Below are 43,516 nucleotides of genomic sequence, written 5' to 3'. Positions count from 1 at the left end.
CAACCTAAAGGCCAGGTTCGCCAAGACGCGCGGAGCAGCGCCGACTTGCGCGGGCCGCCGGTCTCCCCGGCGGCCCAAGGTCGGCCCGGCGTCGGCCCGCGGTCGGCCCGTGCCGGCTCGCGATCAGCCCGCGTCGGTCACGGTCGGCTCGCGGCCAGCCCGGTGCCAGCCCACGGTCGGCCCGGCGTCGGCCCGCGGTCGGCCCGTGCCGGCTCGCGATCAGCCCGCGTCGGTCACGGTCGGCTCGCGGCCAGCCCTGTGCCAGCCCGTGGTCGGCTCGGTGTCGGCCCGCTGCCAGCCCAACGCCAGCCCATGGTCGGCCCGGTGGCAGCTCGCGGTCGGCCTGTGCGGCTCGCGGTCAGCCCGCGCAGGCCATGGTCGGCTCGCGGCCAGCCCGTGGTCGGCCCGGTGACAACCCACGGTCGGCCCGTGCCGGCTCGCGGCCAACCCACGGTCGGCTCGGTGTCGGCCCGCGGCCAGCCCAACGCCAGTCCATGGTCGGCTCGGTGGCGGCTCGCGGTCAGCCCGTACCGGCCGCGGTCAGCCCGCGTCGGGGCGGTTGAGGTAGGCCGAGGCCAGCGACAGCACGCATGCACAGCCGACGATCGCGCTCACCCACCACGGCAGTCCGGCCACGATGCTCCAGACGAAGCCCGCCGCCGCCAAGATGGCGACGAGGATGTTCCGGAACTGCAGCGGGGTCGGTTTGGCCATGCCGCCAGCCTCTCACGCGCCCGCGTCAGACCTCCGCGCGCTCCCCGGGTTCGAGCAGCACGAGCCGCTCGGCCAACCCGGCCGCCTCGAACTCCTTCCGCAGCACGTCCGGACCCTCGTGGAAGTGCTGCCAGCCCCGGAAGTGCAGCGGGACGACCTTCGCCGACCCGAGCACCTTCGCCGCCTCGACGGCGTTCTCGCTGGTCAACGTCAGCGGAGCCCCGTCGAAGAGCTTGGTGCGGGCGCCGCCGGCGAAGAGCACCGCGATGTCGACGCGGAACCGCGACGCGATCTCCCGCACCAGCCCGACCGACGCGTTGTCCCCGCTCACGTAGACCGTGGGCAGCCCGTCGCCGCTCAGCACGAACCCGGTGACCTCCCCGCTGACCTGCTCGGCCCCTTCCGGCCCGTGCAGCGCCGGGACGGCGGTGACCGTGAGCGGCCCGACCTGGGTCTCCTCCCAAGCCGCCATGCCGCGGGCGGTCCCGCCCAGCCGGCCGGCCCCGCTGGGCGTGATCAGCGTCAACGGCACCGTCGCCAGGTACGCGCGACCCCGGTCGTCGAGGTTGTCGGGGTGCTGGTCGTGGGACAGCAGCACGGCGTCCACCACGCCGACGGCCTCCTCGGTCAGCACCGACTCCTCGGTCTTGACCAGCACCCGCTCGCCGATGGGATGGTCGCCGGGCGGGTCGAACGTCGGGTCGGTGAGCAGCCGGACACCGCCCAGCTCCAGCAGTGCGGTCGGACCACCGGACAAAGTGATCGCGAGTTTCTCGGTCATACCGGGGCCAACAGCGGGAGCGGACGTTCCCTTCCCTAGGGTGCCGACTGCCTCCTCGAACTGATCACGCCGGTGTTGAACCCGGCCAGGTGCAGCCCGCCCGCGAACCGCGCGTGCTCGATCTTCACGCACCGGTTCATCACGACGTCCAGCCCGGCCTCACGGGCCCGGTCGGCCACCGGCTCGTGCCACAGCCCGAGTTGCAGCCACAGGGTCCGCGCGCCGGCGTCGATCACCTCGTCGGCCACCTGGGGCAGGTCGTCGTGCTTCCGGAACACGCTGACCAGGTCCGGTTCACCCGGCACGTCCTTGAGGGAGGCGTACACCGGCTTCCCGAACAGGGTGTCCAGCCGCGGGTTGACGAAGTTGACCTCGTAGCGCGTCGACGAGAGCAGGTAGGTGGCGACGAAGTAACTGGGCCGAGCTGGGTTGGCGGACGCGCCCACCAGAGTCACCGACTTCGTCCGGTTCAGGATCGCGCGCCGCTCGACCGCTCCGACCGCATGGGTCATCCGGCCACCGCCTTCCCCAGCGCCTGGTCGAGGTCCCAGAGGATGTCCTCGACGTCTTCGAGCCCGATCGACAACCGGATGAGATCGGGCCCGACCCCGGCCGCGGCCAGCTGCTCCTCCGACAGCTGCGCGTGTGTTGTCGACCCCGGGTGGATGACGAGGGTCCGCGCATCCCCGACGTTCGCCAGGTGGGACAGCAGTTCCACCGATTCGACGAACTTCTCGCCCGCGGCGCGCCCGCCGGTGATGCCGAACGAGAACACCGCGCCCGGCCCGGAGGGCAGGTACTTCTTCGCCAGGTCGTGGTGCTGGTGCGAGGGCAGACCGGCATACGACACCCACGCCACCCGGGGATCCGCTTCGAGGTACTCGGCGACGGCTCGGGCGTTGGCGACGTGGGCGTCCATCCGCTGCGGAAGCGTCTCGACGCCTTGCAGCAAAAGGAAAGCCGAGTGGGGCGAGAGCACGGCGCCGATGTCGCGCAGCTGCTCGGCGCGCAGCCGGGTGCAGAACGCGTATTCGCCGAAGTTCTCCCAATACCGGAGGCCGCCGTAACTCTCGACGGTCTCGGTCATCCGCGGAAACTTCCCGTTGCCCCAGTCGAACTTCCCGGATTCGGCGACGATCCCGCCGAGCGTCGTCCCGTGGCCGCCGAGGAACTTCGTCGCCGAGTGCAGCACGATGTCCGCGCCGTGTTCGATCGGCCGGCACAGGTACGGCGTTGCCAGCGTCGCGTCGACCACCAGCGGGATGTCGTGGGAGTGCGCCAGGTCCGCCAGCGCCGCGAGGTCGGCGATGCCGCCGCCCGGGTTGCCGATCACCTCGGTGTAGAGCAGCCGGGTCCGATCCGTGATCGCGGCCGCGTAGTCGCTGATGCCGCCGCTGACGAACGTCGTCTCCACGCCGAAGCGCCTGAGCGTGCCGGTGAGCTGCGTGACCGTGCCGCCGTAGAGACCGCTCGCGGACACGATGTGGTCGCCCGCCTCCGTGAGCGCGCTGAAGGTGAGGAACTCCGCGGCCTGCCCGCTCGCGGTGGCGACTCCGCCGATGGCGCCTTCGAGACTGGCGATCCGCTCCTCGAACGCGGCCACGGTCGGGTTGCCGATGCGGCTGTAGATGTTCCCGTACTTCTGCAGGGCGAACAGGTTCGCCGCGTCGGCCGCGTCTTCGAAGACGAAGCTCGTCGTCTGGTAGATCGGCACGGCGCGGGCGCCTGTCGCCGGATCGGGAGTTCCGCCCGCGTGCAGTGCGCGGGTGCGGAAGCCCCAGGTGCGTTCACTCATCGGTTCTCACCGTAACCGTCCTCCCCTTCGGATCGCCACGCCTTCCACGAGGTGGGCGAGGTCGTTTCGTGCTGCCAACGCTAGCACGATTTGGCATTCCGTGCGCTACACTCGAAAGCATGAAATGCGCTGCCTGTGGCAAGCCGCTGCCACCTCGCCAAGGATCCGGCCGAAATCGCCAGTACTGTGATGCCACGTGCCGGAGCGCCGCCCGCCGGCAACGCGAACACGTAAAGTCTGACTTGACACATCCGCCTCGTCAATACATCCTTGACACTGTGCCGAAGCACGAACCACTGGCCACGGTCGGCGAAGCGTTGCGGAAGGTCCGCGACGCGGAGGCGACGTTGCGCGACGCGGTGGACGCGGCCCGGACGGCCGGGCACACGTGGCAAGAGATCGGCGACCTGCTGGGCACCAGCCGGCAGGCCGCTTTCCAGCGGTTCGGCCGGCCGGTCGACCCGGCGACAGGAGCATCCATGGCGGAACTGAAGCTGCCCGACGCGGTGCGCCGCGCCGAAGGGCTGGTGGCGGAGCTCGTCGGCTGCCAGTGGCACGAAGTGCGCCGGGACTTCGACGACCGCATGCGTGCGGCGGTCGGCGAAGACGAGCTGCGGCTCGCCTGGGCGCAGGTGGCCGGAGCGGTCGGTCAGTACGAGCGGATGGGGGAGGCGTATGCGCGGAGCACGGGCGACTACACCATCGTCCACCTGCCGCTGGCCTTCGAGGCCGGCGAGCGGACCGTGCTGGTGACCTACCGCGAGGACGGTCAGGTGGCCGGGTTGTGGATCCGGCCGCCCGAGGAATAGCGGACAACCAAGGGGGAACCATGAAACCGCAAGGGGGAGCTGTGAAAACGGCGATAGTGGGTGTGGTCGCGCTACTGGCGCCGCTGGTGGCTCCGGCCGCCGGCGCCGCAGAGGTGCCGACGGCGGGCCAGCAGCTCGCGTGGGTGGTCGATGCGACCGGGCGCGTCCCGGTGGCCGACGCCGAGGTGCGGCAGCACGTCGCCGAGGTCATGCTGACGGCGGCCGGAGGCACGGCGGGTGTCAACGCCGCGTTCACCGGATTCGGCCGCCTCGAAGTGAAACGCGTCGTCAGCGAAGCACCGGACCACGTCGAGGCCGCGGTCCACGGCACCGCCGACGACTACCTGCTGGACCTGCACGTGGACCAGGCCGGGCTGATCGACGGGCTCCGCGCGACGCCGGACGACCCGGTGCCGTCGTCGTGGCCGGAGATCGACACCCAGCTCGCGGCGCTCGGCGCCCGGGTGTCGTTCGGCGCGTCGGAGATCCTCCCGGACGGGCGCTGCCGCGACGTGCACGGCGTTCGTGACAACGTGCAGCGGCCGTTGGGTTCGGCGTTCAAGCTGTACGTGCTGGGGGCGCTCGGCAAGGCGGTCGCCGAGCACAAGGCGTCCTGGACCGAGCAGCTGGCGATCCGCGACGACTGGAAGAGCCTGCCGTCCGGGGTGCTGCAGAACCAGCCCGCGGGCACGAAGCTCCCGCTGTCGGAGTACGCCGACAAGATGATCTCGATCAGCGACAACACGGCCACCGACCACCTGATCCACCGGCTCGGCCGGGATGCGCTGCAACGGCAGGTCGTGGCGTTCGGCAACCAGCGGCCGTCGGCGAACATCCCGTTCCTGACCACCAAGGCGCTGTTCGAGCTCAAGGCCACGCAGTACCCGGCTCGCGCCGACGCTTACCTGGCGTTGCCCCGCTGGGCACGTCCCGCGGCGGTGGCCGGGCTGGAACGGCTCCCGCTCACCGGGCTCACCGCGTGGCCGGCGCCCGAGAAGATCGACGACATCGAGTGGTTCGGTTCCCCGGACGACATCTGCCGCGCGTTTTCCGGGCTGCAGAAGGAGAACCAGCCGGAGATCGGGCACGCGCTGTCGCTGAACGACGGCGGGCTCGGGCTCGACCGGGCGAAGTTCCCGCAGGTCTGGTTCAAGGGCGGCAGCGAACCCGGCGTGCTGACGCTGAACTACCTGGCCCGCTCCGCGGACGGCCGGTCGTTCGTCACCAGTGTCATGGTGTCGGACCCGGTGGCGCCGTTGAACGAAGGTCACGTCGCGGCACGAGGAATCGCCGTCGCGAAGGGCGCAGTCGCGCTTCTCGCGGCTACGCTTCGTCCGTGACGGTGCGGTGGAGCCTGACGATCGACTGCGCGGGTCCTCGCGCGCTGGCAAGGTTCTGGGCGGTGGCCCTCGGCTACATCGAGCGGCCACCGCCCGCCGGCTTCGCGAGCTGGGAAGCCTGGTTCGCCGACCACGATGTGCCCGAGTCGGAGTGGGACGACGGTGCCTACCTGAGTGACCCTGAGGGCGTTCTGCCGAACCTGAGCTTCCTGAAGGTGCCCGAAGGCAAGGTCGTGAAGAACCGCGTCCACCTGGACGTCCAGGCCGGTGGTGGCCGGGAGGTCCCGTGGGACACGCGCTGGGAGCGCGTTGTCGAAGCGGTCGCCCGGCTCACCGCGGCGGGCGCGACGATCGTGCAGGAGTACGAACTCGACGGCCGTGCCGACCACATCATGATGGCGGATCCGGAGGGCAACGAGTTCTGCGTGCTCTGAGCCGTCGGGTCGTTGTTCGTCCGATGGCCCAGATCACGGGTGGAGTCGCGCGTTCGTGTCACATCGGCCTTCGCCGCGGGGTCTACTGCTGAGAGCCCCGGCGAAAGGAACAGGACACGGTGGACGAGCTGACCGAGCGGTTCGAGCAGGAGCGGCCGCGGCTGCGAGCGGTCGCCTACCGGATGCTCGGTTCGGCGAGCGAGGCCGACGACGCCGTCCAGGAGGCTTGGCTGCGGTTCGACCGCACCGACATGAGGGAGGTCGAGAACGTCGGCGCGTGGCTGACGACCGTCGTCGCGCGGGTGTGCCTGTCGATGCTCCGCACGCGTCGCAACCACCGTGAGGAGCCCTTGGACGGGCGGCTCGAGCCGGGCGAGGAGCGCCGGGACCCGGAGCAGGAGGCGGAGCTGGCCGACACGGTCGGGCTGGCGCTGCTGGTCGTGCTCGACTCGCTGGGGCCGGCCGAACGGGTCGCGTTTGTGCTGCACGACATGTTCGCCGTGCCGTTCGACGAGATCGCGCCGGTGATCGACAAGACCCCGGCCGCGACGAGGCAGCTCGCGAGCCGGGCCCGTCGCCGGGTCAAGGGCGGCGCCGCGGTGGACGCGGACCTGCCGCGACGGCGGAAGGTGGTCGAAGCGTTCCTGGCCGCGTCGCGCGGGGGTGACTTCGAAGCGCTGCTCGCCCTGCTCGACCCGGACGTCGTGCTGCACGCCGACCGGTTTGTCGGCCCGAGCCCGGCGCCGGTGGTGCTGCGGGGTGTCGAGAGCGTGCGCATGGGCGCGGTGCTGGCTTCCGAACGGGCCCGCGCCAGCGAACTGGCCCTGGTCGACGGCTCGCCGGGCTTGTTGCTGGTGCGCGAGGGACAACTCACGGTTGTCCTGTCGTTCGAGGTCGACGGCGACCGGATCACCGGCATCGAGGTCATCGCCGACCCGGAGCGGCTGCGCGAGCTGGAGGTGGCCGTTCTCGACTGAGGCCTGGTCAACCGAGAGCGGCGCGGAGGCGTGCTTCGCGCTCGGACGGCGTTTGCCGCGGACAGCTGACGCACTTGGGGTTGCCGACTTCGTAGATCAGGCAACACGAGGCCCGCCGCACGGCAGGCGTGCGCCCGACACGCACGAACCGCGGCTTCGGCAGATCGAGCCCGATCGCGGCCACCAGGGGCTCGGCCAGTGTCATGGCCAGCTCAGGATCCGGCGTCCAGAGCAGCCGGTTGCCGATCGAGTCGGTGGTGATGGCGCCCAGTGCGCGTTCACGAGCCCCGCTGACCTCGGCGATCGTGCTGACGGCGGTACCAAGCGCCCCGGCGAAGGCGGTGCCCAGCTCGGCCAGGCCACCGGAGAGTCGGCGGCTCGACCGGGCACCGAGGAACCGGCCATCGGCGACGAGGTCGAGCTCCATGGCGGCCAGGGAGGGATCGGCGAGGACAGTGTGGGCGGAGGGGGCGAGAGCCTGGCCCGTGAACGAGCGGGAAGGGACCGCTCCGGCGGAAGGACCGCCGGTGTCAGCCGGGGCCGGACTGCCTGCAGGGGCAACCCCCGCCCGGCCAGCCGATACCGGGGCCGTCGAACCGCCCCCGCCCGTCGGCACCTTCACCAGCCCCGCCGACACCGCCGCGACCAGGCTTTCCACCGCGGGCGCCACCAGCACCGACGAAAGCGAATACCACCAGATCGTCCCGAGCACCTCCGGCCTCGCGCAGCCGTACAGCTTCGCCGCGCCGCCGATGCGGGCCCGGACCCACTCCGGGTCCGCAAGCAGGGCTGCGGACGCGGTCCAGTCGGGCTTCACGACCTCCAGCCTGCCAGACCGCCACCTACCTCCCTCACAACCGGCGGTAGGTCGAGACCGTGAACGACAACGTCACCACCTGCGGCTCGCTGAGCGCGTCCAGGCGCTCGCGGCGGCCGTCGCGGTCGAGGTGGTGGGCCGTCGGGCCCATCTCCACCGCCTGGCGGACCTGGGTGGCCGTCAGTTCCGTCGTGTGGCGGACCGGGGTGCGGCTCGTGCGGGCGAAGTACTCGCCGAGGGTGCCGTCCAGGCGCTCCTGCTTGCGGTCGTCCACGGCCAGGACCAGGTCGCCCAGCTCACGGAGGTGGTCCGGGGCCGGGGCCGCGACCACCAGCAGGCCGCCAGGGCTCAAGACGCGGTGGAACTCCGGCCCGTTGCGCGGGGCGAAGACGTTCAGCACCACCGACGCCACCCCGTCGCCCACCGGCCAGGGCTCCCAGAGGTTCCACACCGCCGCGCCCAGCCGGTCGTGCGCTCGGGCCGCTCGGCGCAGGGCGACCGCCGAGACGTCCAGGGCCAGGCCGGCCACGAGCGGGGCTGCCTCCAGGACGTGGGCCAGGTAGTAGCCCGTGCCGGCGCCCGCGTCGATCACCAGGCCGTCGGTCTCCGCGCACACGCGCGCCAGCTCGTCCGCGAGCGGGCGGTACGCGCCCGATGCCAGGAAGTCCGCGCGGGCCGCGACCATCGGCGCCGTGTCCGCCGTTCCGGCCGGGATTCGCGCGTGCAACAGGTTCACGTAACCCTGGCGCGCTAGATCGAACGAGTGGCCGTTGTCGCAACGCAGCGTGCGATCGACTGCCCCGATCGGGGTGGCGCACACCGAACATCGCAATGCGTCGACGACCCGGGGTGGCAGTGGGTCATTCCCGTGGCCGGCTGAGGTCATGGGGATATTCGACCACGACGTTTCGCAACCGGACACTCCAGCACGGGTGGCGGGAAACCTGGCTGTAACAACCGGGCGTGGACAGTTCACGCGGGTGAAACCTCGCGAGCCGCCCCGTGAAACACCGCGCGCCAAAACTGCCTTCGCATGAACCCAGGGCACGGGAGGACGATGTGCTGAACGCAGGAGACACCGCGTGGGTATTGGCCAGCGCCGCGCTGGTCATGCTCATGACACCGGGATTGGCCTTCTTCTACGGCGGTATGGTCCGCGCGAAGAGCGTCCTGAACATGCTGATGATGAACTTCATCGCACTGGCGGTCGTGGGGGTGCTGTGGGCCCTCTACGGGTTCACGATGTCCTTCGGCGACGACGCTTTCGGCGGGCTGCTCGGTAACTTCCACTTCGCCGGCCTCGAAAACACCTTCGGCAAGCTGGCCGGCTTCGCGACCGCCGCCACCGACACGAGCCCGGCCGTCGCCTGGCCCGGCTCGGACGGCCTGCCGATCCTCGCTTTTGTGATGTTCCAGCTGATGTTCGCGATCATCACGCCCGCGCTGATCTCCGGCGCCATCGCCGACCGCGCGAAGTTCTGGGGCTGGACGCTGTTCGTCGTCATCTGGGTGACGGTCGTGTACTTCCCGGTCGCGCACTGGGTGTTCTCCTTCAACGGCTTCGTCGGCGAGAACTCCGTCGGCGGCTGGATCGCCAACAACCTCAAGGCACTCGACTTCGCCGGTGGCACCGCGGTCCACATCAACGCCGGCGCCGCGGGTCTGGCGCTGGCGATCGTGCTCGGCAAGCGCCGCGGCTGGCCGAAGGACACCGGGCGCCCGCACAACGTGCCGTTCGTGCTGCTCGGCGCGTCCCTGCTGTGGTTCGGCTGGTACGGCTTCAACGCCGGTTCGGCGCTGGCCGCCAACGACCTCGCCGCCGTCGCGTTCACCAACACCACCGTCGCCACCGCGGCCGCCGTGCTCGGCTGGCTGATCGTGGAGCAGCTGAAGTTCGGCAAGCCGACCACGCTCGGTGCGGCCTCCGGTGCGGTCGCCGGCCTGGTCGCCATCACCCCGGCGTGTGGTTTCGTGAGCCCGATCGGGGCCATCGCGATCGGCCTGATCGCCGGTGTCCTCTGCGCGCTGGCCATCTCGCTCAAGTACAAGTTCGGCTTCGACGACTCGCTCGACGTCGTGGGTGTCCACCTGGTCGGCGGCATCGTCGGCACGCTGCTGATCGGCTTCTTCGGCACCACCAGCGTCAACTCCCTCGGCGCCGACGGCCTGTTCTACGGCGGCGGGTTCACCCAGCTGGGCCGTCAGGCGATCGCGGCCTGCGCGGTGCTGCTGTACTCCTTCGTGTTGTCGTTCATCATCGGCTTCGTGATCAAGAAGGCGGGCGGCTTCCGCGTCAGCACCGAGGACGAGGTCAGCGGCATCGACGAGGCCCAGCACGCGGAGAGCGCGTACGACTTCACCGGGTCGGGCGGTGGCCTCGGCCAGCCGACGACCATCCCGGTCAAGACCGCCACCTCGCACGCGAAACTCGAGGAGAGCAAGGCATGAAGCTCATCACGGCGATTGTGAAGCCGTTCACGCTCGATGACGTCCGCTCCGCGCTGGAGCAGCTGGGCGTGCTGGGCATGACGGTGAGCGAGGTCCAGGGTTACGGCCGTCAGAAGGGCCACACCGAGGTCTACCGCGGTGCGGAGTACTCGGTCGACTTCGTGGCCAAGCTGAAGATCGAGGTCGTCACCGACGACACCAACGTGGAGAAGGTGCTCGACGCCATCACCACGGCCGCGCACACCGGCAAGATCGGTGACGGCAAGCTGTGGGTGACGCCGGTCGAGACGGTCATCCGGGTACGGACCGGCGAGCGCGGCACGGACGCTCTATAGGCGTCCGGGATGGCCGACGGGGGCGAACTGGTCAAGGCCACCGAGCGACTGCTCGAGGGCAGGCACGGGAGGCTGGGGGCGTCCGCACTGCGGGCGGCCCTGGTCGACCTCTACGAGTTCTGGCTGGGCAGGGGAGCCTCGGCGGCCGGCGTCGACACCGCGGAACCGGGTGTCGCGCTGGTCGCCGTGGGCGGGCTCGGCCGCCGGGAGCTGGTGCCGTTCTCCGATCTCGACCTGCTGCTGGTGCACAACGGCAACAGCAAGGTCGGCGAGATCGCGGACGCGCTCTGGTATCCCTTGTGGGACGCGAAAGTCGGGCTCGACCATTCGGTCCGCACGCCCGGTGAAGCGCTGAAGGTCGCTTCGGAAGACCTGCGGGTGGCCATGGGCCTGCTCGACGCCCGGCACCTCGCCGGGGACGCCGAGCTGGCCGGCCGCCTGGTTTCCGCGGCGCGTGACCAGTGGCGCCGCACCGCGCGCAAGCAGATCCCCGATCTGACGGCGTCGGTGCGGCAACGCTGGACCCGCAGCGGTGAGATCGCGCAGTCCGCGGAGCCCGATCTCAAGCACGGCCGGGGTGGCCTGCGCGACTTCGCCGTCCTGGAAGCCCTGGCGGCGGCGCAGCTCACCGCCCGCCCGGGCGAGGAGCTCCTCCAGGCCAAGGAGCTGCTGCTCGACGTCCGCACCGAGCTGCGGCGCGAGATCCGGCGCGAACGGGACGTCCTGTCCGCGCCGGAGGCCGAGCTGGTGGCCGCCGAACTCGGCTTCGGCGACCGCTTCACGTTGGCCCGCAAGCTGTCCGGTGCCGGACGCACGATCGCGTACGCGCTGGACGTCGCGTTGCGGTCCACTGTGGAGCCGCCGAAGTCGCGGTTCGGGCGGCGGCCGTCCCGCACGCCGCTCGCCGAAAACGTGGTGCTGCACGGGAACGAGGTCGCGCTGGCCCGCGACGCCGTCCCGGCGAAGGACCCGGCGCTGCTGCTGCGGGTCGCCGCCGCGTCGGCGCGCACGGGCAAGCCGATCGCGCTCGGCACGCTCAAGGCGCTGGCGGAATCGGCTCCGGAGCTGCGGGCGCCGTGGCCGGCCGAGGCGTTGAACGCCCTGGTCGAGCTGCTGGGCGCGGGGGAGGGCCTGGTCGACGCCGTCGAGTCGCTCGACCGGACCGGGCTCTGGTCCCGGCTGTTCCCCGAGTGGGGCGCGGTCCGCGACCTGCCGCCGCGCTCGCCGGTGCACCAGTGGACGGTCGACCGGCACCTCGTGCGCACCTGCGTCGAGGCGGCCAAGCTGACCACCACGGTCTCGCGGCCCGACCTGCTGCTGATCGGCGCGCTGCTGCACGACATCGGCAAGGGCCGCGACGCCGACCACTCCGAGCTCGGCGCCAAGATCTCCGCCCAGGTCGCGACCCGGCTCGGCCTCGACCCGGCCGCCGCCGCGACGGTGTCGGCGATGGTCCGCCACCACCTCCTGCTCCCGCACACCGCGACCCGCCGCGACATCAGCGAGCCGGCGACGGTGGCGCGTGTGGTGAAGACCCTGGACAGCGATCTCGTCCTGGTCGAGCTGCTGCACGCGCTCACCCAGGCCGACTCGCTGGCCACCGGCCCCGGTGTCTGGACGGACTGGAAGGCGCGGCTGCTCGCCGAGCTCGTCACCGGGTGCGAAGAAGTGTTGCGCGGCAAGGGGTTCACCGCGCCGGAGCCGATGGACGCCGAACAGCGCGAGCTCGTCGCGCAGGCCGTGGCGTCGGGCAACGGCGAGATCCGGATCAGCTCGCACGGCAAGGTCGTCACGGTGCTGCTTGCCGTGCCGGCGCGTGCAGAGCTCTTGGCGCCCGCGGCCGGCGTGCTGGCGCTGAACTCCCTGGAGGTGCATTCGGCGGTCCTGCGCGGGCACGACGGCGGCCGTGCCGGGGTCTTCACGGCGTCCCCGAAGTTCGGCTCGCTGCCGGAGGTGACGCTGCTGCGCGAGCAGTTCGCCCGCGCGGTCGCCGGCACGCTGCCGCTCACCCAGCGCCTCGCGGCGAAGGAGCGTGACTACGGCTCGCCCGACGCGGCCACGGTCGCGCCGAAGGTCCTCTGGTTCGACGACGAGACGAGCGGCCCGGACACGGTGGTCCTCGAACTGCGCGCCGCCGACCGGATCGGCCTGCTGTTCCGGGTGGCGGGCGCCCTGCGGCGCTGCAACGCCGAGGTGCGCTGGGCAAAGGTCGCGACGCTGGGCGGCGCGGTGGTGGACTCGTTCGCGGTGACGCCCCGCAGCGGCCGCATCGAGCCGGGCTGGCGTCGTGAGGTCGAGCAGGCGGTGCTGGCCGCGGCTTCCTGATCGGGCCTTGCCTGAGCGGACCGCTCAGGCAAGGTCACACCAGCGCGACCGCGGGTTCGCCGAACCACGTCGTCAGCGCGTTTTCCAAGCCGGGCCCGCCGTTCCAGATCACGTACCCATCGGGCCGGACGAGCTGGGGAGCATCGCCGTGCCGGGTCTCGACCCGGTCGCCCCATCCCTCGGGGAGTGCTGCGCCCACCAGCACGGCCCGGCCGTCCGACGCGGCCGGGATCTCAGCCCGGCCGAGGACACCCGGGTAGGTCAGCCCGAGGCCCGAGATCTCCATCGCGACCGCCCGCCGCGCTTCCGGCACGGCGAGCAACCCGGTCACGATCTCCCGCACCGCCGCCGCATCCGGATCGGGCACGCCCAGCACCGCCTGCGCGCGAGTGCTGAGCAGCACCCGCGCGGCGACCGGATGCCGTTCGTCGTGGTAGCTGTCGAGCAGGCCGTGCCCGCGGATCTCCGCCGCCAGCTTCCAGCCGAGGTTCACCGCGTCCTGCAGGCCCAGGTTGAGCCCCTGGCCGCCGACCGGGAGGTGGATGTGCGCGGCGTCGCCCGCGAACAGCACCCGGCCGTGGCGGTACCGCTCCAGCTGCCGTGCCGCGTCGCCGAACCGGGACGCCCACAGCACTTCGCCGACCTCGACCCCGGGACCGTGCGCCGCGGTGAGTGCCCGCTGCAGCTCGTCGGCCGTGACCGGGGTGCCGCGGTCGAGCCGTTGCTGCTCTTCGCCGAAGACGATCGTGCGGTGGCGGCCGCCCGACAGCGGGAGCAGGTAACCGGACGAGCCGGCCGGCAGTGACCAGGCCTCGGCCAGGCCGGCGGGTTTCGCGGCGAGCGTGACGTCGGCGACGACCAGCGAGACGCGGGCCGGGGTGCCCGGGAACGCGGCGCCCAGCAGCGTCCGGACCGTGCTGTGGCCGCCGTCGGCCGCCACGAGCCACCCGGCGCGGTGCGTGCGTCCGCCCGCGGTGACGGTGACGCCGTTGTCGTCCTGCGTGACAGCGGTGACGCCCGCACCGCGCAGCACCGGGGTGCGCAGCCGCGCCTCGATCGCGGCCGCGACGTGGACCTGCTCGACGCCGAGCTGGTACGGGAAGCGCGTCGGCAGGTCCGTGTAGTCGATCGGGACGCCGGAGAAGTGCCCGGCGGGCAGCTTCGCCTGGACGTGCGGCTCGATGGCGGTGAGCAGGCCCCGGTCGGCCAGCACCTCGACCGACCGGGGCTGCAGGCCGAGCGCCTTCGACTGCGTTGTGGGCTTTGTGTCGCGTTCCAGGACCAGCACGTCGAGCCCGGCGCGTTCCAGCTCGAACGCCGTCAGCAGGCCGGTCGGGCCGGCGCCCGCCACCAGGACGTCAGGCATCGAGGTTCTCCTTCTTGAGGTACCAGACGTGCCAGCCGATCAGGAGCGCCAGCGCGCCGAACCACGCCACGTTGGTGACCAGCGCGATGAGGTCGATCGGCAGGGTGTAGACGAGCACGATGTGCAGCACCGCGCCGGCTAACAGCACTGCACCCCAGGCGGCCGTGTTGATCCGCAGGCCGCGCCGGAAGCGGGCGTCGGTCTCCCAGCGGCCCGCCCAGGCGTCCGCTCCTTCGGCACCGCGCTTGACCTCGGCGATCGTGCGGCCCAGCGTCAGCTGCGCCGGCCGGCCGACGAACACCGAGACCAGCATCCAGGCGCCGAAGACGCCACCCAGGGCCGCGGTCCAGCCTTCGCGGATCACCAGCGTGCGCGGGTCGTCCGAGAGCAGGCCCAGCACCACCGACAGCACCATGACGCTCAGCGTCACCAGCGCGACGAGGTCGACCTTCCGGTTGCGCACGATCGTCCACAGCACGTACGGCGCGGCGACCAGGACGCCGGCCATCAGCGCCCACCACTGGTCCACGCCGGCGGCACGCAGGCCGTAGAACAGCGCCATCGGCACCAGCACTTCGAACACCACGGTCAGCACGTTGGCGCGGACCAGCCGGCGCAGGCCGGCGTCGGGCTCGGACTTCGCTTCGATCATCATGCGGATCCCCCAGCGGATTCGGGTGCGGTCGCCCGCACGTAGAGGTCGGCGAGCTCACGGCCGATGCGCGTGAGCTCGGCGGGTTCCAGCCCGGCCGCGGCCGCTGTCGAGACGACGGCGTCGAGGCCGGCGGTTAAGGCGAGCGCCGTCGTCCGGGCGTCGAGCGGGCCGAACGCGCCCGCCGCCCGCCCGGTGCGGAAGTGCTCTTCGAACAGCGCGAGCCGCCCGTTGACGCCCGCGCTCTGCGAACCGGCGTTCTTCACCAGGTCGATCAGCGCGCGGACTTCGGCCGGGTGCTCGCCGACGAGTTCGACGTTCGACTCGACGTAGGCCCGCAGCTGCGCGACGTGCCCGACGGCGGCGTCGATGCGCGGCTGCATGAACGCGCCGGTGACGAGCTCGATCTCGGCGACGCACGCCGCGAGCAGGTCGTCCTTGCCCGCGAAGTGGTAGCTGATCATGCCGGTGCTCGACAGGCCCGCCTGCTTCGCGATCCGGCTGAACGACGCCTTCGCGTAGCCGGCCTCGGCGATCACTTCGATCGCCGCCCGCACGATCTGGGCCCGCCGGCCGGACTCGGTGAAGGTTCTTGCTCGCATGAGCAAAATTTAGCTCAGCCGAGCAAAAATGACAAGTCGCCTGGTCAGCGGCAGGACGAGGGGGAAGCAGCTGTGCTGTAGTCGTCGAGATGCTCTGAGCGACGGGCTGACGCGGGCGGCGCAGTGCGGGCCGGTGTTGACCACGGCCGCTCGAACGATGCGGTAAACCTTGTAACAGTCGGCGTCTTCTCGCCGAGATGTCCCGCATGGCCGGGACAAAAATCCAAGCAGCGGAACACACAGTCGGCGAGATCTTCACCGACGACTACCACTTCACGATCCCTCGCTATCAGCGCCCGTATGCGTGGACGACCGACCAGGCAGGGGAGATGTTCGACGATCTTCTCGCCGCTTCTCGCGCCAAGGATTCGCTCACCGAAGCCGATCCTTACTTCCTTGGCAGCATCGTGCTGGTCAAGGCGGAAAAGCGAGCACTGGCCGAGGTGGTCGACGGGCAGCAGCGCCTCACCACTCTCACGGTGCTTCTAGGCGTTCTCCGCGACTGCGTTTCAGCTCCTTTCGCCGAATCACTGGAGAGCCGGATCTTCCAGAGGGGAGACCCGATCAAGCGGACTGCGGATCAACCCCGTCTCCGCCTGCGGGACCAGGACCAGGGGTTCTTCGAGAAGTACATCCAGGAACGAGAGGGGAACGCCCAGCTCACGTCCTTGGTGAACGTGCGACCCGACAGCCGGGCGCGCCTGGTCGAGAACGCGCTGCAGCTCAAGTCCCGGCTGAGCGAGCTGGAAATGGTGGAGCGCGAGCGGCTGGTTTCGTTCATCGACCAGCACACGTACTTGGTCGTCGTGTCGACTGCCGACTTCGAGTCGGCCTACCGCATCTTCTCAGTGCTCAACGAGCGCGGCTTGGATCTCACGCACACCGACATCTTGAAGGCGGAGATCATCGGCTCGATCCCCGAAACCGAGCAGGACGCCTACACAACCAAGTGGGCTCAGGAGGAAGACGATCTCGGCCGCAGCGACTTCGGTGATCTCTTTTCCCACATCCGCATGGTGTACGCGAAGACGAAGGCACGCGAGTCGATCCTGAAGGAGTTTCGCGCGTCGGTCCTGCAGCGCGTCTTGGACGGCAAGAAGTTCATCGACGACGTGCTGGTTCCGTACTCGGACGCCTACGAAGCAGTCACGCGCGCGAGCTACGCCGGAGGACCTGACGCAGAAGCGATCAACAGACTGCTGGGCTGGTTGAAGCTGCTCGACAACACGGACTGGGTTCCGCCGGCCATCAGCTACTTCGCTCGTCCGACTGTTGACTCCGCGGAGCTTTTTCGCTTCCTGGTCGAACTCGAACGGCTCGCGGCGAGCATGCTCGTCCGCCGGGTGGACATCACCCGCCGGGTCGAACGTTACGGCCGCGTCCTCGACTGGATGGAGAAGGAACGTGACCTCTACTCGGACGAGTCCCCGCTCCAGTTGTCCGCCGACGAGCGCTCGGAGACCGCTGCGAAGCTGAACGCCGAGATCTACACAGTCACGCGGATTCGTCTCTACGTGCTGCTACGTCTCGATTCTGCTCTATCGGACGGTGGGACGAGCTACGATCACTCCCCGCTGATCAGCGTGGAGCACGTTTTGCCCCAATCGCCCGCAGCCGACAGCGCGTGGACCACGACGTTCACTCCCCAGCAGCGGGCGTATTGGGTTCACCGGTTGGCGAACCTCGTCCTGCTTTCGAAGCGGAAGAACTCTCAGGCCGGAAACCTCGAGTTCGAAGTGAAGAAGACGAAGTACTTCGAAAAGACGAGTTGGCCGCCGTTCGTCCTGACCGGACAGGTACTCGACAGCCCGAAGTGGACTCCGGCCGTGCTCGAAGAACGCCAAGCGATTCTGCTGAGGGTCCTGGGCGATCTTTGGCGGCTGGACCCTGGCGGCCTCGCCGTTTCCTAGGCGGTCGCGGTGCCGTCGACGACCTGGTTGCGGCCCGCGTCCTTGGCTCGGTACAGCGCCTTGTCGGCGGCCTGGAGGAGCCGCTCGACGGCCGTGCCGCCGTCGGGGTAGGTCGCCACGCCGATGGATGCCGACAGCGAGGCGATCACGCGGATGTGGCTGCCGTCCTCGTACTCGACCTGCAGGGACTCGATCGCCGACCGGATGCGCTCGGCGACCGCCAGTACCGCGGCCGGGCCGATGTCCGGGAGCAGGACCACGAACTCCTCGCCGCCGAAGCGGCCGACCGAGTCGTAGTCGCGGACCGCGCTCTTGATCGACGCCGCGACGGCGCGCAGCACCGTGTCGCCGGCCAGGTGGCCGTGCGCGTCGTTGATCAGCTTGAAGTGGTCGAGGTCGATCATCAGCACGCCGAACGTGCTGCGGGAGCTGCGTTGCGCCCGGGCCAGCTCACGTGAGGCCAGCAGGTGCCAGCCGGTCGTGTTGAACAGGCCGGTCTTCTCGTCGGTCGTCGCCGCGATCTCCAGCTGCTTGATCAGCACCGCCCGGTGCAGCACCAGCAGCGGCGGCACGATCGCGACGGCGAGCGCGGGCAGCGTCGCCAGCGTCAACGCCGTGAGCAGGCCCAGGCAGAGCGTCGCCACCTCGAGGAGGTTGTCGCCGAGACCGCCGAAGAACGCCTTCACGGAGCGCTTCGTGATCGTCAGCGCCGGGACGATCGTGATCGCCGAGACCAGGAAGTACGCGACCGCGGCGAGCGTGATGGCCGTGACGCCGCGCCAGCCCGACGTCAGCGCCGTGTACATGTCGGGGACGCCGAGGCGGCTCAGGACCAGCTCGGCGGCGTAGCAGGTGACGACGACCAGCGTCGCGTTCAGCGTCGTCCGGAACGGCGGCACGCGCTTGATCCGCGCGAGGCTGCGCGTCGCCAGGTGCACGTACAGGACGGCGACCAGCGCGGTGCCGAGCGCGGGCGGCAGGAGCAGCACGCCCGCGAACGTCCAGACCGACGTCAGGTTGATGTGCGGGGTGTCGGACACCAGCCGCCGGACGCGCTCGATCTGCCGGCCCAGCTCCGCCTGCAGGACGCCGAGCGCGGCGAGGACCCCGAAGACCACCAGGTCCCAGGCGTCCACCGGCACCACGACGGCGGTCCAGACGGTGGCCACGAGGGCCACGGACTCGACGAGGAAGCAGTAGAAGATCAACGTCGGCCGCTGCCGCCAGAGCGTCCAGCGCGCAGGACGGGGCACCCCTCGGATCCGGCCCGCTCGGGGCTCGGCCGGACGGGCGCCGTCCATACTCAAGGCGGTGCAACTCCCCTGGTGATCCGACGATCCGCGTCCACCCCACCACACCGGGCGGCCGCGATCGACGATTGCCACACGATCGGAGCAGTGAAGGGAGGCCGCCGCCATGCGCAACCGCGAGTCCTGAGGCCCCGACGTCCGATTTTCCGCACCGGACCAGTGAGGGAGGCCGTCATGCGCAACCGCGAGTCCTGAGCACACCGCCGCCCGCCCGTCACGACGCGCGAGAGGAGAGCTGTTGTGCGCAACCGCGAGTCCTGAACCCCGTCGCACACCGTCCGTTTCCAGCCGGAGAGGGGATCGTCACCATGCGCAACCGTGAGTCCTGAAATCCCGCGGCCCGGGTGGGCCGCCTACGCGGTCGCGCCGCCGTCGACCACGAGGTCGTGCCCGACGGTGAACGCGGCCTCCGCCGAAGCCAGCCACAGCACCGCGGCGGCCACTTCGGCGGTGGCGCCCACCCGGCCCAGCGGAATCGCGGTAGCGAGCCGCGCAGCACGATCGGCGTCGGTCTCGCCGGGACGCCGGGACATCTCCGTGTCCGTGGCGCCGGGGCTGACCGCGTTGACGCGGACGCCCTCGGCGATGTGGTCGCGGGCCGCGGTCCGGGTCAGCGCGCTCACCGCGGCCTTCGACGCGGCGTAGGCCGCCATGTTCGGCAGCCGGCCGTGCGCGCCGATGTTCGACGCCATGTTGACGATCGCGCCGCCGCCGTGCGCCCGCATGTAGGCGATCTCGTGCTTCATCGACAGCCAGGTGCCGGTGACGTTCGTGGCCATCACCGCGGCGAAGCCGTCCTCGCCGAGGTCGGCCACCGGGGCCGGCGCCCCGAGGATGCCCGCGTTGTTGAACGCGACGTCCAGGCCGCCGTGCCGCGCGACGACCGTCCCGACCATCCGCGCGACGTCGGCGGAGTCGGTGACGTCCACGACGACCGCGCTCGCCGTGCCGCCGGCGGCTTCGATCTCCTTCACCGCCGACGCGAGCCGCTGCTCGTCGCGCCCGGCCACGACCGCCGTCGCGCCCTCGGCGGCGAACGCCCGCGCCGTCGCGCGCCCGATGCCCGAGCTGCCGCCGGTCACCAGGACGATCTTGTCCGCGAACCGTGCCGCCATGTCTGCCTTCTTTCTGATCCGATCAGTCTTGAATGAGGAGGCGCATCGCCTGGGAGACGGCCGCGTTCAGCCGGCTCGCGGCGTCGGCGCCCTTGCCCAGGACGCGCAGGCCCTGGAGGACGGTGAGCAGGAACCGGGCGAGGCTCGCCGGGTCGCTGCCGCCGGGGAGCTCGTCCTGTGCCTTGGCGCGTTCGAGCGCCATGGTGAGGGCGACCTCGAGGGTGTCCCAGCTGCGTTCCACGACGCGGGCGACTTCGGGGTCACGGGGGAGCAGCTCGATCGCCGCGTTGACGACAAAACAGCCGATCGGCCCGGCTTCCCCCAGTATGTCCGCGACGTAGCCCTCCAGGAGCCGGCGGACCGCGGGCACCCCCGGACCCGGCTGCGAGAGGTCCGCCATGACCCGCGCGTCGGTCTGGTCGGCGTAGCGCTTCAACGCCGTCACGTAGAAGTCGTGCTTCGTGCCGAAGGTCGCGTACAGGCTCGCCTTGGCGACGCCGAGGTGCGTGACGAGGTCGCTGACCGACGTCGCCTCGTACCCCTGACGCCGGAAGAGCGCCAGTGCGGCGTCGCACGCTTCGCCGACGTCGAACTCCTTCACCCGGGACATGATCAAAACTCTAGCCTTATCGAGAACGCTCGGTCAAATAAGTGGACGGCGGTGTGTCGAGTCCGATGACACGGCGTGCGGTGGCACTATGGCTGCTCGGACCGGCCGGAGGGGGTGCGCGATGCAGGACCTGCCGCGGCTGACGCTGCCGCCCACGGTCGTCGCCACCCACCTGCGTTCGTGTGCCGAAGACCTCGCCGCGGGCCTGCGCGCCGGCGGCCCGGGCGCCACCACCAGCGAGCTCGTCGACGTCGTCGCGCAGCTGGTGGCCGGTCAGGAAGCCCTCTCGCACGCGCTCGCCGGCCTTGCCGCCCGGGTCGAAGGCGGCGGCGACGTGCTCGCCGCGGCCCCGCCGCTGGACGTCGAGGTCGTCACCGAAGTGCTCCGCGCGGCGGCCATCGCGGCCCGCTGTTCGGCCGAAGCGCTCGACGAGGTCACGCCGTCGTTCGAATGTGTGAGCGAATCCGTCGCGCCTGACACCCGTTTGTAGGTGTGGACGCGCGAGGCCGTCCGCCTAGCCTGGGCGCTGCGGAGGTGTCGCATGCGAGCGGTGTGGACGGGCACGATCGGGTTCGGGGACTACGCCGTTCCGGTGAAGGCGTACAGCGCGACCGAGGAACACGAGATCCCGCTCCACCAGGTCCACGAAGCCGACGGCGGCCGGGTGCGCGTGAAGCGCGTCTGCGAGGTCGACGGCGAAGAGGTGCCGCCCGCGGAGATGGTCCGCGGTTATCCCGTGCCCGGTGGCGACGTCGTGCTGCTGTCGGACCACGAGCTCGCGTCACTCCCGATGCCCGGTCGCACGATCGCCATCCGCGGGTTCGCCCCGCTCGCCGACGTCGACCCGATCTGGTTCGCGAAGAGCTACTACCTCGAGCCCGAGCCGGCCGGCACCAAGCCGTACGTGCTCTTCAGCGAGGCGCTCCAGCAGTCCGGCCGGATAGCGCTGGTCACGGTCGCGCTGCGCCGCCGCGAGACGCTGGGCGCGCTGCGCGTGCGCGACCAGGTGATCGTGCTCGAGACGATGCTGTGGCCGGACGAGGTGCGCGTGCCCGACTTCCCGTTCCGGCACGCCGACGTCGACATCCGGCCCGGTGAGCTGCGCCGCGCGGTGAACCTCGTCGAGGAGCTGACCGGCGAGTTCGACCCCACGCGTGTGCCCGACCGTTACCGCGAAGCGCTTCAGGCGTTGATCCGCTCGAAGATCGACGGCGCCGAGGTCGTCCAGCCCACGGCCGCCGAGCAGGACGAAGGCGTCACGCGTCTCCTGGCGGCGCTGCAGGCGAGCGCGTCCGAAGCGGAGGACGTGCGCAACGCGGCCGTCGCGAAAGCCAAGGCCGCCGCTTCAAGGGCGGCGAAGGCGCGTACGACGGCGAAGCGCGCGGCGTCACGTAGTCGCACGAAGACGTCTTGAGTATTACTACCCACGGGTAATTGAGGGTTCTCCCACTGCTGGCCGGCCGCCCCGCGCGGCAAACTTTGTCCTGCCGGCGGATACCGGATCGCCGGCGAGGGGGTTCGGACGGCCCCTGGGGAGGTGAGCCGTCCGGGCACCGGGGTTCCGGGGCGGGCCGACGGAGGAGCGGCCCGTTTCGGGACCCGCGTTCACACCGCGGGGAGGCGGTGTGAGCCAAGGGGGTGTCTTGAAGGCCGCCGCGGAGGGATCGAGGGGTCTCCGCGGCGGTCTTCAGGCGTATTGTCAGGCCCCAGTAGGATGGGAGGTGCGATGACATCCTCGGTCTATTTGCTCGGGTCCGGCTTCAGCCGTGCTATCAGTGAGCACATGCCGACTATGATGGGACTTTCCGCGGCGACTCAAGCGGACTTGAGTGCGCGCGGATTACCCTCACTTCCGGGACAAGGTTCGCCACTGGCTGACAATTTTGAGCAGTGGCTGAGCTACCTCATCGAAGAGCCGCCTTGGTTGTCGGACGGACAGAAGCTCCGAAATCGTGGTGCATTCAGTGACGTCGCCGAGAGTCTATATCTGGTGCTGTCTGCGTTGCAGACTCAGGTTACTGCGGGGTCGGCGCCAGACTGGCTGATTCGACTTGTTCGATACTGGCAAGAAATCGGCGCTACGGTGATCACTTTCAACTACGACTTGCTCGTCGAAAAGGTCTGGTTAGCCGCCAACCCAGGAAGATATTGGGGCGACTTCTACACGGTTCCGGTTGCTCCGATCGGCACACGGGCGGCGGCCGTCCTGGGAAGTGATCCGGATGACAACGGGCTGCGGTTGCTGAAGCTTCATGGGTCTCTGAATTGGCGTTACTCGGGACCTTCGAGCCCGGCGGGGGATCAGGTTTTCGATGTCGGATTCTCTCCTTGGGGAGATGGAGCCGCTGCTTTCGACAGTGACGAGAAGCTGAGCGCGGACAAGGTTCCGATGATCGTCCCGCCTGCTGCTGTCAAGAGTCCGTACTACGTCAACAACATGATTAGAGCGTTGTGGCGCCAGGCTGCAGAAGCCCTCAGGAAAGCCGATGAACTCGTGATCATGGGGTTCAGTCTTCCGCTGTCGGATCAGATTGTCAGTTCAATGCTCGCGACCGAGCTGAGTGATGATGCCGCGATCGTCCCTGTCGACCACGGCCGAGGCGTCGTCGACAATCTGAAAAGGATCTTCAATGAAGATCGGATTGTAGTTGACTACGCTGGATTGGGTGACGCAGCCGTGTCGAAATGGGTCGAGACCAGAGCCAATCTCGCGGACTAACTTCAGGCGTCCGCGACGCGCATCAGCAGCTCCGACGCCAGCTTCAGCAGCTGCCGTTCGGTCGGCGAGAGCGTCGACTCCAGTGCCGTCGCCAGCCAGCGTTCGCGCTGGATGCTGTACTGCCGCAACACCGTCAGGCCGTCCGGGGTGATGCTGATCAGCGACCGGCGGCCGTCCGCCGGGTCGGTCGTGCGGGTGACGAGCTCGCGTTCGGTCACCCAGGCGAGGATCCGGGTCAGCGACTGCGGCTGCAGCCGTTCCGCCTCGGCCAGCTCGGTCGGCGTGTGCGTGCCCGCCCGGTAGAGCCGGCTCAGCACCGCCAGCACCGCCGGGCCGGGGCCGTTCGGGTCACGCTCGGCGCGCATCCGCCAGTTCAGCCGCCCGACGCCCTCGCGGACCCGCCACGCCAGGTCGGCCAGCTCGGGGTCCGCGCTGACGGGTGAGGCGACGTCGGGTTCGGGCTGCATGAGCCCAGATTAGGCGGTTCCCCGGACCAGCCGGGCATAACGCCCGTCGCGCGCCAGCAGCTCCTCGTGCGTCCCGTGTTCGGCGATCCGGCCCTCGTGCAGCACCACGATCTGGTCCGCGTGCTCCACAGTGGACAGCCGGTGCGCGATCGTCAGCGTCGTGCGGCCCGCGGCCAGGCGGTCCAGCTCGGCCTGCACCGAGCGCTCGGTGCGGGTGTCGAGCGCGCTGGTCGCCTCGTCGAGGATCAGCACCGGCGGGTTGCGCAGCAGGATCCGGGCGATCGCCATGCGCTGCTTCTCACCGCCGGAGAAGCGGTAGCCGCGCTGGCCGACCACGGTGTCGTACCCCTCGGGCAGCCCGGCGAGGGTGTCGTGGATGTGCGCGGCCTTGGCGGCCGCCTCGACCTCCTCGTCGGTCGCGTCCGGCTTTGCGAAGCGCAGGTTCTCGCGGACGGTGTCGTGGAAGAGGTACGTCTCCTGCGACACCATCCCGACCCCGGCGGCCAGCGACGCCAGCGTCACGTCGCGGACGTCGGCGCCGTCGATCGTCACGGACCCTTCGCTCACCTCGTAAAGCCGCGCCACCAGGTACGCGAGCGTCGTCTTGCCGGAGCCGGTCGAGCCGACGAGCGCCGTTGTCGTCCCGGCCGGGACGTCCAGGTCGATGTCCGCCAGCGTCAGCGGCCCGGATTCGTCATAGCGGAACGACACCCCGCGCATCGCGACGTCGCCACGGCGCACCTCCAGGCGGCCCGCGTCCGGCTTGTCGGTGATCTCCACCGGCAGGTCGAGGACCTCGAAGATGCGGCCGAACAGCGCCTTCGACGTCGCCACGTTCTGCCCGATCGTCTGCATCGCGCTGGCCGGCGCGACCAGCCGGTTGAGCATGCTGGTGAACGCCACGACGGTGCCGAGCGAGATCGGCGACGCGCCGCCGGCGAGCGCCAGCCCGGCGATCCAGTAGACCAGCGCCGGGATCACCGTCAGGCTCATCGCCCGCGACGCGGTCTGCCAGCGCCCGGCCAGCGCGGCGGCCCGCTCCAGCGTCGCGATCTCCCGCGACTCCGCGCCGAAGCGGTCGCGCATCGCCCGCTCGTTGCCCATCGTCTTGGCGAGCAGCACGCCGGTGACCGACAGGGACTCCTCGACCATCGTCGTCAGCCGGGCCATCCGGCGGGTCCGGCCGCGGGCCAGGTTCCGCCGCCGCTTGCCCAGCCGCAGCGTGAACAGCAGGAACAGCGGTACGACGACCAGCGACAGCAGCGCGAGCTGCCAGTCGAGGGCGACGAGGGCGACGGTGATCGCGATGGTCGTGGTCGCGTTCTGCGCCATCGACCCGGCGGTCGTGGTGATGACGTTGTCGACACCGCCGATGTCGTTGAACACCCGCGAGAGCACTTCGCCGCTCTTCGTCCGCGTGAAGAAGCCGAGGGACATCCGCTGCAGGTGGCCGTAGACCGACACGCGCAGCTCGTTCATCACGCGTTGCCCGATCGTGTTGGACAGGCCGGTGGTGGCCACGCCGAGGGAGCCGCTGCCGACCGCGCAGACGATCATCCCGGCGGCCAGCAGGCTGATCAGGAGCGTGTCGCGGTGCGGCAGGGCGGTGTCGAGGATCTCGCGCAGGAGGAACGGCGACACGACGCCGAGCCCGGCCTGCAGCACGATCAGCGAGAACAGCGCGGCCAGGGGCCCGCGGTGCGCGTGGAACAGCCCGGCGATCCGCCGGAGGGGGACCGGCTCGTCGGTGTCGACGGCCGGTTCGGCGAGCGAAGGCCGGGGTCTGGTCGCGGAAGTCATACACGTATGTTTACTTATCTCGGAGACGTATGCCAGTCATTTTCCCGATGTTGCCGGTCAGGTACTACGTGCACGCGTACTGATCGGGTGCACGACTTTTGCGTACCCGCGAGGCGGGGAAGCCCGAGCGACTACCCTCGGAGGTGCCGGCCTCGTCCGGCGCGCCACTCTCGACCCAGCTGGAGCGTGCACACCCGTGTTCGACACCCTCTCCGATCGGCTCACCGCCGCCCTTCAGACGCTCACGCGCAAGGGCAAGCTGTCCGACGCCGACATCGACGCCACCGCGCGCGAGATCCGCATCGCGCTGCTGGAGGCCGACGTCGCCCTCGGCGTGGTCAAGACCTTCATCGCGAGGATCAAGGAACGGGCGAAGGGCGCCGAGGTCTCCCAGGCGCTCAACCCCGCGCAGCAGGTCATCAAGATCGTCAACGAGGAGCTCGTCGGGATCCTCGGCGGCGAGACCCGGCGGCTGAACCTGGCCAAGAACCCGCCGACCGTGATCATGCTCGCGGGCCTGCAGGGCGCCGGTAAGACGACGCTCGCCGGCAAGCTCGCGCTCTGGCTGAAGAAGCAGGGCCACGCGCCGATGCTCGTCGCCTGCGACCTCCAGCGCCCCAACGCCGTCACGCAGCTGCAGGTCGTCGGCGAGCGTGCCGGCGTCGTCACCTTCGCGCCGGAGCCGGGCAACGGCGTCGGCGACCCGGTCGACGTCGCCCGCCGCGCCATCGCCGAGGCCAAGCACGCGCAGCACGACGTCGTCGTGGTCGACACCGCGGGCCGCCTGGGTGTCGACGAAGAGCTGATGAAGCAGGCCGCCGACATCCGCGACGCCGTCCAGCCGGACGAGACGCTGTTCGTCGTCGACGCGATGATCGGCCAGGACGCCGTGACCACGGCCGAGGCGTTCCGCGACGGCGTCGGCTTCACCGGCGTGGTGCTCACGAAGCTCGACGGTGACGCCCGCGGTGGTGCCGCGCTGAGCGTTCGCGAGGTCACCGGTCAGCCGATCCTCTTCGCCTCCAACGGCGAGAAGCTCGAGGACTTCGACACCTTCCACCCGGACCGGATGGCCTCGCGCATCCTCGGCATGGGTGACGTCCTGACCCTGATCGAGCAGGCCGAGCAGGCCTTCGACCAGGACCAGGCCGAGAAGGCCGCCGCGAAGCTGTCCAGCGGCCAGCTGACCCTGGAGGACTTCCTCGAGCAGATGCTCGCGGTCCGCAAGATGGGCCCGATCGGCAACCTGCTCGGCATGCTCCCGGGCGCCGGTCAGATGAAGGACCAGCTGGCCCAGGTCGACGACAAGCACCTGGACAAGCTGCAGGCGATCATCCGCGGCATGACCCCGGCCGAGCGCGACGACCCGAAGATCATCAACGGCTCGCGGCGGCTGCGCATCGCCAACGGCTCCGGCGTCACCGTCCGCGAGGTCAACGACCTGGTCAACCGGTTCTTCGAGGCCCGCAAGATGATGGCCCAGATGGCCGGCCGGTTCGGCTTCGGCGGCGGGGGCGGCGGCTCCAAGTCACGCAAGGGCAAGAAGGGCAAGAAGGGCCGCGGCCCGACGCAGCCCAAGGTCCGCGGCGGCTTCCCCGGCGGCATGCCGATGCTGCCCCCGGGTGGCGGGATGCCGGGCGGCGGTGGCATGCCCGACCTGTCGAAGCTGGGCGGGATGAACGACGTCCCGGGCTTCGACCCGACGAAGTTCAAGCTGCCGAAGAACCCCAAGGACAATTGAGCACCGCGCTCCACGCCGCCGGGGTGGTCCTGCCCGGCGGCGAGTCCCGGGATCTCTGGATCAGCGGCGGCCGGATCTCGTTCGAGCCGGTGCCGGACGCCGAGACGCTGGGCCGCGACGTCTTCCTCGTGCCCGGCCTGGTCGACGCCCACTGCCACCCCGGCATCGGCGTCGGCGGGCCGGTGTCGCTCGAAGAAGCGGCTTCGCAGGCCCTGGCCGACCGTGACGCCGGGACGTTGCTCATCCGCGACTGCGGCCTGCCGATCGACGTCCGGCCGCTGCAGCAGCGCGCCGACCTGCCGACGATCATCCGCGCCGGCCGCCACCTCGCCCTGGCCAGGCGTTACGTCCCCGGGCTCGGCCTCGAGCTGGACGACCCCGCGCAGCTGCCCGCGGCCGTCGCCGAGCAGGCCCGCGACGGCGACGGCTGGGTCAAGCTGGTCGGCGACTGGATCGACCGCGGCGCCGGCGACCTCGCGCCGCTGTGGCCGGACGACGTCCTGGCCGAAGCCGTCAAGGTCGCGCACGACCACGGCGCCCGCGTCACCGCGCACGTGTTCGGCGAAGCGGCGCTGCCCGGGCTGATCGCGTCCGGCATCGACTGCCTCGAGCACGGCACCGGCCTGAGCGCCGACCAGCTCGCCGAGCTGGCGCGCCACGACGTCGCGCTGGTGCCGACCCTGATCAACATCGAGAACTTCCCGGGCATCGCGGACAAGGCGGGCAAGTACCCGGCCTACGCGGCGCACATGCGGGCGTTGCACGCCGGCGTCGGCGAGATGGTCGCCACGGCCGTCGAAGCGGGCGTACGCGTCTTCGCGGGCAGCGACGCCGGGGGCATGGTCGAGCACGGCAGGCTCGTCGACGAGATCGAGGCCCTGCACCACGCGGGCATGACCCGGGAGCAGGCCCTCGCGAGCGGGTCGTGGGCCGCCCGCGAGTGGCTCGGCCACCCCGGGATCACCGACGGCGCACCCGCCGACCTGCTCGTCTACACGAGCGACCCGCGCGAGGACCTGGGCGTCCTGCGGCATCCGGAGCACATCGTGCTCGGCGGTGTCGTCTACGCGTAGACCCCCGCTGTTTTCCTTGTGGGCTCGGCACTTTGCCGATCCGGCCGAAGGTAGGCGGATACGTTTCGCAACTGATCAGCACGAGGTGCCTGTTTCCGCCGTGGCTGCTGTCGGCTCGGCAAACAACGGCACAGTAGCGTTGGGCCCTGTGACGGACGACGACGGCGCACGGCGCGTGCTGGGAGCGCACTGGTGTTTCGTGGCGTTCTTCGCGGGGATCGCCGGCTACTACCTGGTCAACCTCGTCATCGCCGCGGCGGTCAACCGCAACGTCGGTGAGTTCGACCCCCTGGAGCTGCGGGACATCGGCCCGCTGCTGCTCCTGGCGTTCGTGCCCAACCTCCTGCTCGGGCTCGGCCCGGCGGTGGGCTCGTGGCGCTGGGGCGGCGGCCTGCGCGCCGACTTCGGGCTCAAACCGACCTGGCGCGACGTCCGGATCGGCCTCGCCTGCGGGGTGCTCGCCCTGGTCGTCGGGTACGGGCTCAACCTGGTCCTGATCGCGATCTACGGCGCCGACGACGTCTCCGACAGCCCGCTGACCGACCTCGCCGACACCTTCGACGGCGACACGGTCTGGCTGGTGCTCGCCGCGGTGATCGTCATCGCCGGCGCGCCGATCACCGAAGAGCTGCTGGTCCGCGGCACGCTGTGGAACGCGCTGTCGTTCCACCGGATCCCGCCCTGGGTGGTCCTGGTGCTCACCGCGCTGGTGTTCGCGCAGCTGCACGGCGAGCCGACCCGCACGATCGCGCTCTTCGGCCAGGGCATCGCGATCGGGCTGGCCCGGCACCTGTCCGGCCGGGTGAGCGCCGGGGTGATCGCGCACGCGGCGAACAACCTGCCGCCCGCGGTCCTGCTGTTCGTCGCGCACTGAAACCATTACGAAGATCGATGGACAGTAGTCGGACGGGCACTGTGTGATCACCCTCCGGCGGCTAGGCTCGGGCGGAGGAGCCGAGCGATCGCGGAGGGCAGGCGTGACCACTTCCCAGCCTCGGGACCCGGCTCCCGACGCGTTGCCCGAGCCCGAGGAGCCCGCGGCGACGGCCTTCCTGCCGCCCCTGCCGCGGCACCGGTGGGGGTTCGGGGCGTTCCTGCTCGTCGAAGTGGTCCTGCTGTCGTCCGCGGCGTTCGTGTCGGTGCTGGTCGGCGACACCGGGCCCGGCCCGCTGCCGATGCGCGTCGTGCTGCTCGGCACGATGCTGCCGACGATGATCGCGGCCGCCGTCGCCGTGCTGGTCACCTACGTCCGCGGCAACGGCCCGATCGTCGACCTGCGGCTCGAATGGCGCTGGTCCGACGTCAAGACCGGCTTCCGGTACGGCTGCGTCGGGCTCGTGTTCACCACCCTCGGCGCCTACCTCTGGACGCAGCTGGTCGGCGACGCCAACGCGACGTCGGCGATCAGCGCCCTGGTCGAGGACCGCAAGATGTCGGTGTCGGCGGCCGTGGTGATGTTCGTCTACCTCTGGCTGCTCGGCCCGATCTGCGAAGAGGTCATCTACCGCGGCCTGCTCTGGGGCGCCGCGGAACAGCTGCAGTGGCGCAGCGAGCGCTGGGCGGGCGCGGCGGCCTTCCTGCTGTCGACGGCGGTGTTCGCGGCCAGCCACCTGGAGCCGCTGCGGACGACGTTGCTGCTGGTCATCGCGGTGCCGATCGGCCTGGCCCGGCTGGTCACCGGACGGCTGCCCGCCAGCATCGTCGCGCACCAGGTCAACAACTTCCTCCCGGCGCTCACCATCCTGCTCGGCGCGCTCGGCGTGGCCTCTTTCTGAGCCTCTTTGGCCGGTCGCGGAGGCCGTCTGGCAGAATGGTGCACTGCCTGCTTCCGCCGGACCCTCTCACCGTGCGAAAGCTCCTGACCTTCGGGTGCCCGCGTCCGTGTCCCCACTCGGCCCGCGTGCGCCCAGCCCAGCACCAGAGAGATTCGAGGAGAACCCACACCCGTGGCCGTCAAGATCAAGCTGCAGCGCCTCGGCAAGATCCGTGCGCCGTACTACCGCATCATCGTCGCCGACGCGCGCACCCGCCGGGACGGCAAGGCCATCGAGACGATCGGCAAGTACCACCCGAAGGAAGAGCCGAGCCTCATCGAGGTCGTCTCCGAGCGCGCCCAGTACTGGCTGGGTGTCGGCGCGCTGCCGACCGAGCCGGTCCAGCGCCTGCTGGAGATCACCGGTGACTGGCAGAAGTTCAAGGGCCTGCCGGGCGCCGAGGGCACCCTGAAGGTGGCCGAGCCGAAGCCGTCCAAGCAGGACCTGTTCAACGCGGCGCTGGCCGCGGCCGGCGAGGAGCCCTCCACCGAGGCCACCACGCCGAAGAAGAAGTCCGCCCCGAAGAAGGCCGAGGCCGAGAAGGCCGAAGCCACCGAGGGTGAGAAGGCCGAGTGAGCTTTCTGGCTGACTCCCTCGAGCACCTGGTGCGCGGGATCGTCGACAACCCGGACGAGGTCCGGGTCGAGCTGCTGACCACGCGCCGTGGCCGGACGCTCGAGGTGCACGTGCACCCCGACGACCTGGGCAAGGTGATCGGCCGGGGCGGTCGCACCGCGACCGCCCTGCGCACCGTCATGGGCGGCATCGGTGGCCGCGGCGTCCGCGTGGACGTCGTCGACACCGACCGCTGAAGCCTGTTTCGGAAACGGTCATGGACGTCGTAGTCGGTCGCATCGCCAAGGCGCACGGAATCCGCGGGGAGCTCGCGGTGGACGTGCGCACGGACTCGCCGGACCAGCGGTTCCGGGTCGGTGCGGCCGTGACGACCAAGCTGCGTGACGGCAGCACAAGGGAACTCACCATCGCAGCCGCCCGCGAACACAGCGGGCGGCTGCTGGTGCGTTTCGAGGAGGTTCTGACCCGCGACGTCGCCGAGACGCTGCGAGGCGCGCTCCTCATCGCCGACACCGACACGCTGCCGCCGACCGAGGACCCCGACGAGTTCTACGACCACGAGCTGGCCGGCCTGCGGGCCGAGCTGCTCGACGGGACGGTCGTCGGCAAGGTCGTCGAGATCGTCCACTCGCCCGCGGGCGAGCTGCTGGAGATCGACGTCGAAGGCCGCGAGGTGCTGGTGCCGTTCGTGCGCGCGATCGTCCCCACGGTGGACGTCGCGGGCGGCCGGGTCGTCCTCGACCCGCCGGAAGGCCTGCTCGACGCATGAGGCGCTGGACGGCCGTTTTCGCGGCACTGCTGCTCGCCTCGGTCTTCGCGCCCGCGGCTGAGGCCGCGGGAGCCACCTACGGCGACTTCTCGATGATGTTCCAGCGCAGCGCGGGCCAATTCGCGCCGCCGGGCGAGAAGGCGTACCAGTGGGCCTGGTCGCCGCAATCGGCCACCGAATCGCAGATCTCCTGGGGTGACCCGGTCACCTGGCCGCCGTCCTACGCCGAGCACTTCGTCCACGACGGCGACTGGGTGCTGCTCGACGGCTGGCACGACAACGGGACCTACTACACCGAACGCGTGACCAGCGAGTCGCTGTGCGAGGGCGGCGCCTGCACGCCGATCCCGTCGCACGGGGGACAGCAGCACTATGTCCGCTGGAACGTGCCGGCTTCGGACTACCAGCTGGTCGCCGAGGGGATCGTCACCGAGCAGAGCAGCGGCAAGAACTTCCGCTTCAAGCACGTCCAGACCTGGCACGCGCCCGCGCCGTGCAGCTCGGCCCGCTTCGGCGCCCGGACGTGCATCACGCAGAGCGAGTCCTGGTCGTCGGACCAGGGCCTGCCCGCCGGCTCGCCGGTCCGGGAGACGAAGCGCCGCGACATCCGGATCGCGCAGGGGCTCGGCATGGCCTTCACGATCGACCAGCAGGTCGAGTCCCCGTGGCACGCCGAAGCCACCGAATACTGGAACTGGTGACCGGGTGCGCATCGACGTCGTCACGATCTTCCCCGAGTACCTCGACCCGCTGCGCGCCGCGCTGCTGGGCCGGGCGATCGACCGCGGCCTGATCGAGGTCGGCGTGCACGACCTGCGCGAGTGGACCCACGACGTGCACCGCGCGGTCGACGACGCGCCGTACGGCGGCGGCCCGGGCATGGTCATGAAGCCGCAGATCTGGGGCCCGGCGCTGGACGACGTCTGCGGAGACGGGGCGAGGCTCGTCGTGCCGACCCCCGCGGGCAGGCCGTTCACGCAGGAGCTGGCGCACGCCTACGCCGCGGAGAAGCACCTGGTGTTCGCCTGCGGCCGGTACGAGGGCATCGACCAGCGCGTCGTCGACGACGCCGCCCGGCGGATGCCCGTCGACGAGGTCTCGATCGGCGACTACGTCCTGGTCGGCGGCGAGGCGGCGGTGCTGGTCATCGTCGAAGCCGTCGTCCGGCTGCTCCCCGGCGTGCTCGGCAACGCGCGCTCGGCCGCCGAGGACTCCTTCTCCGACGGCCTCCTCGAAGGCCCCAGCTACACCCGCCCGGAAGTGTGGCGCGACCTGGCCGTGCCGGACGTCCTGCGCTCCGGCAACCACGCGCTGATCGACCGCTGGCGGCGTGACCAGGCCCTGGAGCGCACCGCCCGGCGCCGCCCGGATCTCCTCGCCGCGCTGCCGGAAGGTAGTCTCGACAAGCACGATCGCGGGGTCCTGGAGGGCTTGGACCCCGGGCAGGCATAGGGCCGGTGCGTTCGCCCGAACCCCCGTCTGCGATACTTGACAGGTTGGCGTGAGTGGACCTCCTCGTTCACGAGCCCGCCATCAGCCCCCGGGTCGCCCGTAGTGTGACCGCTGCGCGCCCGGGACGTGTACGCAAGCCATACGAAGACGAGGACGGACCACCGATGAACACCCTGGACGCGCTGGACAAGCAGTCGCTGCGTTCCGACATCCCGGACTTCCGCCCGGGCGACACGCTCAAGGTGAGTGTCCGCGTCATCGAGGGCAACCGCGAGCGCAACCAGGTCTTCCAGGGCGTCGTGATCCGCCGTCAGGGCGGCGGCATCCGGGAGACCTTCACCGTCCGCAAGGTCTCCTTCGGCGTCGGCGTGGAGCGCACCTTCCCGGTGCACTCGCCGAACATCGCCGGGGTCGAGGTCCACAAGCGCGGTGACGTGCGGCGCGCGAAGCTGTACTACCTGCGCGACCTGCGCGGCAAGAAGGCCAAGATCAAGGAGCGCCGCGAGAACCGCGAGACGGCCTCGGCTAACTGAGTCACAACCCGGTTACCGGTAGCCTGACGACGTGGCCGAACCCGTGTCCCAGAACGCTCCTGAGGATGACCCCGATCGCTCCGAGGAGGACAAGCCCAGGCTGTCCCGCTCCGAGGAGCGCGGGGGATCCCGCCGGCGGCGCGCCAAACCCGCCAAGAAACGGTCGTTCTGGAAGGAACTGCCGATCCTGCTCGTGATCGCCCTGGTGCTCACGATCCTGATCCAGACATTCCTCGCGAAGGTCTTCATGATCCCCTCGGGGTCCATGGAGGCCACCCTGCACGGGTGTCCCGGCTGCACCGGCGACCGGATCCTGGTCGACCGCGTCACCTACGACTTCACCGAGCCCTCCCCGGGTGACGTGATCGTGTTCAAGGGCCCGCAGGCGTGGATCAACAACGAGATCGCGCCGCAGGAGTCGAGCAACATCGTCGTCCAGGGCCTGCGTGGGCTCGGCTCGCTGGTCGGGTTCGCCCCGCCGGACGAGCGTGACTTCGTGAAGCGGGTCATCGCCGTCGGCGGCCAGACCGTCCAGTGCTGTGACCCGCAGGGCCGGATGATCGTGGACGGCAAGGCGCTCGACGAGCCGTACATCCACTGGGAAGACCCGTCGAACCAGGAACAGAAGACCTTCGAGCCGGTCAAGGTGCCGGCCGGCACGGTCTGGGTCCAGGGCGACAACCGCAACAACTCCGACGACTCCCGGTTCCAGGGCGGCGGCGGCGTGAACGGCGCGGTCCCCGTGGACAACATCATCGGCAAGGCGCGGATCATCGTCCTGCCGCCGGGCCGGTGGGGCGGCATCACCGACCACAACCCGCAGGAGTCGGCCCAGCCGGTCGCGCTCGGCGCGCCGGCGTGGCAGAGCGGTCTCCCGCTCGGCGCCGGGATCGCGGCGGCCTGGCCGATGCTGTTCTTCGGGCGCAAGCTCAAGTCCGGACTGAGCCGGGCGGCCGGGCGGAAACGCTAGCCACCCGATCCGTGTCGGCAGACGGGTGATCCAGCCTTGACTCTTCCCGTTCCCCTCACCGCGGCCGAGCCCATCCGGCCGCCGCGGGCCGTGGTGCGCGGCGACCTCTTCTGGGGGCTGCAGGGCGCGCTCGACCGCCGTGGCCTCGGCCCGGTCGCCGGTGTCGACGAAGCCGGCGCCGGGGCGTGCGCGGGGCCGCTGGTGGTCGCGGCCTGCGTGCTCAAGCAGGGTGACGCGGCGAGGCTCACCGAGCTGACGGACTCCAAGCTGATGACGGCGAAGGCGCGGGACCGGGTCTACGACCTGGTCCTCGCCCGCGCCGTCGACTATTCGGTGATCGTCATCCCGACGGCGGAGGTCGACCGCTACGGCATCCGGGTGATGAACCTGGAGGGCATGCGCCGCGCCGCGGCGGCCCTGCGGGTGTCCCCGGGCTACGTCCTCACCGACGGGTTCCGGGTCCCGGGCCTGACCGCGCCGAACACGGCGGTGATCAAGGGCGACCGCTCGGTGGCCTGCATCGCGGCGGCGTCGGTGCTGGCGAAGGTGACGCGCGACCGCATCATGGCGGGCTACCACGACGACCTCCCGCACTACGGTTTCGACGTGCACAAGGGATACAGCACGTCCGAGCACCTCGCGGCGCTGCACGAACACGGGCCGAGCGACGTCCACCGCTGGTCGTACACAAACGTCGCGACGGCGGCCATCAAGCACGGCGTGCGCCCCGCGCGGCCGGTCCTGCTGACCTACGCGGCGCTGGAGAAGGCGATGGAGCCGGGGTCCACAGCGGGCCTCGCCGCGGTCCTCGACGAAGCACTCGAGCCACAACTCACCCTGCCGTTGCATGCCCCGGCCGCGGGTGTGGGTCACAATGAACGCTCCGCCGGCGGAGCAGCAGCACGATCCCGAGGAGGGGCGCGGATTTCATGAGCGCAGAGGATCTCGAGAAGTACGAGACCGAGATGGAGCTCTCGCTGTACCGCGAGTACCGCGACATAGTGGGTCAGTTCTCGTACGTGGTGGAGACCGAGCGGCGGTTCTACCTGGCCAACGCGGTGGACGTCCAGGTCCGCGACGGCGGCGGCGAGGTGTACTTCGAGGTCCGCATGTCCGACGCGTGGGTCTGGGACATGTACCGCCCGGCCCGCTTCGTCAAGCACGTCCGGGTCATCACGTTCAAGGACGTCAACGTGGAGGAGCTGGACAAGCCGGACCTCCGCCTGCCCGAGGACGGCCCGTTCTCAGGCTGACCCCCCGTTCGACGACCCGCGCCGGCTCATCCCACGATGAGCCGGCGCGTTTCGTTCCCGCCGTCGTGTCGACCCCCCAGTCACGCGTGTCGACCCTCCAGTCACGCGTGTCGACCCTTCAGTCACGTGAGTTGACCCTCCAAACACGTGAGTTGACCCTTCGGTCACGCGTGTCGGCCGTTCCGCCTCGACAGTCGACGTCCCGGCGCGTGCGCCCGGCCCTCCTGCCCGCGTGAGCCGCCGTCTCGCCTGCTCTGCCCGGCCGGTGTCGCGGTAGCACACCGGACCGACATTTCGCCGGTCCCACCGCCATCCCGTGGACCAGTTGTCCACATACCCCCGGTTGTCCACAGTCCGGCGATCCGGGTCTGGCCGCCCCACCCCGAGCCCTGGCACCGTCGAATGCGCACACACCGTGACCGCCGGGACCGTCCCGGTGACCGACGAGGGGGCCACCACGATGACGGGCACCGACCAGCTCGCAGCACACCGTCGCAACCTGGGCGCCTGGGGTGAGGACGTCGCCGCCCGGCACCTGCAGGACCGCGGCCTGGTCCTGCTCGACCGCAACTGGCGCTGCCGCGAAGGCGAGCTGGACCTCGTGCTCACCGACCGCGCCCGCGTGATCTTCTGCGAGGTCAAGACCCGCACCGGCATCGAGTTCGGCCTCCCGTCCGAAACGGTCACCGAAGAGAAGGCCGGCCGAGTCCGCCGCGCCGCCCAACGCTGGCTGCGCGAGTTCCGGATCGGCTGGTGCCCGATCCGCTACGACGTCGTCACGATCCTCGCCGAAGCCGGCACGAGCCCCCGCATCCAGCACATCGAGGCGGCGTTCTGATGCCCATCGCCAAAGCCTGGTCGGTGGCCCTCCTCGGCATCGACGGCCGGCTGATCGAGATCGAGGCCGACCTCGGCGGGGGCCTCAGCCGCGTCACGCTCGTCGGCCTCCCCGACGCCGGGCTGCGCGAAGCCAAGGACCGCGTTCGCTCGGCCGTCCGCAACTCCGGCCAGCCCTGGCCGGACGGCAAGGTGACGCTCGGCCTGTCCCCGGCGAACCTGCCGAAGGTCGGCTCGGCCTACGACCTCGGCATCGCGGCCGCCGTGCTCGCGGCGACCGGAGCGGTCCCGGCAACACGCCTGCTCGGCACGGTCCTGCTCGGCGAGCTCGCGCTCGACGGTCGCGTCCGCCCGGTCCGCGGCATCCTCCCGGGCCTCCTGGCGGCGCGCGCGGCGGGTTACGAACGCGCCGTCGTGCCCGCGGACTCCCTGGTCGAGGCGGCGCTGGTCGACGGCATCGAGGTCGGCGGCGCGGCGCGCTTGCGTGACCTGGTGGCGTGGCTCCAGAACGAGGGCGAGCTGGTGCGGCCCGGACCGCCCGAACCCGCCGTACCCCCGACGGTGCCGGACCTCGCCGACGTCGTCGGCCAGCCGGAGGCGCGCTGGGCCCTGGAGGTCGCGGCGGCGGGCGGGCACCACCTCCTGCTGACCGGGCCGCCCGGGGTGGGCAAGACGATGCTCGCCCGTCGCCTGCCCGGCCTCCTCCCGCGGCTGTCGGCGGAGGAGTCCTTGGAGGTCACGGCGGTCCACTCGGTCGACGGCTCGTTGTCGAAGTCGTCGCCGCTGGTCACGGTCCCGCCGTTCGTGGCCCCGCACCATTCGATCACGGTGGCGGCCCTGATCGGCGGCGGCAGCGGCCTGGCCTCCCCGGGCGCGATCAGCCGCGCCCATCGCGGCGTGCTGTTCCTCGACGAGGTCTGCGAGTTCGGCGGCCAGCGGCTCGAGTCGCTGCGCACGGTCCTGGAGGAGGGCGAGGTCCGCATCGCGCGGGTCAAGGGAGCGATCACGTACCCGGCACGGTTCCAGCTGATCCTGGCGACCAACCCATGCGCGTGCGCACCACCGAAGGATGCGGACTGCGTGTGTTCACCGGCCGCCCGCCGCCGCTACCTCGGCCGGCTGTCCGGACCGCTGCTGGATCGCGTCGACCTCCGAGTCCGCCTACGGCCGTTGAGCGCGATCAACGCGCACGACACGGGCTCGACGGAGACCTCGGAGACCGTCCGCACCCGCGTCCTGCAGGCCCGCTACCGGGCAGCCCACCGTTGGCAAGACCACGGCTGGCGCTCGAACTCCGAGGTCCCCGGCCCGGCCCTGCGCCGCGAGTTCGGTCTCCCGGCCGAGGCAACGGTGTTGCTGGACCGAGCAATGGACCGCGGAATCCTGAGCGGCCGAGGCGCCGACCGCTGCCTCCGCATCGCCTGGACCCTGGCCGACCTGGACGGCGAGCCCCGCCCCGGCGCAGAACAGGTCGGCTCGGCACTGGCCTTCCGCGAACGGGTCGCCGCATGAGCGCGCAGAGGTTCGACGGAGTTGGCGTGTCTTCCTCCGTTGCGCCCGGTTTCCCGGCTGGGTTCGCGACGATGGGTGGGCATCTCGTCCGCAGCGGCTTCTACGCGGCCGCCGCCGGATCGAGCGAGCAAAGGATCCGCCAGGATCGCGCGCTCTCGCCGCGTGCTGGCGACCTCCCGGCCGAACTGATGAGGATGGCGGAGAAGTCCGTCGACTGCGGCTTCGCCAAAGCGGCTGCCTGCACGAACGCCGTCAGCAGCAGTTCGCTGAAGCAGGTAGTGGGCGAGCACACCTCGTCAGCGCCGTACCGCGGGAGAGGGGCGTCGACATGAGCGTCGACGAGTTGCGCCGAGCTCGCGCCTACCTGCTGCGGGTGGCCGAACCGCCCGCACCGGCGCTCGTCGCCTTCGTGGCGCAGCATGGGCCGGTGAAAGCTGCCGGTCTGGTGCGCGCCGGTGACTGCCCGCCTGAGGTCCTGAAAGTGACCGAGGCGCGCCGGGGCTACGACTTCGTCGAGCAGGACTTCGCGCGGGCCGCGGCTGCCGGTGCGCGGCTGGTCGTGCCCGAGGATGACGAGTGGCCGGGGTGGCCGCTGCTCGCCCTCGACCTCGCCGCTCGGCGTGGGGTGGCCGAGGCCGTTCCGCCGCTGGCTCTGTGGGTTGCCGGTGACGTTGCGCTCGGGACCGCCGCCGATCGGGCCGTGGCCGTCGTCGGGGCTCGCGCGGCGACCGATTACGGCGAGCACTACGCCGCCGAGATGGCCTACGGGCTGGCCGCTCGGAGCGTGCCCGTCTTCTCCGGTGCGGCCTACGGCATCGACGGTGCGGCGCACCGCGGTGCCCTCGCCGCCGAGGGGGTCACCGTCGCCGTGCTCGGGTGCGCCGTCGACGGCGGCTATCCGGCCGGGCATGTCGCCTTGCTGAACAAGATCGTCCGCAACGGCGGCGCGGTCGTCAGCGAGTACCCGCCCGGCACGCCGCCGGCGCGTCACCGCTTCCTGGTCCGAAACAGGCTCATCGCCGCGCTCACCGAAGGCACCCTGGTCGTCGAGGCGGGGCGGCGCAGCGGCGCCCGGAACACCGCGAGCACCGCCGGCGCACTCGGCAAGGTCGTGATGGCGGTGCCGGGCCCGGTCTCGTCCGCGATGTCCGTCGGCTGCCACGAGCTGATCCGCGACGCCCGAGCGACGCTCGTTTCCACCGTCGACCAGGTCCTCGAGACCGTGGGCCGCTTCGGCATCGCCGAGGACACCTCGGCCCGGCCGAAACGGCCGACCGACCGGCTCGGTCCCGACGCGTTGCGGGCTTACGAGGCACTCGCCGTGCGCGCGGACCGGTCCGATGCCGAGATCGCGGCCGAATCCGGCCTCCCGCTGCGGACAATCCGCTCCTTGCTGCCCGCACTGGAGATCGACGGATTCGCCGTCCGCGGGGAAGCGGGCTGGCGACGGCGAAGGGAAAGCGCGTGAACGCCACGGATTCCTTGCGAAATCGTCGAAAGTGTTCGGCCGGTCCGGTGGGCCCGCGTGGCGATCCTTGACCGGGGGCGGTTGTTCGCGCAGCGTGACATCCATGCCGCCACCACGCTCCGGCCGGGCCCGCCGTCCGGACCTGCGCGCGCTCCGGGCCGCGCTTCCCGAGCCGGTCCAGGACGTCGTCACCGGCTACGAACGGCACCTCGGGCTCGAGCGCGGCCTGTCCGCGCACACCGTCCGGGCGTACATCGGCGACGCGGTTTCGCTGCTGGCGTTCGTCGTGGACGGCGGTGGCGCGCTCGCGGACCTGGATCTCGCGCGGCTGCGGTCGTGGCTCGCCGCGCAGCAGTCCGGGGGAGCGAGCCGCACGACGCTCGCTCGACGGGCGGCGTCCGCCCGGACCTTCACCGCCTGGGCGAACCGCACCGGGGTCCTCGGCACCGACCCGGGGGGCCGGCTGGCCGCGCCGCGGGCGCACCGCACCCTGCCCGGGGTGCTGCGCGCCGGGCAGGCCGGAGAGGTCATGCAGGCGTCGGCGGCGGGCGCCGCTCAGCGGGATCCGGTTGCGCTGCGTGATCGCGCGATCGTCGAGCTGCTGTACGCGACCGGCATCCGCGTGTCCGAGTTGTGCGGGCTGGACGTCGGCGAGGCCGATTTCTCCCGTCGTGTCGTGACGGTGCTCGGCAAGGGCGGCAAGGAACGTGTCGTCCCGTTCGGTGTGCCGGCGGGAGAAGCGCTGACGGACTGGATCGAGGAGGGGCGTCCGAAGATCGTCGCGGAAACCGCCGGTGAAAGCGTCGAACCCGCGCTTTTCCTTGGTGTCCGGGGCAAACGCGTCGACCCGCGGGCGGTGCGGCGGGTGGTGCACGACGCCGTCACGGCGGTGCCCGGAGCGACCGACATGGGGCCCCACGGCCTGCGTCATTCGGCGGCGACACATCTGCTGGAAGGGGGCGCCGATCTCAGGAGCGTTCAGGAACTGCTTGGTCACGCTACGCTTGCCACGACGCAGCTCTACACTCATGTGACCGTCGACCGGTTGAAAGCGATCCATGACCGAGCGCACCCCAGGGCCTGAGGCGGCCCGGGGAGCCTCGCCGGGGTCGTCACCAGCGGGCCCGGCGGCGCACGCGCATCCGCACGAGCACGGAGACGACACTGAGCCGCATGCCGAGAACGACTGTGCAATGACCGCAGGACCGCACGTGACCGATGCCACCGGGGTGAACACCCGCGGTGACGTCGCCGCGCCCGAGGAAGCCCGGGCCGGCTACGAGGTCGACGCCGGGATCGCGGCGCTGTGGCGTCAGTTCGCCGACAGCCCGGACCAGGCGTCGCGCGATCGGCTCGTGCTGCACTACGCCCCGCTGGTCAAGTACGTCGCGGGCCGGGTCGGCACCGGCCTGCCGACCCACGTCGACGTGGGCGACCTCGTGCAGTCCGGCATCTTCGGGCTCGTCGACGCGATCGAGAAGTTCGACCCCGAGCGCGGCCTGCGCTTCGAGACCTACGCGATGCAGCGCATCCGCGGCGCGATCCTCGACGACCTCCGTTCGCAGGACTGGGTGCCGCGCGCGGTCCGCAGCAAGGCCAAGGAGGCCGAGCGCGCGCTGGAACGCCTCGGCGCCCGCCTGCACCGCACGCCGACCGACGCGGAGCTCGCCGCCGAGCTCGGCATCGGCCTCGATGACCTGCGCGACTTCTACGGCCAGCTGCAGCTCACCAGCGTCGTCGCACTGGAGGACCTGGTCGCCGCGGGCAAGGACAGCGGCTCGCTGGTCGACACGCTGCCCGACGACGACGCCGTCGACCCGGTCGCGGTGCTCGTCGACCAGGACAACCGCCGCCAGCTCGCGCAGGCCATCGCGCAGCTGACCGAGCGCGACAAGATCGTGGTCAGCCTCTACTACTTCGAGAGCCTGACCCTCGCCGAGATCGGCAAGGTCCTCGGCGTCACCGAGTCGCGGGTCAGCCAGCTGCACACACGGGCCGTCATGCGGCTGCGCGCCAAGCTGGTCGAGCAGACTGGCGCCTGATCAGGGACCACCTCCCCATGGCTTGAGCCGGTATTCGCCGACCTCGCCGGTCAGGGCGAGGGGATCGACGTACTCGTCGCCGCGCCGGACGCCCCAGTGCAGGCAGGCCGCCACCAGGCAGCCGGGGTGCCCGGCGAGCACGGTGCCGATCACCTGGCCCCGGTAGACCTGCTCGCCGACGGCCACCTTCGCCGCGACGGGCTCGTAGGTGGTGCGCAGCCCGCCGTCGTGGTCGACGGACATCACGGGCCGCCCGGCCACCAGCCCGGCGAACATGACGACGCCGGCATCCGCCGCCAGCACCTCCTGACCGGGCACGGCGGCCAGATCGACCCCGCGATGACCGGCGCTGTAGGGCGTTTCGGGGGCGTCGAAGTACTTGGTGACCACCGGAACGGGTGATAACGGCCAGGAGAGCCGCGACTGCCGCGCGATATGCGAGCTGCCTGCCAGGGAGACCGCTGCCGCGGCCGGCCAGGGCTCTACCGGTGCAGCTAGCCGAGACGCGTCCGCGGCAGGCCATGACTCCGCCGCCGCGGGTGGCGCCGACCCACCGGCCCGCAGCTCCGTTGCAGGCGGCGAAGGCCCAACGTCCGCACCCGAGACCCCAGTCATCCCCAACCCGCCCGACACCGGCACCGCCGCTCCCAACCCACCCGACCAACCCGCCGCCGAGCCCGTCGAAACCACACCTCCAAACCCCAAAAACACCCCCACGACCAGGGAAACCCCAACCACGACCCACCTCGACACCGACCACCGGAACCCACTGATCAACTCCATGCCACCAGCCTGCGGCACCAACGCCCACCCCGGGACCGCGCCGGCGAATCTGTGGATAACTCGAGGTGATGTGGACAACTGCCGGGCTCTGCGGCCGCCGGTGGGGGAGGGGCTGGTGGCAGGGGGTAGAATCTTTTCCGCGGTCCGCGTGAGCGGGCTGACTTCGCGTGCACGTGCGCGTTCCCCCGGCTTCGCACCATCCAGCCGGGCGAGTCGCACGGTGTCCGGCGGTCCCTGAAGTCCTTGCTCCAGGGTCCGGGCACCGGCACGGGCACCAGGGCGAACGGCCACCCGGCCGCGAGCGACAAAACCGAGCAGCGCGCCCCTGAGCGCGCACGACTACAGAAGAGGTTGATTCCGGCAATGGCCGTCGTCACCATGAAGCAGCTGCTCGACAGCGGCGTGCACTTCGGGCACCAGACCCGTCGGTGGAACCCGAAGATGAAGCGCTACATCTTCACCGAGCGCAACGGCATCTACATCATCGACCTGCAGCAGACGCTGACGTACATCGACCGTGCGTACGAGTTCATCAAGGAAACCGTCGCGCACGGCGGCACGATCATGTTCGTCGGCACCAAGAAGCAGGCCCAGGAAGCCATCGCGGCCGAAGCCTCGCGCGTGGGCATGCCCTACGTGAACCAGCGCTGGCTCGGCGGCATGCTGACCAACTTCCAGACTGTGCACAAGCGCCTCCTGCGCCTGAAGGAGCTCGAGTCGCGCGAGCAGACCGGCGGCTTCGAAGGTCTCACCAAGCGCGAGATCCTGACGCTTACCCGCGAGAAGGACAAGCTCGAGAAGACCCTCGGCGGTATCCGCGACATGGCCAAGGTGCCGAGCATCGTGTGGATCGTCGACACGAAGAAGGAGCACATCGCCGTCGGCGAGGCTCGGAAGCTGAACATCCCGGTCGTCGCGATCCTGGACACCAACTGCGACCCGGACGAGGTCGACTACCCGATCCCGGGCAACGACGACGCCATCCGGTCGGCCGCGCTGCTGACCAAGGTCGTCGCCGAGGCCGCGGCCGCCGGCCTGATGCAGCGTTCGAGCCGCAACGGCGCTTCGGCCGACACCAAGCCGGAGCCGGGTGTCGCCACCGACGAGCCGCTGGCCGAGTGGGAGAAGGAGCTGCTCGCCGGCTCCGAGACCGCCGCCGCCGATGCGACCGAGGCGGCCGCGGCCGTCGAGGCGCCCGTCGAGACGCCGGCGGAGGCCCCCGCCGAGCAGGCGACCGCCTCCTCCTGATGTTCCGCCGCCCGTGGGGGGGGGCGCGGTCCAGGGGAGAAGGGGGGGAACACCAAAAAGAAGTCTCGGCCCCTGAAAAGGGGGGTGTCGCAAGGGGGGGGAATAGAGCACATTGTAAG

The 43,516-nt window shown here is 70.7% G+C and carries 46 protein-coding genes; 31 read left to right on the top strand and 15 right to left on the bottom strand.

The genetic code is table 11. The annotated features are described in order from the left end of the window. Positions 1-540: 540 nt before the first annotated feature. Genes ACZ63J_RS42260 through ACZ63J_RS42245 form a run of 4 tightly spaced genes read right to left on the bottom strand, consistent with a single transcriptional unit; the run spans position 541 to position 3,290 of the window. Positions 541-714, bottom strand: a complete 174-nt coding sequence (locus tag ACZ63J_RS42260; protein ID WP_465340222.1) for a hypothetical protein — start codon at positions 712-714, stop codon at positions 541-543. 25 nt (positions 715-739) lie between these two features. After that, positions 740-1,495 (bottom strand): MBL fold metallo-hydrolase, encoded by a 756-nt coding sequence (locus ACZ63J_RS42255; RefSeq protein ID WP_465401733.1) that lies wholly within the window; start codon positions 1,493-1,495, stop codon positions 740-742. Positions 1,496-1,530: 35 nt separating this feature from the next. Then, a complete protein-coding gene (locus ACZ63J_RS42250) occupies positions 1,531-2,007 on the bottom strand; it encodes a CoA-binding protein (RefSeq protein ID WP_465310594.1) in 477 nt (158 codons plus the stop codon). Continuing rightward, positions 2,004-3,290 (bottom strand): O-acetylhomoserine aminocarboxypropyltransferase/cysteine synthase family protein, encoded by a 1,287-nt coding sequence (locus ACZ63J_RS42245; protein ID WP_465401734.1) that lies wholly within the window; start codon positions 3,288-3,290, stop codon positions 2,004-2,006. The genes ACZ63J_RS42250 and ACZ63J_RS42245 overlap by 4 nt, the downstream gene beginning before the upstream one ends. A gap of 278 nt (positions 3,291-3,568) precedes the next feature. On the opposite strand from ACZ63J_RS42245, the gene ACZ63J_RS42240 reads away from it, so the two are divergent. The 4 genes from ACZ63J_RS42240 to ACZ63J_RS42225 all read left to right on the top strand — a co-directional run bounded on the left by ACZ63J_RS42240 (position 3,569) and on the right by ACZ63J_RS42225 (position 6,850). Continuing rightward, complete coding sequence (locus ACZ63J_RS42240; protein WP_465310596.1) at positions 3,569-4,099, top strand: DUF3887 domain-containing protein; 531 nt, start codon at positions 3,569-3,571, stop codon at positions 4,097-4,099. 41 nt (positions 4,100-4,140) lie between these two features. Next, positions 4,141-5,439, top strand: a complete 1,299-nt coding sequence (locus ACZ63J_RS42235; RefSeq protein ID WP_465401735.1) for a serine hydrolase — start codon at positions 4,141-4,143, stop codon at positions 5,437-5,439. Continuing rightward, the gene (locus ACZ63J_RS42230) at positions 5,436-5,873 is read left to right on the top strand and encodes a VOC family protein (protein ID WP_465310598.1); all 438 of its coding nucleotides are present in this window, start codon (positions 5,436-5,438) and stop codon (positions 5,871-5,873) included. The genes ACZ63J_RS42235 and ACZ63J_RS42230 overlap by 4 nt, the downstream gene beginning before the upstream one ends. Before the next feature lie 119 nt (positions 5,874-5,992). Continuing rightward, on the top strand, positions 5,993-6,850 hold the full coding sequence (locus ACZ63J_RS42225; RefSeq protein WP_465401736.1) for a sigma-70 family RNA polymerase sigma factor: 858 nt from the start codon (positions 5,993-5,995) through the stop codon (positions 6,848-6,850). A 7-nt stretch (positions 6,851-6,857) separates the two neighbouring features. On the opposite strand, the gene ACZ63J_RS42220 is transcribed toward ACZ63J_RS42225, so the two are convergent. Further along, complete coding sequence (locus ACZ63J_RS42220; protein ID WP_465401737.1) at positions 6,858-7,667, bottom strand: (2Fe-2S)-binding protein; 810 nt, start codon at positions 7,665-7,667, stop codon at positions 6,858-6,860. 34 nt (positions 7,668-7,701) lie between these two features. After that, positions 7,702-8,553, bottom strand: coding sequence for a putative RNA methyltransferase (locus ACZ63J_RS42215; protein ID WP_465401738.1), 852 nt, complete (start codon positions 8,551-8,553; stop codon positions 7,702-7,704). A 173-nt stretch (positions 8,554-8,726) separates the two neighbouring features. Between ACZ63J_RS42215 and ACZ63J_RS42210 the strand changes: the two genes are divergently transcribed. From ACZ63J_RS42210 to ACZ63J_RS42200, 3 genes are read left to right on the top strand one after another with little or no spacing between them, the layout of a single operon-like run. Beyond that, positions 8,727-10,115 carry an ammonium transporter gene (locus ACZ63J_RS42210; protein ID WP_465401739.1) on the top strand — a complete coding sequence of 463 codons (1,389 nt, stop codon included), beginning with the start codon at positions 8,727-8,729 and terminating at the stop codon, positions 10,113-10,115. Beyond that, positions 10,112-10,450, top strand: a complete 339-nt coding sequence (locus tag ACZ63J_RS42205) for a P-II family nitrogen regulator (RefSeq protein WP_093952295.1) — start codon at positions 10,112-10,114, stop codon at positions 10,448-10,450. The genes ACZ63J_RS42210 and ACZ63J_RS42205 overlap by 4 nt, the downstream gene beginning before the upstream one ends. 9 nt (positions 10,451-10,459) lie before the next feature. Continuing rightward, entirely contained in the window at positions 10,460-12,775 is a 2,316-nt protein-coding gene (locus tag ACZ63J_RS42200; RefSeq protein ID WP_465401740.1) for a [protein-PII] uridylyltransferase, read from the top strand. A 34-nt stretch (positions 12,776-12,809) separates the two neighbouring features. Here ACZ63J_RS42200 and ACZ63J_RS42195 read toward each other — a convergent pair whose 3' ends face one another. From ACZ63J_RS42195 to ACZ63J_RS42185, 3 genes are read right to left on the bottom strand one after another with little or no spacing between them, the layout of a single operon-like run. After that, positions 12,810-14,141, bottom strand: coding sequence for an FAD-dependent oxidoreductase (locus ACZ63J_RS42195; RefSeq protein ID WP_465401741.1), 1,332 nt, complete (start codon positions 14,139-14,141; stop codon positions 12,810-12,812). Beyond that, entirely contained in the window at positions 14,134-14,796 is a 663-nt protein-coding gene (locus ACZ63J_RS42190) for a VC0807 family protein (RefSeq protein WP_465401742.1), read from the bottom strand. Before ACZ63J_RS42190 ends, ACZ63J_RS42195 begins: the two co-directional genes overlap by 8 nt. Beyond that, positions 14,793-15,395, bottom strand: a complete 603-nt coding sequence (locus tag ACZ63J_RS42185; protein WP_465401743.1) for a TetR/AcrR family transcriptional regulator — start codon at positions 15,393-15,395, stop codon at positions 14,793-14,795. Before ACZ63J_RS42185 ends, ACZ63J_RS42190 begins: the two co-directional genes overlap by 4 nt. 197 nt (positions 15,396-15,592) lie before the next feature. Here ACZ63J_RS42185 and ACZ63J_RS42180 point away from each other — a divergent pair, with 197 nt between their 5' ends. Further along, entirely contained in the window at positions 15,593-17,305 is a 1,713-nt protein-coding gene (locus ACZ63J_RS42180) for a DUF262 domain-containing protein (protein WP_465401744.1), read from the top strand. Here the strand turns inward: ACZ63J_RS42180 and ACZ63J_RS42175 are convergent. The 3 genes from ACZ63J_RS42175 to ACZ63J_RS42165 all read right to left on the bottom strand — a co-directional run bounded on the left by ACZ63J_RS42175 (position 17,302) and on the right by ACZ63J_RS42165 (position 20,340). After that, complete coding sequence (locus ACZ63J_RS42175) at positions 17,302-18,606, bottom strand: GGDEF domain-containing protein (RefSeq protein ID WP_465340236.1); 1,305 nt, start codon at positions 18,604-18,606, stop codon at positions 17,302-17,304. The genes ACZ63J_RS42180 and ACZ63J_RS42175 overlap by 4 nt on opposite strands. Positions 18,607-18,968: 362 nt before the next feature. Continuing rightward, positions 18,969-19,730 (bottom strand): glucose 1-dehydrogenase, encoded by a 762-nt coding sequence (locus ACZ63J_RS42170; RefSeq protein ID WP_465401745.1) that lies wholly within the window; start codon positions 19,728-19,730, stop codon positions 18,969-18,971. Positions 19,731-19,752: 22 nt separating this feature from the next. After that, on the bottom strand, positions 19,753-20,340 hold the full coding sequence (locus tag ACZ63J_RS42165; RefSeq protein ID WP_465401746.1) for a TetR/AcrR family transcriptional regulator: 588 nt from the start codon (positions 20,338-20,340) through the stop codon (positions 19,753-19,755). Positions 20,341-20,461: 121 nt separating this feature from the next. Between ACZ63J_RS42165 and ACZ63J_RS42160 the strand changes: the two genes are divergently transcribed. The 3 genes from ACZ63J_RS42160 (at position 20,462) to ACZ63J_RS42150 (ending at position 23,059) form a co-directional block, all read left to right on the top strand. After that, positions 20,462-20,830, top strand: a complete 369-nt coding sequence (locus ACZ63J_RS42160) for a hypothetical protein (protein WP_465401747.1) — start codon at positions 20,462-20,464, stop codon at positions 20,828-20,830. Positions 20,831-20,881: 51 nt separating this feature from the next. After that, positions 20,882-21,754 carry a non-homologous end joining protein Ku gene (ku, locus tag ACZ63J_RS42155; RefSeq protein WP_465340239.1) on the top strand — a complete coding sequence of 291 codons (873 nt, stop codon included), beginning with the start codon at positions 20,882-20,884 and terminating at the stop codon, positions 21,752-21,754. Positions 21,755-22,066: 312 nt separating this feature from the next. Beyond that, entirely contained in the window at positions 22,067-23,059 is a 993-nt protein-coding gene (locus ACZ63J_RS42150) for an SIR2 family protein (RefSeq protein ID WP_465401748.1), read from the top strand. Positions 23,060-23,061: 2 nt separating this feature from the next. Here the strand turns inward: ACZ63J_RS42150 and ACZ63J_RS42145 are convergent, their stop codons facing one another. Together ACZ63J_RS42145 and ACZ63J_RS42140 are read right to left on the bottom strand one after the other, a co-directional pair. Beyond that, positions 23,062-23,526 (bottom strand): MarR family winged helix-turn-helix transcriptional regulator, encoded by a 465-nt coding sequence (locus tag ACZ63J_RS42145; RefSeq protein ID WP_465401749.1) that lies wholly within the window; start codon positions 23,524-23,526, stop codon positions 23,062-23,064. A 9-nt stretch (positions 23,527-23,535) separates the two neighbouring features. Then, positions 23,536-25,326 (bottom strand): ABC transporter ATP-binding protein, encoded by a 1,791-nt coding sequence (locus ACZ63J_RS42140; RefSeq protein ID WP_465401750.1) that lies wholly within the window; start codon positions 25,324-25,326, stop codon positions 23,536-23,538. A 196-nt stretch (positions 25,327-25,522) separates the two neighbouring features. Here ACZ63J_RS42140 and ffh point away from each other — a divergent pair, with 196 nt between their 5' ends. The 19 genes from ffh to ACZ63J_RS42045 all read left to right on the top strand — a co-directional run bounded on the left by ffh (position 25,523) and on the right by ACZ63J_RS42045 (position 41,366). Further along, positions 25,523-27,067, top strand: a complete 1,545-nt coding sequence (gene ffh / locus ACZ63J_RS42135) for a signal recognition particle protein (protein WP_465310613.1) — start codon at positions 25,523-25,525, stop codon at positions 27,065-27,067. After that, positions 27,064-28,140, top strand: a complete 1,077-nt coding sequence (locus tag ACZ63J_RS42130; RefSeq protein WP_465401751.1) for an amidohydrolase family protein — start codon at positions 27,064-27,066, stop codon at positions 28,138-28,140. The genes ffh and ACZ63J_RS42130 overlap by 4 nt, the downstream gene beginning before the upstream one ends. 148 nt (positions 28,141-28,288) lie before the next feature. Beyond that, positions 28,289-29,014 (top strand): lysostaphin resistance A-like protein, encoded by a 726-nt coding sequence (locus ACZ63J_RS42125; RefSeq protein WP_465310615.1) that lies wholly within the window; start codon positions 28,289-28,291, stop codon positions 29,012-29,014. 103 nt (positions 29,015-29,117) lie between these two features. Further along, complete coding sequence (locus ACZ63J_RS42120) at positions 29,118-29,915, top strand: lysostaphin resistance A-like protein (RefSeq protein ID WP_465401752.1); 798 nt, start codon at positions 29,118-29,120, stop codon at positions 29,913-29,915. Between the two features lie 171 nt (positions 29,916-30,086). After that, positions 30,087-30,530, top strand: coding sequence for a 30S ribosomal protein S16 (rpsP, locus tag ACZ63J_RS42115; protein ID WP_364626326.1), 444 nt, complete (start codon positions 30,087-30,089; stop codon positions 30,528-30,530). Further along, the gene (locus ACZ63J_RS42110) at positions 30,527-30,766 is read left to right on the top strand and encodes an RNA-binding protein (RefSeq protein WP_003103110.1); all 240 of its coding nucleotides are present in this window, start codon (positions 30,527-30,529) and stop codon (positions 30,764-30,766) included. Before rpsP ends, ACZ63J_RS42110 begins: the two co-directional genes overlap by 4 nt. A 20-nt stretch (positions 30,767-30,786) precedes the next feature. After that, the gene (gene rimM, locus ACZ63J_RS42105) at positions 30,787-31,299 is read left to right on the top strand and encodes a ribosome maturation factor RimM (RefSeq protein WP_465401753.1); all 513 of its coding nucleotides are present in this window, start codon (positions 30,787-30,789) and stop codon (positions 31,297-31,299) included. Next, on the top strand, positions 31,296-32,000 hold the full coding sequence (locus tag ACZ63J_RS42100) for a hypothetical protein (RefSeq protein WP_465401754.1): 705 nt from the start codon (positions 31,296-31,298) through the stop codon (positions 31,998-32,000). Before rimM ends, ACZ63J_RS42100 begins: the two co-directional genes overlap by 4 nt. Before the next feature lie 4 nt (positions 32,001-32,004). Next, positions 32,005-32,751: a tRNA (guanosine(37)-N1)-methyltransferase TrmD gene (trmD, locus tag ACZ63J_RS42095; protein ID WP_465401755.1), complete on the top strand. Its 747-nt coding sequence runs from the start codon at positions 32,005-32,007 to the stop codon at positions 32,749-32,751. Between the two features lie 164 nt (positions 32,752-32,915). Then, positions 32,916-33,284 carry a 50S ribosomal protein L19 gene (rplS, locus tag ACZ63J_RS42090; RefSeq protein ID WP_257921235.1) on the top strand — a complete coding sequence of 123 codons (369 nt, stop codon included), beginning with the start codon at positions 32,916-32,918 and terminating at the stop codon, positions 33,282-33,284. A 31-nt stretch (positions 33,285-33,315) separates the two neighbouring features. After that, positions 33,316-34,254, top strand: a complete 939-nt coding sequence (lepB, locus tag ACZ63J_RS42085) for a signal peptidase I (protein ID WP_465401756.1) — start codon at positions 33,316-33,318, stop codon at positions 34,252-34,254. Positions 34,255-34,344: 90 nt separating this feature from the next. Further along, positions 34,345-35,187: a ribonuclease HII gene (locus tag ACZ63J_RS42080; protein WP_465340403.1), complete on the top strand. Its 843-nt coding sequence runs from the start codon at positions 34,345-34,347 to the stop codon at positions 35,185-35,187. Then, positions 35,184-35,507, top strand: a complete 324-nt coding sequence (locus ACZ63J_RS42075; protein ID WP_003096226.1) for a DUF2469 domain-containing protein — start codon at positions 35,184-35,186, stop codon at positions 35,505-35,507. Before ACZ63J_RS42080 ends, ACZ63J_RS42075 begins: the two co-directional genes overlap by 4 nt. Positions 35,508-35,967: 460 nt before the next feature. Continuing rightward, on the top strand, positions 35,968-36,345 hold the full coding sequence (locus ACZ63J_RS42070; RefSeq protein WP_465310743.1) for a YraN family protein: 378 nt from the start codon (positions 35,968-35,970) through the stop codon (positions 36,343-36,345). Continuing rightward, the gene (locus ACZ63J_RS42065; RefSeq protein WP_465401757.1) at positions 36,345-37,856 is read left to right on the top strand and encodes a YifB family Mg chelatase-like AAA ATPase; all 1,512 of its coding nucleotides are present in this window, start codon (positions 36,345-36,347) and stop codon (positions 37,854-37,856) included. The genes ACZ63J_RS42070 and ACZ63J_RS42065 overlap by 1 nt, the downstream gene beginning before the upstream one ends. Positions 37,857-37,882: 26 nt before the next feature. Further along, positions 37,883-38,188, top strand: a complete 306-nt coding sequence (locus tag ACZ63J_RS42060; protein ID WP_465401758.1) for a hypothetical protein — start codon at positions 37,883-37,885, stop codon at positions 38,186-38,188. Further along, positions 38,185-39,324 carry a DNA-processing protein DprA gene (gene dprA / locus ACZ63J_RS42055; protein ID WP_465401759.1) on the top strand — a complete coding sequence of 380 codons (1,140 nt, stop codon included), beginning with the start codon at positions 38,185-38,187 and terminating at the stop codon, positions 39,322-39,324. Before ACZ63J_RS42060 ends, dprA begins: the two co-directional genes overlap by 4 nt. Positions 39,325-39,427: 103 nt before the next feature. Beyond that, positions 39,428-40,408: a tyrosine recombinase XerC gene (locus ACZ63J_RS42050; protein WP_465401760.1), complete on the top strand. Its 981-nt coding sequence runs from the start codon at positions 39,428-39,430 to the stop codon at positions 40,406-40,408. 109 nt (positions 40,409-40,517) lie between these two features. Then, entirely contained in the window at positions 40,518-41,366 is an 849-nt protein-coding gene (locus tag ACZ63J_RS42045; protein ID WP_465340253.1) for a FliA/WhiG family RNA polymerase sigma factor, read from the top strand. Here ACZ63J_RS42045 and ACZ63J_RS42040 read toward each other — a convergent pair whose 3' ends face one another. Then, a complete protein-coding gene (locus tag ACZ63J_RS42040) occupies positions 41,367-41,981 on the bottom strand; it encodes a M23 family metallopeptidase (protein ID WP_465401803.1) in 615 nt (204 codons plus the stop codon). 531 nt (positions 41,982-42,512) lie between these two features. On the opposite strand from ACZ63J_RS42040, the gene rpsB reads away from it, so the two are divergent. Next, positions 42,513-43,397, top strand: coding sequence for a 30S ribosomal protein S2 (gene rpsB, locus ACZ63J_RS42035; RefSeq protein WP_465401761.1), 885 nt, complete (start codon positions 42,513-42,515; stop codon positions 43,395-43,397). Positions 43,398-43,516: the final 119 nt, after the last annotated feature.

The sequence above is a fragment of the Amycolatopsis sp. NPDC104863 genome, from assembly GCF_055582965.1.
This window is presented reverse-complemented; position numbering and strand designations above follow the sequence as displayed.

What these genes read in the sequence shown, in the direction of transcription:
- ACZ63J_RS42180 (WP_465401744.1), top strand. Translation starts at nt 15,593, where the DNA reads ATGTCCCGCATGGCCGGGACAAAAATCCAAGCAGCGGAACACACAGTC.
- ACZ63J_RS42190 (WP_465401742.1), bottom strand. Translation starts at nt 14,796, where the DNA reads ATGATGATCGAAGCGAAGTCCGAGCCCGACGCCGGCCTGCGCCGGCTG.
- ACZ63J_RS42050 (WP_465401760.1), top strand. Translation starts at nt 39,428, where the DNA reads ATGCCGCCACCACGCTCCGGCCGGGCCCGCCGTCCGGACCTGCGCGCG.
- ACZ63J_RS42150 (WP_465401748.1), top strand. Translation starts at nt 22,067, where the DNA reads ATGACATCCTCGGTCTATTTGCTCGGGTCCGGCTTCAGCCGTGCTATC.
- rplS (WP_257921235.1), top strand. Translation starts at nt 32,916, where the DNA reads ATGAACACCCTGGACGCGCTGGACAAGCAGTCGCTGCGTTCCGACATC.
- ACZ63J_RS42165 (WP_465401746.1), bottom strand. Translation starts at nt 20,340, where the DNA reads ATGTCCCGGGTGAAGGAGTTCGACGTCGGCGAAGCGTGCGACGCCGCA.
- ACZ63J_RS42205 (WP_093952295.1), top strand. Translation starts at nt 10,112, where the DNA reads ATGAAGCTCATCACGGCGATTGTGAAGCCGTTCACGCTCGATGACGTC.
- ACZ63J_RS42245 (WP_465401734.1), bottom strand. Translation starts at nt 3,290, where the DNA reads ATGAGTGAACGCACCTGGGGCTTCCGCACCCGCGCACTGCACGCGGGC.
- ACZ63J_RS42045 (WP_465340253.1), top strand. Translation starts at nt 40,518, where the DNA reads ATGACCGCAGGACCGCACGTGACCGATGCCACCGGGGTGAACACCCGC.
- ACZ63J_RS42175 (WP_465340236.1), bottom strand. Translation starts at nt 18,606, where the DNA reads ATGGACGGCGCCCGTCCGGCCGAGCCCCGAGCGGGCCGGATCCGAGGG.
- ACZ63J_RS42140 (WP_465401750.1), bottom strand. Translation starts at nt 25,326, where the DNA reads ATGACTTCCGCGACCAGACCCCGGCCTTCGCTCGCCGAACCGGCCGTC.
- dprA (WP_465401759.1), top strand. Translation starts at nt 38,185, where the DNA reads ATGAGCGTCGACGAGTTGCGCCGAGCTCGCGCCTACCTGCTGCGGGTG.
- ACZ63J_RS42215 (WP_465401738.1), bottom strand. Translation starts at nt 8,553, where the DNA reads ATGACCTCAGCCGGCCACGGGAATGACCCACTGCCACCCCGGGTCGTC.
- ACZ63J_RS42100 (WP_465401754.1), top strand. Translation starts at nt 31,296, where the DNA reads ATGAGGCGCTGGACGGCCGTTTTCGCGGCACTGCTGCTCGCCTCGGTC.
- ACZ63J_RS42200 (WP_465401740.1), top strand. Translation starts at nt 10,460, where the DNA reads ATGGCCGACGGGGGCGAACTGGTCAAGGCCACCGAGCGACTGCTCGAG.
- ACZ63J_RS42260 (WP_465340222.1), bottom strand. Translation starts at nt 714, where the DNA reads ATGGCCAAACCGACCCCGCTGCAGTTCCGGAACATCCTCGTCGCCATC.
- ACZ63J_RS42075 (WP_003096226.1), top strand. Translation starts at nt 35,184, where the DNA reads ATGAGCGCAGAGGATCTCGAGAAGTACGAGACCGAGATGGAGCTCTCG.
- ku (WP_465340239.1), top strand. Translation starts at nt 20,882, where the DNA reads ATGCGAGCGGTGTGGACGGGCACGATCGGGTTCGGGGACTACGCCGTT.
- ACZ63J_RS42145 (WP_465401749.1), bottom strand. Translation starts at nt 23,526, where the DNA reads ATGCAGCCCGAACCCGACGTCGCCTCACCCGTCAGCGCGGACCCCGAG.
- ACZ63J_RS42065 (WP_465401757.1), top strand. Translation starts at nt 36,345, where the DNA reads ATGCCCATCGCCAAAGCCTGGTCGGTGGCCCTCCTCGGCATCGACGGC.
- ACZ63J_RS42250 (WP_465310594.1), bottom strand. Translation starts at nt 2,007, where the DNA reads ATGACCCATGCGGTCGGAGCGGTCGAGCGGCGCGCGATCCTGAACCGG.
- ACZ63J_RS42195 (WP_465401741.1), bottom strand. Translation starts at nt 14,141, where the DNA reads ATGCCTGACGTCCTGGTGGCGGGCGCCGGCCCGACCGGCCTGCTGACG.
- ACZ63J_RS42255 (WP_465401733.1), bottom strand. Translation starts at nt 1,495, where the DNA reads ATGACCGAGAAACTCGCGATCACTTTGTCCGGTGGTCCGACCGCACTG.
- ACZ63J_RS42170 (WP_465401745.1), bottom strand. Translation starts at nt 19,730, where the DNA reads ATGGCGGCACGGTTCGCGGACAAGATCGTCCTGGTGACCGGCGGCAGC.
- ACZ63J_RS42185 (WP_465401743.1), bottom strand. Translation starts at nt 15,395, where the DNA reads ATGCGAGCAAGAACCTTCACCGAGTCCGGCCGGCGGGCCCAGATCGTG.
- ACZ63J_RS42160 (WP_465401747.1), top strand. Translation starts at nt 20,462, where the DNA reads ATGCAGGACCTGCCGCGGCTGACGCTGCCGCCCACGGTCGTCGCCACC.
- rimM (WP_465401753.1), top strand. Translation starts at nt 30,787, where the DNA reads ATGGACGTCGTAGTCGGTCGCATCGCCAAGGCGCACGGAATCCGCGGG.
- ACZ63J_RS42070 (WP_465310743.1), top strand. Translation starts at nt 35,968, where the DNA reads ATGACGGGCACCGACCAGCTCGCAGCACACCGTCGCAACCTGGGCGCC.
- rpsB (WP_465401761.1), top strand. Translation starts at nt 42,513, where the DNA reads ATGGCCGTCGTCACCATGAAGCAGCTGCTCGACAGCGGCGTGCACTTC.
- ACZ63J_RS42040 (WP_465401803.1), bottom strand. Translation starts at nt 41,981, where the DNA reads ATGACTGGGGTCTCGGGTGCGGACGTTGGGCCTTCGCCGCCTGCAACG.